The following is a 57,671-nucleotide window of genomic DNA, read 5'->3' as shown; positions in this document are numbered from 1 at the left end:
CCACTGTTTGGCGATGTAAGGGTATCTGAGCCCCAGTTCCGACTGTGCAAAAGCGTCCAGTTCCTTCCGCGCATCAGCCGCGTTTACGGCCCGGTAAATGGGCTTCAGCGCGCCGGCTACGGCCTTGTAATCCTTATATCCGACGAATTTCAGACTGTTCCTGATCAGGTGAACAATGCAGGTCTGCAGCAGAGTGTTGGGAAAGGCAGCTTCAAGCGCCTCCTTCATTCCCTTGAGTCCGTCTGTGACAGCAATCAGAATATCAGACACCCCCCTGTTTTTGAGTTCAGTGAAGACCTTAAGCCAATATTTTGCGCTTTCGTTATCAGCGACCCACATCCCCAAAACTTCCTTGCGGCCCTGGGCGTTTACGCCCAAGGCAAGATGGACCGCTTTCGGGGTAACAATGCCATTATCACCTCGGATTTTGACTCGAATAGCGTCAAAGAAAACAGTTGTATAAAACGGATCCAGAGGACGGTTCTGCCATTTTTCAACCTCAGGAAGGATGGCGTCCGTAACATCGCTGATAAATTCGGCACTGGTCTCCATACCGTATTCATCATAGAGAAAGCCTTGAATTTCCCGGGTTGAGAGCCCTCTGGCGTACAAGGCCAGAACCTTGTCCTCAAACCCCGCCAGCTGGCGTTTATGCTTAGGAACGACCCTCGGCTCAAACTCTCCCTTGCGGTCTCTGGGTACGTCAATACGGATATTTCCAAGGCTGGACGATTTGAGGGTTTTCGAACTATGCCCGTTACGCTCATTTTCGGTGACACGTTTACCGCCTCTTTCGTAACCGAGATGATTGGTCATTTCACCGTCAAGCATTTGAGTCAGCAGCCGACCGAGCATATGGGCCATAAGATTTTCCGCATCCTCTGCGGTATTAATCTCAAGCCCGGATTTCTTGGCGTTTTCTAAAATCTGTCCTGCAACACTATCCAAGGGGTCTGTCTTTCGTTTCATTTGAGGCTCCTCCAAGAGCAATTATCTCAGAGTCACCCACAAAATTTTCCTCACCCTCGCCGTTTCTCTTTTTTCTTCTCTTTTCTATCCGCTTTTATCGTTCTATCTTATTGAAAGCACATTAGAAATATTGAATAACGTTTACCGTACCATTTTTCTTTTCTGTTGTTTTTTCAGTCAGATATAACGGAAACCGTACCCGCTACCACACTTCACTTAGGTTGTCCACAGAAATTTGCGGGAATGGTTTCTTTTCTTAATTTTTATCTTTTTAAAACCTTTTCTATATAGAGGGGCCTCAGAAGCAACGTTTACCGTACCCTTGAGGTAACTTCTGCCGTACCCTTCGATAACTTTTCCCGTACTTCACGGATAACATAGACCGTACTGGGTTATTTTTGAGACTTATCCACAGGCTTTTTGATGTTTTTTTCGGTTCTGAGGTGATTTTGAGTGTGAGTGTCTGTTGACAGGTATAACGTTAACCGTACCTTAATGACGATTTTTAAAGAAAAAGCCTGTGTCTTTGGGTTATCCACAGGCTCTGTTCTTTTCTTACTTTTTATCTTTTTAAATTCTTTTTCTATATAGAGGGTGGCCAGAAGCAACGTTTACCGTACCCCTGGTGCAGCGTCTGCCGTACCTTTCGATAACGGAAGCCGTACCGCTGCTGCAACGTCTTCCGTACCAGCCCCTTTTTTTCGGGTTTGAAGGGAGGGGGCAGATTTATGAATTTCGGCTGGAATTTTCTTCTCTTAGCTAGTACTATGTAATCGGAAGTGTCACCGTTATGCACAGGTTCCCACCAAAAAAATGAGCGGAAAGGCCATCACCTTTCGGCTCGTTTTGTTTATGGGGATTTGAGTTATAACGTTTACCGTACCTGTCAATTTTCCTTGTGGATCTGGGCTATGGCTGAAAAACCGAAGACAAAATACGTTGAATCGAAGGTTGTTCGCTATTCGAATCCGCTCAATCTCACGTCGTATCACCTGGATCTTTTCCAGCTGCGCGTGGTGATGAGCGCGATCGCGAATGTGTCCAACGTCGACGCCATTGATCCGAACAAGACTTACTTCGTGAACGCCACCGACATCATGGCTCTCGGTACCCGAAAGCAGGAGGTGTACGCGGCGCTTCGCAAGGTGTCGGATTCGCTCTTCAACGGATTCGCCACGATTCAGATGCGGTCGATTCAGAATTTCCCGGAACTGCAGGCGGCGTTCAAGAGTTCGTACGACCTCTTCCGAAAGGATCCGACAAAGCCGGTTTTCGAGCGTTTCCACTTCCTCACGTCAGTCACGTACGCGGAAGGGCACGGTCAGATCGGATTCCGTTTCACGCCGGCCTTTATCCCCTTTGTTCAGCGCCTGAAAGAGCAGTTCACTGAGTTCAATCTCATGGAACTCACGGGTCTGCGGAGTGTGTTCGCGATCCGCATCTACACGATGTGCCTTCAGTACCAGAACCATCCGGACCGGACGTTCTTCACGACGTTTGAGGAACTCCGCAATCTCCTTGATTTAAAAGACGCTTATACGCGGTTTGGGAACTTCAAGCAGCGGGTGCTCGACGTCGCTATCCGCCAGATCAACAGCTCGGAATTCACGCGTTTCAGCGTGGAACTTGAGCTGATCCGGGGGGCCCACAACAAGGTGACACAGCTGAAATTCCACCTGTCGCCGAAGAATCATGTGCAGCTCGCGCGGGATGACGATGATTCGAAGAAATCCCGCCGCCGCAAGACTTCTGTCATGGATTCGCTGGAACTCGATGATCACCAGGCCGTGCTCACCGCGCGCCAGGTGTCGTACTACGCGGATCTGCTTGGCGGCGCGAATGAGGCGTACGCGGAGAAGAAGGGCTACAAGTCCCACGAATTTTTTAACTGGCTTCGCGCGAATAAGTTCGCTCCGAAGGGCCATTCGATCGAGGAATTTGTCGAATGGCTGAAACTGCACCTCGCGGAACCCGCTTTTGTGCAGAAAGTCTATGTGCCGTGGCTGAAACAGCTCGGGTTCAAGCCTCGTAAGCCTAAGGTAGACGCGGCGGCGAAGCGGGCGGCCCAGAAAGCGGCGGCTGAACTCGCGGAACAGATGGCTGCTGAAGCCGCGGCGATGGAACCGATTCTCGAACCAGAAATCGTGGAAGAGACGCCGAAAGTGAAGAAGACCGCGGTGAAGAAAACCCGGACCACCAAGGCGAAAACCACGGCCGCGGCGAAAACCTCGAAAACGGCTAAACCCGTGAAAACCACGGTCGCGAAAACAGCGAAGAAAGCGGCTGCTTCCAAAACCGCGGTGAAAGCGGAGACAAAAAACACGAAGACCGCAAAAACCGTGAAGACCGTCAAGGCGAAAACCACGCGGACCGCGAAAAAGAAGACTGAAGAGTAAAAGGCTCTGAAGCGAAGACCGTCAGAAATCACCTGACGGTCTTTTTTTATCGGAGGAGATCGGGGAGTTCGAGAAGCCGGATTCCAGCGGTTTCCGCGAAATTCCGGGCCTCATCCGTGTACCCCGCGAGGCTCGATGCCGCAAGGTCCGTGCGGCGGTCATCCCGGCCTTTCAGCGCGTGAAGCGCGAAGCCCCGCAGCGCCGCCTCTCCCACGGGGGTCGGATCAGCTGACGCGAGACCGATCAGCCAATCCGTTTTCGAGGCGTCTGTCAGGGCGAAAAGGGTACCGGAATCGCTCTGAACCCCTTCCAGCAGCCCGCTTTCCTCCGGCATAAAACGGAGCCTGGAACGGCGTCCCAGACGCGTCAGCGCGTCAGAGGATGCCAGAGCGAGGGGTTCACCGAGAATCGCATTTAAACGCGTTTTAAGCCCGCTGGCACCGTTTCCCGAACCCATGAAGAGGCACCGGTACCAAAGCTTCAGCGCGGGGCTGGAAAGCCGGTAAAGGCCCTTTCTGCCGTCCTTCGGAACACCGCAGGGGAAGATCTTCGTGACGAGACCTGACCGGACGAGTCCTGAGAGGTATTTGCCGCATTTCGCCTCGGTTTCACCGATCCAGGCGGCAATCTTCCCCGGGGTGTCGCAATCACGAGCGACAGCCGACATGATGGAGTGATAGATCCGGGGTTCCCGGAAAGGGGTTTCGGTCGCGAGCCGAACCGCGAAGTCAAAGACACTCCCTCGGGTGAGAAGACGCGAGAGATTGGTGTCCAGCGTTTCCTCCCGATTGAAGAGCGCGAGAACACCGGGAACGCCGCCGAAAAGCGCCCAGACGGTGAACTGATCGGCTGGCGTCCACCCGGGGAAGAACGCTGGCATATCGCGAAGCGAGAGCCCCGAGAGTTCGATTGTCGTATTCGGAAGGCCGTAAAGCGGGCTCTTGAAGCCGGAAACCGTTTCCCGCATCCAGGCGACACCGCCGCCAGAGAGGATGAGAGGGCAGGGGGAGGGAGTTCGGACGGACTGAAAGACCTCACGAAGCACGGCGGGGAATTCCGGCACCGCGCCGCAGAGCGCTTCAAACCGGTCAAAAGCGATAGCGGACCCCGTTTGGAGAGACGCCTCAAACACCGATTTCAGGGCGTCTTCCCAGGAAGGGAATTCCGCTTCATTCTTCCCGAAGAACTGATTGAAGTCCGAAGTAAAGCTTCTGAGGAGCAGCCGGCTATTCATGTCCGCGGCCTCAAAACGGAAGAGACGCCGTTCTTTCGCGGCCTCTTCAAGGAGTGCGGTTTTACCGACACCGGTCTCTCCTCGCACCGTAATGAGGTGAGGTCCTGGCGCTGAAAGCAATTCCTTCAGTCTTTCGGTTTCGCGGCTTCTGCCGATTTTCTGGCGATCAGACATATTTTCATGTTTAAAAAATACTTATAAGTAATATACCAAATAGTAAAAGTCCATTTCCACCCATTTTTCAGTTCTTTTCGGGTCAGGCGGAATCTGCTCAGAATGACAGAAATTTAATAGGAACTAATAGAAAATATTAAATAACATAAAATCAAATAGTTAAACGATACTTCAAAAGTCCCGTGAAAAGTGTCTGTATTTCACGTGAAACATTGATAATGTATAACTATTTGATTACAAAAAAGTTTATTGATTTAAAAAGTTCAAAAAACAGTGTCGGGTGAGGCATTCGGATTTTTTTAAGCTCCAGATATAACGGAAACCGTACCCATTCCGACACGAAAAGGTCTTCGACCACCTGTGTCGATGCCGTGAACGGCAGCCAAAGCGCGATTGTCCCAAAAAGAAAAGCGAAATGGATAGCGGTCAGAAGTGTCAGGACTGCCGACGCCAGGTGTGGAGGCGATTAATGGTCGAATCCCCATCATTTATCAGCATCTAATACATACTGATAGATACGAATAGTTTCTATTAAACAGGTACGGAATTCGTTATTCCTCAGTCAGGAGCGACAGGCAACGGAGTAATTGAGGGGATCATGATGAAGAAGGACGTCACGGAGGCAGGACTCTTTCAGATATAACGGAAACCGTACCCATAGCTGAAGATCTTCTGACACGCGACTGTTACTTCGGTACCTCGATCCTGAGAGGACGATGTGAATCGGATCGACGTGAAACTCTTCGAGACGGCTGACTAGCAGATATGCGAGCCCCGTGATCGATAACGTTTACCGTACCTAATAAGAAGACAAAGGAAGAGCCGACGGTCTCAGTCTGAATGAGAGGCTTCTCTTTCGATATAACGGAAACCGTACCCATCAAAAAAACGGTCTGCGTAAGGCTCAGGATCCCGGTCTGGAGGGGAGAAGTCCGCCGCCCGTGGTCACCACACCTTGTCTCGGGATGTGATGGTCTTCAGGACGGTACTGGAAAAGGAGGGCGCGGAGGATCCGTGTCCGTGCCAAAAGGCTTGAGCCTCCAATTCCGTTTGGGAAAGGGCGGGTGCCTGCCCGTTATCAGTTTCTGATAGAAGCTAATAGAAGCTATTAATGAGGCGGCAGTTCAGCGTGATCTCGTCAGAAATAACGGAAACCGTACCCTGAATCGAAATCAGAGAGAAAACGGAGAGAAACCAGTTGCAGCGGAGACCGTACCGGATCAGAAAGCGAGCGGGCGCTCAATTCCCCGTTATAACGTTTACCGTACCCGAAGCGAGATCGGTCTACGTTTCCTCCGGGATCTGGTTCACCAACTAGCTCTCTATTAGTTTCTATTAGCAAATCATAGAAACGCATAGAAGCTATCAATCAGGAAAAAGACTCCCGAAGGGATCGGGAAAAGCAGGGGTGGGTCAGTATTTGTCCACGAGCATTGGAACGACCGCCCTAAAGAACAGTTGCAACCCTTTCAGGTACGGTAAACGTTATCGGACGAAATGAACCCGATATAACGGAAACCGTACCCTATACCGATTGGAAACCGGTATCTCAATGAAGGTTCAAGCCTAAGAGCTTCTATTAGCTTCTAATAGAAACTCATAAGGGCGAACTGGAAATAAGCCACGTTCCAAATGCGAAATATGCTGTGTGGAGTCTCAAAGGGACGCGGCCATAGAGGAACTATCAGCTAATCATAAATACTAATAGAATCTAATAGAAAATATTAAAAGATAGATGAGTAAACCGGTCCAGCCAGAAATCGGCGCGGACGGTGGATTTCAGGATTGGAGCACGGAAGCCGGCGATTAGGGTGTATGAATCCGTTATAACGGATACCGTACCCGGAAGCCGATCCGGTTCAGCAGCCTTACCCGGAACGAGGCTATCGAGCAGGGGGCGGAATCAGCACGATTCCTGTCTTCAGATCAATTAATAGAAACTAATAGAAGCTATCAGCATCTATCAATGACACACGTTGCTCTGGAAACAATCAAGTCGGCACGAATCCCGCTCCGTTGAAGACCCGCGAGCCACAACACAAGGTTCAAATCCCACTTATAACGTTTACCGTACCCTGCAAAAGAGACTGATGCGCCTTGGTTACTCCCAGACTCTGACTTACGGCTGGAGTCACCGTGATCTGCATGGTGTTAATAGATACTGAAAGAAAATATTAGTATCTATCAGAAAATCATAAGAAACTATGAGAAGTGAGGTCAGTCCCGGCTTTATGACAAAATGACGGCTCAAAAGTGATTCAAAGCAATGGAAGAAAGATGGAACTCTTTGTGAAGACGCTCCAAGAGCTGACGCCAGAGGAGCTCTTTGAGATTTATAAGCTCCGGGTCTCGGTGTTTGTTGTGGAGCAGAAGTGCCCGTATCAGGAAGTGGATGACGCCGATAAGGTCGCGTATCACGTGTGGATGAAAGACGAGGACGGCATTCAGGCTTACCTCCGCGTGCTCCCGAAAGGCGCGACGTTTGATGAATGCTCAATTGGCCGCGTGATCGCGGTGAAACGACGCTGCGGCCTGGGGACGAAGATTCTCGACGCCGGTATCCAGGTGGCGAAGGAAAAGCTTCACGCCGAGAGTCTCACGATTGAGGCTCAGGTCTACGCAAGAAAGCTCTACGAGAACGCTGGCTTCGTTCAGGTGTCGGATGAGTTCCTCGAGGATGGAATTCCGCATATCAAAATGCGTCTGACACTCTGAGTTGAACCGCACGGCTGATCAGCCGCGTGTGAAAAGGCTTTGGCCCGGAGGCCGAAGCCTTTTCTATTAGGAACTATGAGTTTTTATAGAGACACTGATAGCTGCTATCAGAAATCGGAACCGATCTTCGTCTCAAGCCAGTGACTCTTTCCGCCGGGGATTTTGGTTCCGCTCCTATCAGTATTGCTTTTCTATCAGAAACTCATAAAAACTAATAGTATTTAATAGATACTAATAGAAACTGATAAGAAATCCACCAACAGCTCTTTTGTAGATTCCTGCAGAGAAAGTCATTTTCAATGCGACATAAAGTGACGCACCAACGTGTATGGCTGACAGTTATTGTCTCTCTGCCTCATCGAACAGTGATGCGGATATAGGTGCGGGTTCTGCCGGCCGTTGGCACCTGGCGATGTTAACCGTATATGAAATCTATGATTTGCTATTAGCTGCTAATAGAAAATCATAAGAACTGATAGTTATTGAATAACTTTTGGGATTACCGATAGCGCCTCTGCGGATACGGACAGATAGAAGAAACACACTGTACAAACAAATAGGTTCGTCTGAAGGACTACCTTTTCCGATACGATTGTGAGACACTAAGCCGTTTGAATTTTTCGCATTGGAGAACGGAGTGTGACCATCGCTCTTTTCTCCTGATCTCAACAGTAAACGGAGCTCTCGTATGAAATACGAAGTTGCAATCGAACCGGGCAGCGGCGCCTATGCTTTCAGTCTCACTGTTCCGGATCTGCCGGGCTGCTACGCTGTCGGCAAGACGCTTGAAGAAGCGATGCGTAATCTCAAGGAAGCCTCTGTGATTTGGGTTAAAGGTGAACGCGAAGCCGGACGCCCGATTCCGCCTCCGTCTGACCTCAGCGCGCTGAAGAAGCATGAGGAATATGCCCATCAGACGTGGACCGAAATCAATATCGACACCCAGGGACCGGAAGAAGTGATCGCCGGTATCTGAGGCACGGCTGAAACGTAAAGAAAGATTTCTCTTCAGATCGGCTTCAGATAGCTGTGATGTACTGTCCTTAATTGAACCTTTTCAAAGTTAAGGAGAAACTCATGGCTGATGTTGTAGTCCTGCTCGAAGTCACTCTGCTTGAGGGACAGAAAGACGGTTTCCTCGCTAAGGCCGAGCAGATTCAGTCTCACCTCGCTCATGTTCCGGGCTTCGTTCGAGCTGAACGTTTCCAGTCCGTGTCCGAACCGAACAAGGTCCTGAGCCTCTCGGTCTGGAAGGATAACGAATCCGTTAAGGCCTTCCTCACCTCTGAAGAACATCGCAAAGCCCAGCGCGAATCGATGGAAGGCGTGTTCTCGGATTATCGGATTACGGTTGCTTCCGCGGATCGTGTCTTCTCGCCGCACGAGCACCACTGATAAACCATTCATTGGTTGACCTGAGCAAAGAACCGGCACTCTTTTCGAGTGCCGGTTTTTTTGTCTCTGGAGGTCACTGAATGTCAGTCTGATATAAAAACTATCAGCTGCTAATAGCAGCTATCAGGATTTATGGAGAATCTCATAGAACTTAATGAAAGTGAGGAGATAAGGCGCATCTCGGATGAGGGAGTTGGATGATCAATCCCGGGGTCTGAGTTCCCGATGGAGATCTTCCCTGCCGCTGCAAACAGATCATCGGTCTTTCTAGTTCCAATCTATAAAAACTAATAGCAAATATTAGGAAATATCAGAAACTCATAAAAACTGATAGAAACTATTGGATTTCTGATAAATAGCTGCGATGATTCCGAATCAGATTCCTGATCTCGCAGAATGTCGTTTCAGGTTCTATTAATGTCGTTTAAACGACAACCCCCGTACATAAACTGACTCCATCTGAAAGATTCAGGTCCGCGTTGGAGGGACCAAAAAGATGGACTCAAAAAATCAAACTGCCGCGATGGGGATTCTGCTCACCATCAGCGCGGCGCATTTCCTGAACGATCTGCTTCAGTCGGTGATCCCGGCATCGCTCCCTGTCCTAAAGGAAGCGAACGCCCTCACGTTCGCTGAGGTGGGTCTCATCACGCTCACCGTGCAGATCACGTCGTCACATCTGCAGCCTTTCGTCGGGGCAGTGAGTGACCGGCACCCGATGCCGGAAGCGCTCCCCTGCGGAATGCTGCTCTCAGGTCTTGGTCTCATTCTTCTCGCTCACGCGGCGACGCTCCCCGCCATCCTGATTTCGGTCGCTCTGATCGGATGCGGCTCTGCGGTGTTTCACCCGGAATCCTCCCGCACCGCTCAGGATGTCTCGGGCGGCAGGCGGGGGTTCGCTCAGGCCGTGTTCCAGGTGGGAGGGAATGCCGGTTCCGCGATGGGACCGATCGCAGCTGCCCTTGTCGTGATTCCGTATGGGCAGTCAAGCATCGGTTGGTTCAGCCTCTCCGCCGCGCTCGCGTTCCTCCTTCTCGTCGGTGTCGCGAAGACCTATCACCGGGCACCGCCTGAAGCCGTGAAAAGCGCGGCGGCTGCCTCGGGTTCAGGAACCGCCTGGAACGTAAAGTTCATCTTCGCGATCCTCTTCATTCTGATGTTCTCGAAGCAGGTCTATATCTCGTCCCTCACGAACTTCCTCACGTTTTACGTCATGGAGAAATTCCATGTGGATCCGGTGACCGCTCAGTACGCGCTCTTCGCGTTCCTTGGCGCGGGAGCCGCGGGGACGCTGCTCGGCGGTCCGATTACCGATCGCTTTGGCCGCAGGAAGGTGATTTTCGGGTCGATCTTCGGCGCGGCGCCGTTCGCGCTCCTGGTGCCCTACGTGGGTTTCTGGGGTGTCATCGCGCTCGTGATCCTCGTGTCCTTTGTGATCTCGTCCGCCTTCTCCGCGATTCTCGTCTGCGCGCTTGATGTCGCGCCGCGGCACACCGGTATGGTGTCCGGTGTCTTCTTCGGGCTGACGTTTGGTCTTGGCGGCGCGGCCGCCGCGTTCTTCGGGTGGCTCGCTGACATCATCGGAATTGAGAATGTGTTCCTCGCGGCATCCTTCATGCCGCTCGCCGGGATCTTCGCGCTCGCGCTTCCGAAGAAGCTCTGAGCCGTAAGAAATTAGAAGCTAACCTCCCTCAGCCGCTGACCGGTGTTTTTGGTCAGCGGTCTTTTTGTTTCCCGAGAGACTGAACGAGTGAACCGGGAGTCAGACCAAAGAATTTCGTGAAAGCGGCGCTGAAGGGGCCGGGGCCAGAGAACCCGAGGTGAAGCGCGGTCTGCTTGATCGACATCCCTTTCGCGAGGCAGTCGAGCGCGGAGCAGAGACGGGCTGCGGATTTCCAGGCCTTAAAGGTCATCCCTGTGTCCTTCAGGAACTTTCGCTCGAAGGTTTTGGGCGTCAGGTGAACCTCATCACAGAGTGTCTCAAGCGGCACCGCCCAGCGGCTTTCCCGCAGGATTCCTTCCGCGGCGGATCGGAGCATGGGATCCGTGGGGAGCGGGAGGGGATCCGCGGTGGGTGCCGTTCCATGGAGGAGACTCAGTACCAGGCGGCTCATCTGCTTCTGGACGGACGGCGGATAGGTGTTCCTGAAGAGCTCCGCGATCAGATCCCGGAGGAGATCAGACACTTCCATCGCGCGGATCGAACCGGAAACCCGTTTTGAAGATTCAGCGGGGAAGTAGAGCGTCCGAAGCCGCGTCTCCGTAATAAAGGTGAGAGAGTGCGGGATGCCAGCCGGAATCCAAAGCGCCTGATGGGGCGGCACGAGCCGCGGGATGCCTTCGGACACGAGGAGCATGACACCCGATTCCGCATAGAGAAGCTGCGCCACGTCATGCACGTGTTCAGGCCGGGAGTGACCGGCTTCCGAATTCCGGGCAAAGACCACCCAGTCCTTCTGTTCAGAAAGATTCTCAGAGAGAAAAGCTTTTCGGATCTCAGATGTCATAGTGACAGGGCTTCACACGGTTCGAGTTAACAGATGCTGATAGCGGATTCATAAAAACTCATAGCAGCTAATAGATTTTATAGAACGGCTGATAGGCACAATAAAGCGGCTCAGGGCACGCTGGGGGTCAGTTTCGTGTTGTAGGCATGCCAACTACAAAAGTAGTTTACAAGTAAAAGCTATGACCATATTTAGATATTACTTTTATCTATGAATCAATCAGACAACTCCGAGCGCGAAGAAATTTAAGCCAGATCGGGCTTTGCGGTTCTCCGATTTTCCGGGATCAGGAAAAATAGTGAACGCTTCCGTTCACAGCAGACAAAAGTGTCATAAGAGATCAAATCAGATACTTTGTGAACATTTGGCTGTAGGGTGAACGATCGGCGAAGGATCCTGGAATTGAATGTGGACGGTTCAAGGCGGTTAGCGAAAACCGATTCAAGGATGGCAGGGGAAGAGGTTCCTGATAGTTCCTAAGATTTTCTAATAGTTTTTATTGAGAAACTATCAGCTGCTGATAGATACGCATAGCGGGAAGGAACAACGGGAGCCGCGGTCCGCTCATCCGTCCCCTGGGGCATCGGAAACGAAAAAAGGTGACCCGGAAAGACCCCGGATCACCTCAACTTTTTAAGTGTAGATCACTGAATCTCTTGGGACAACAGGATTTTCGATGAGGCGAAAAGTGGGGTTCGGAAGCATAATAGTTATGCGCACGGAGAGATCTGGAACAGTTAGAGGTTCCGCAAAGATCTGCTCCCGCATCAGCCCCGGGAAAAGCCAGTAGGGCATCTAACCACCGGGGCTCTCAATTCGAAGGACCGGCGATGTAAGACAGCTAACTCCGCTGCGATCGCCCCTTCCGCAAAGCCCGCGCGAGCCGCCTCCGCGGGCTTTGCTCTTGTCTGAACACTCAAAACCTCCCCGCGTTCTCTCAGTTCCCACACTGAAGCCTTCTATGAGTCTTTACTGGTGAATTATCAAATCAAGTGCAAAGTTACTGAATAAAAGACTTCAGCCGGACACTTCCAATTGAGACGTTTTCTGGGTCTGAAATTCAGAGCATTGAACCGTTTCTGAACTTCTGCCTGAGAAATTTTATCGATACTCATTCCTTTTGGGAAAAAGTCTCTAAGAAGTCCGTTTGTATTTTCATTACTTCCTTTCTCCCATGGATGATGAGGCAAGCAGAAATACACTTTGGTTCTGAGATCTTTCTCCAGTTTTTCAGCCCAGGAAAATTCTTTTCCGCGATCTACGGTAATCGTACGCAGATCCTTATCTGACAGAGATTTCTCAATTACGGCAGACACATCGGCCGCAGTCTTGGAAGCGGTTTTCCCGCCACAGAGAAAGCCGGACTTCCTATCGACCAGAGTCGTGAGGCAGGCTCCGCCCTTTTTTCCGATGACGGTATCGCCTTCCCAATCCCCCAGGCGAGATCTGTTCTGAGCTTCCAGGGGTCGCTCTTCAATGCTGTGAGTGATCTGGATCTTTCCTCGCCTCTCGGTCATGCCTTTACGGTGACGCGTTTTACCGTGGTGTCGCAGGTGTCGGGACATCTTTCGGCCATCCACAAAGCGATCCAGAAAGCCAGAATTGATTCCTCGGTAGATTGTCGTGGCGCTGATCCTTAGATTCGGCAGCTCCTTTCTGAGACGGTATTGAATCTGCTCCGGAGACCAGAATTTCTTAACCAGCAGATTTGAGACAATCCTTGTCAGCAACGAGTCAGACTTCAGAATGTTTCTCTTTCCGCAATGCTTTCTCTGTCTCTGATATCGGGCCTGCGCGGCACAGGGATCATAGGCAGCTGAAGCCCCATCCTGGGCCGATACAGCCTTGTTTCGCTTCAGTTCGCGGGAGATCGTAGAAACATTTTTCCCAATCGCACATGCAATTTCAGACAGGGATTTGCCTGAAATCGTTAAAGCCGAAATAAATACTCTGTCCCGAAGAGTAAGATGATGATAGTGGCTCATGAGCTCCCTCTATAGTTATCTTGACAATCTCTATTATGGAAGCTTTATGGGCCACTATTCTTTTCTCAGGCTTTGCACTTGAAGTGATAATTCGCCCTCAAAAAATAATAGCAGCTGATAGAAAAGGCATAAAAACTATCAGTTCCTGATAGAAGGAAACGAACGAAGATCTTGGATGCGTTTCTTTAAACGGATTCCTGCAACAGGCGGTGTTTCTCTGGCTGAGGTGGGTCAATTTCTGGCGCTGATGAAGCGACTCTCAGAAACGCAGCTCTTTTGAGAAGAACCTGTCCTGGCAAAGCCCTCACAATAGATGCGTCCGGAGGCACGGGCTTTCTTACGTGTCGGTAATAGCGGTGTGAGGGGCGCCAAGAATCGGGGTAATAAAATAAAATCAATCGCTTAAGAGAAAATCGCAGGAAGACTCGATATACCTACAAAGGATAATTTTTATACATGCGTGCATAAGTTAAAAACGAGTTTATGCACGCGTGTATAAATTTATCGAGAGAAGCTATGCTTTTTCTCCGAAAAGCATTTCGCCAGCAGACGGTGAAAAGACTCTCAACGGCCAGGAGGGTTCGCCTTGTCCGGCATTCCTAAGCGATTCTTTCCTCTCTTATTTTTCCGATACAGAACTTGTCGGACAATAGTCCGGCAGGGCTGCTGTAAAGCACAATAGGAGTCATCACGTATGCACGCATTTATGCACGCGTGCATAAATTTTTCAAGAAAAGAGATTCCTTTTGTCCGAAAAGCCCTTCGCCTGCAGACGGCAAAAGACCAGGTCGAAATTCCTGAAAATGTCGGGCAGCATATAAAGGCCTCTCCATGCCCAACACTCAAACAGCTTCGCAGCAGGCATCGTCCCTAAGCGCCACATCACCACAGCCGTAATCGGGGCCAGCGTTGGCTTTGGCGCTTCCGTGACAAACCCGCCGTCTCAGGCTCAGTAACAGAGAGTCTTTTCTGCCCAGGCACTAGCGTCGCTTCGCAATGCGCGGCTCACCGGTGAGCGGTTCCCATCGGTATGAGAAATGATTGAGAAACTGATAGATTTTGATAGTTTTTATTGAAGATCTATCAGCAGCTAATAGAAACTGATAGAAGAGACTGCGAATATCAAAGCAATTGCGTCAATAGAGCAGGTGCTAGAGGGCAAAAGAAAAGGAGGTGATCAGGCTCCCCTGAATCACCCCCAATTTTTCCAGTTTATAAGAGATAAACCTCTGAAACAACAGGATTTTCGATGAGGCGAAAAAGAGGCTCCGGAAGCATAATAGTTATGCGAACGGAGAGATCTGGAACAGTTAAAGGTTCCGGCAAGATCTGCTCCCGCATCAGCCCTGGAAAAAGCCCGTAGCTGGCATCTAACCTCCAGGGCTCTCAATTCGAAGGACCGGCGATGTAAGACAGCTAACTCCGCTGCGGTCGCCCCTTCCGCAAAGCCCGCGCGAGCCGCCTCCGCGGGCTTTGCTTTTGTCTGATGAACGCCGTTTCCTGATTCCTGCCCAACCCCTACCCAGGCTTCTGTCCTTTTCGCGCTTTCCCGCTTTTCGATCGATCTGGCCGCCGGCGCTCACTATGAGTTTTGTATGAAGTTCTATCAGCAGCTAATATTTTTTAAGGAAGCCCTATCAGCATCTGATAGGAACTGATAGCAACTCGGGGAGTGAGCCCAATTGTCTAAGCACCCGCCGAACCGAGCTTCACTCTCAACTCCATTTCCCGCATTCATCCCCCATCAGGGCGATTCGGCGAGAGGTTCACCGTATGAGGTTTTAAAGAAATCCTGATAGCTGCTAATAGGATTTATGGAAGATCTATCAGGAACTGATAGATACGCATAGCGGGATAGCAGAGAGGAAGGGCAAGAACTGCTCTGAAAACGGCGGAAATGCGGGAAGCGTTTAAGGTGCCTTTTCCTGTGGGGGAGTGAGGAAGCGAAACCTGGACCGCTTTTAAAAGCGCGCACGAAAAAGGAGGTGAACGGGCTCCCCCGAATCACCTCCAACTTTTCAAGTATAGAACAAATAACTCACTGAAACAACAGGATTTTCGATAGGGCAAAAGCGGGTCTGAAGAGCGATAATAGTTATGCGCACGGGAGATCTGGAACAGTTAGAGGTTCCGGCAAGATCTGCTCCCGCATCAGCCCCGGAAAAAGCCCATAGCTGGCATCTAACCCCCGGGGCTCTCAATTCGGAGGATCGGCGATGTAAGACAGCTGCTCCGGCCGCAATCGCCCCTCCATGCAAAGCCCGCGCGAGCCGCCTCCGCGGGTTTTGCGCTGTCTGGGGTATGCGATTTCTCCTTTCTCCTTGATTCTCAAACCCAGTCTCTCAGCGTTATGAATTTCCGTTTACGATAGCGTCCTGAAATCCCGGGAGCCGGTGCTCCCGGTCGAAAAAAGGACAGAAATGAAAATAACAGCCGCTCTGTGTGCACTGAGCGCACTCCTGATTCCAGCCTCAGCTATGGCGGTGACACCGGCGGACGGTGACGTCTTCGCCCGCTCCACCGCGAGAACTTATCTGTCGGATCCTCTTCCGAAAGCCACTCTTGATACGCTGACCGCCGCCGCGTTTTCCGCTCCGACCGCGGTCAATCAGCGGTCGCTCGAATTCGTTTGGGTGACGGATAAAGCGGTGATGAAGAACCTCAAAGCCGCGTCGCCCTTCGCCTCCGCGCTCTCGACCGCTCCCGCGGTGCTCGTGATCTGCGCGAATCTGAAAGACACGCGGATTGAGGACCTCGTGCAGTTTGACGCGGGGGCCGCGGCCGAAGCCGTGCTCGCAGAGGCGGGGCACCTGGGACTCCACTCGGTCCCGATGAGTCTCGCGCCGGTGAAGTCCCGTATCACCGCGTCTCAGAAGGCGCTCGGGCTCCCCGCTGACGTTATTCCTGAAATCATGGTGGCAGTCGGCAAAGTCCCGGCTGACGCCGTTTCAGGCGCGAGCGCCTTCCGCCACAACCCCGCCCGTATCCACTCGAACACCTGGAAAAAAAAGAACCGAAATGACTGACCCGATTTTTACCCGAGTAAGCGTCCGTGAGTTCCGCGATCTCCCGGTCGATGACGCCCTTATCACCCGTCTCCTCAAAGCCGCGATGCAGGCGCCGTCCGCGGGCGATCAGCGCCCGTGGGAATTCTGGGTAGTGACGGACCCGAAGACGAAAGAGGCGCTGTCGCTTGCCTCCCCCTACGCGGAAGCCGCGGCGAAGGCCCCGGTCGTGATCGTCCCGTGCCTCGTGAAGCCGAAACTCATCTACCCCGAAAACTGCCAGATGGATCTCTCGGCCGCGACACTCTCGATCCTTCTGGAAGCGGAGCAGCTCGATCTCGGCGGCACCTGGATGAGCCTCATGCCGCTAGAGGACCGGATGGATAAAGTGACGGAAATTCTGTCGCTCCCCTCCACCGTGGTCCCCTTCGCGCTCGTCGCGATTGGCTATCCCCTTGATGACCACCCGCAGGAAAAGCGCTTTGATCCTTCCCGCGTTCACTATGTGAAGTAAGCGTCGAACGGGTTTCCGACCGAACTCCGGGCTTTACTCTGTAAAGCGCCGGAATTTTTTTGGGGTTCAAAGATCCTGGCGGATAGATCCTGTCAATAAAAAAGGAGCCCGAAGGCTCCTTCTGTTTCCGGGTTCTGACCGGCTCGCGGATCAGTTCCGGGGTTTCAGCGCGAAGCTCCCCGCGAAGAGCAGCAACGCCATCGTGAACGGGATAAAGAACGCCGTATCCAGACCCACATGCTCAGCGACGGAGCCGAGAAGCGGCGGGATAAAGAGAAGCGTCCCGTAGCCAAGCGTTGAGACCGTCGCGCAGGCGGCACCCGGATCCACTCCGGGGTACGTTCCCGCGCGGCTCATGATGACCGGGACCGCGGGGGCGATGCCGGCCCCGATCATCGCGAAACCGACGAGGCACACCCAGGGGTTTGAGACGAAGATCGAAAGGAGGAACCCAGCCGCGGCAAGAAGCGCCCCGCCCCCGATCAGCTTCTGATCCCCGATTTTTTCGCGAAGCGAGTCGCTCTGCGTCCGGACGAGCGTCATCGCGAGCGCGCAGACACCGAAACTCAGCGCCGCGGTCGCCTCAGTCGCCCCCTTCGCGGAGTGAAGGAAGATTGAGCCCCAGTCGCCGATCGAGCCTTCGCCCGTAAAGGCGAGGATTTCAAGAAGCCCGCAGAAATAGATAAAAAGCGGCATCCGGCCCCGCTTCTCCGTTTTCTGACGCGGGAGGTCATCCTTCAGATGCCGGAACGCGAAGCTCCAGAAGAAGAGCGTCGTGAGAGAAAAGGCGAGGAACGTGACAAAGGGGGAGAGCGCGAAGTAAGCGAACAGGGCGCCGACGAGGGCCCCCAGGATGCAGCCGAAGCTGTAGCCCGCCTGCATTTTCCCCATATAGCGGCCATGCGTCTCGATTTCAAGGAGCAGCGCCTGAGCGTTCATGCAGACATCCCAGATCGCGATCGCGAGCCCGAGACACGCTGTCACGAGGTAAAGCGTCACGGCGTTCGGGGCGAGACCCGCGAACGGGACGATGAGGCAGAGGGCGACCGATGACACCTGAAGGAGGCGGCGCGACGTGAAACGCTCAATCAGTCGGCCGCAGAAAATGAGACCAGTGACGGATGCGATCCCGAGCGTGAGAAGCGAAATTCCCACCTCGGCGTTTCCGATTCCGGTTTCCGCCTTGATGGCCGGAAGCCGGGACGTGAAAAGGGCGTAGTAGACACCCACCATCAGAAAATAGAAAAAGCAGCTGAGCGTATCCGCCCGGAGCTTCAGTTTTGCTGACATTACTCACCTAAGGTTTTTAAAGCCGCTCAAAATTTTGAGCAAATGGCTCCATTCTATCGATTTGATTTCTAAAATGTTGGCTTCGGTGCCGGGATAGAGAAAAAAGAACTCAGCCCCGGGGTCGGGTATCTATCGGAGACAGGTGTGGCGAACGACATTGCGGAGAAGGAAGAGCGGCTGAAGCGCCAGCTCGACTTCTGCCTTGAGATTGATAAAGAGAAGACGATTGTCCGGGAAACGTATCTCGCGGATGAGTCGCGGAAAGAGACGGATGCCGAGCACGCGTGGCATATGGCCGTGATGGCGATGGTGCTTTCCGAATACGCGAACAAAAAAGTCGACACCGGCCGCGTGATCCAGATGCTCCTGATCCACGACCTCGTGGAGATCTACGCCGGGGACACGTTCGCGTACGACGCGGCGGGCGCGGCGACGCAGAAAACGCGGGAAACGAGCGGCGCGGACCGCCTCTTCTCGAAGCTCCCCGAGGATCAGGGGAAGACAATGCGCGCTCTCTGGGAAGAGTTTGAGGCGTGGGAAACGCCTGAAGCGAAATTCGCGCGGTCGCTTGACCGGTTCCAGCCGATGATGCTGAACGCGGCGACGGATGGCCGCGCCTGGAACGAGCACGGCGTGAAGGTCTCGCAGGTGATGAAGCGGAATGCCCGGACGCACGAGGGATCCGAAGCGCTCTGGGCCTGGCAGCTCGAGCACTTTATTAAGCCCAACGCCGCGAAGGGCCGGCTGAAGGAAGACTGAGAGCGAGAACCAGCGCCTCAATCCCCTTAGGCGCTCAAGGCCATCAAAAAAGCCTCTTTCTATCGGAAGAAAGAGGCTTTTTATTTGGGAAGAAACCCGGTCCGGTCAGGCGGCGGGTTTCGCGGGCTCCGGTTTCACTTCGGCTGCCGGAGTCCCCGCGGGCTTCTTCGGGATGAAGTAGGAGATCAGATGAGCGGCGAGGGCGAGCACCACAAGGAGCCCCATCGTGAACGCGATCCCAAACTTGTCCCCGAACCACCCAAGGCCCGGCGCGAGAATGCCGCCCGCGCTGAACGAGATCCCAAGCGTAATGCCGGACGCGAACCCGACACTCTTCGCGAGGAAGTTCTGCCCGAGAACGACAAACGGGGAGTAGGTGATATTGAACGCGAGACTGATCGGGATCAGCATCGCGTAGACCCAGAAGAGGCTATGCGGAAGGACGGCAAGCGCGATCGCGGGCACAAGGAGCAGGCTCCCGATCCGGATCATCTTCGCGTAGCCGAAGCGGTCGGCGAGCGGCCCCCCAAGGAACGTGCAGAAGATGCCGGCAAAGGCAAGCACCGACACCGTCGCGCTCGCGGCGGAGTGAGAGGCCCCAAGGGAATAAATGCAGTAGAGCGGAAGGAAGCTATTGATCCCGGTGTAGCAGGCGGACCGAAGGACGATAAAGACCGTGAGTTTCGAGAACGACTTCCAGTCGTTCGCCTGAGGATCTTCCGCGACCGCCGCTGCGGCTTTCACAGGCTTAACGCCTTCGTTTGGCACCTTGATTCTGGAGCTGAAGAGTAGAAGCGGCACCCCGACCGCGAGCGCCATGATCGCGTAGAACGCCATGCCGTGGAGCCCGAACGCCGTGATGAGCGCCACCGCGAGAAGCGGCCCCGCGCCGAAGCCGCCGTTCCCGCCCACTGAAAAGACGCTCATTCCCATGCCGCGCTTAGCGCCAGAAATCGCGTTCACGAGTTTCGCGGCCTCGGGGTGGAAGATCGCGCTTCCGACACCGGAGAGCAGGATCGCGGCGAAAATCGCCCAGTAGTTCGTGAAGAACCCGGCGAGCGCGAACGAGATCCCGCAGATCAGGAGCCCGAGCCCCATGAACCAGTGGCGGGGGCCTTTATCGGCGAGCCACCCGAAAAACGGCTGCACGATGGTGCTAAGGCAGCTCGACGCGAACATGAGCCCGGCGACCGACTTGTAGTCAAACCCATAGACCGTCACGAAAAACGGGAGCACGGCGGGGAGCGACCCAAGATTCAGGTCGGTCACAAAGTGCGACGTAGCGAGTATCGCAAGCGACTTCTTTTCCATCGCGGGAATCCTCTTTCTTTTTATTAAGCGCGAAACTGATGAGAGCGATTGTAAAGAGAGTTCGGGAACTCCGGTATACCGGGCAGCGCCACCCTAAATCCGCTAGGATAAAAAGATATCCAATAGAAAAAGTCCGAATTCGGAATGAAGAAAATCAAATTCAAGAAGGTGGATACCTGGAGCCTCTACTACACGCTCGCTCCCGTGATTCTGAAGGGGCTGAAGAAGTTCCGGAAGTCTTCCCGCCGCACGTTCCCCGATGCCTTTGAGAGCCAGAAGGCGTGGAACGAGGTGCTGGATGCCATGATCTGGAGCTTCAAGGAAATCAAGAAGGATGAGCGTCATTCGCCGCTCGTGAAGTGGTACGAGAAGTCGGAAGCGGGGAGCCTGGATCCCATTCCGGACGCGGTGCTGGAAGCGGAAAAGGCGTATCAGGAGCGTGTTCAGAAGGGACTCGACCTCTTCGCCCGTAATTACCGCGAGCTCTGGGGCTGAGTTACACGCGGGGCTGAATTCCCGCTCCTCAGCACCCCCGTTCTCTGACGGATCCTGCCCTTTAATTAGGGTTATTACGCATACATTTAGTTAGATATCTAACTAATATAACGGTCATGGCAATCAACTTCATCGCTCAGCAGGCGGGCCGCATTGTTGCTCACGCGAACCGCTTTCTCGTTTCCGAGCTCCGCCGGCGCGGAGTGACGGATATTGTGCCGAGCCACGGCGACATTCTGAATTACCTGCTGCGTCACGACGGGGCTACGAGCACCGATATCGCGGTTGGGTCTCACAGAACAAAGCCGACCGTCACGGTGCTCGTCGATAAGCTGATCGCGGCGGGCTACGTCGAACGCCGCCGGAGCACGAAGGACCGGCGGGAGACCGAAGTGTGGCTCACCGAAAAGGGCCGCGCGCTCGAACCCATGTTTTACGAGGTGTCAGAAGCGCTCTCGGAAGAAATCGCGCGGAACCTGACGCCAGAAGAAACCCTGACGCTTGAGCTGCTCCTTAAAAAGGCGGCCGGCGCGTAGGAATTCGGAAAGACTGAATTTTTCAGTCTGATTAATAGTTAGACGTCTAATAATAAGACGTCAAATAAATACACTGGAGATACTGCAATGGCTAATTACAAGCTCGTCCACTCTGAACCCGCTCCCCGCGTTGAACTCCACGAGGCGCTGGGCCTCACGGGCGCTGAGGTGTCGATTAACACCGTTCCCCCGAACGGCGGCGTGCCTTTCGTTCATGTTCACACGAATAACGAAGAGCTTTACATCGTGCTGGAAGGGAAGGGCGAACTCTGGATCGACGGCGAGACGCTCCCCATTCAGGCGGGCGACAGCTTCCGTATCGACCCGGCCGGTAAGCGCGATCCGCGCCGCGGCGGATTCCTCTCTCAAATACATCTGCATCCAGACGAAGGCTCACAGCCTCGGCGGCTTCACGATGACGGACGCGAAGCTCGTGGACGACAAGGCGCCCTGGATGAAGTAATCCGGCTTTGCCGCGAGGCAGAGAAACGAAAAAAGAGGCAGATCCCGGTGAATGGAATCTGCCTCTTTCGCTATTCAGACGCCCTTATATAAAGAGGGCGTTTTTTATTAAAGCGAGATGCCGTTCGACTGTTCGCCCTTCGCGGGAGTGCCGAGCTTATCCTTGAAGAACCGCACGATACGGTCGATCACCGGCTGCTGGAACCAGGGAAGATCGCCATGCTTCGCGTTCTTCACGAGAACGAACTTCACGTCGTCGTTCTTCGCCTTCAGCGCGGTGTAGAGCTTTGAGCTCTGAAGCGGGGAGACGAGAGGATCAATCACGCCGTGCATCAGGAGGAACGGGGGTTCCTTGCCCTTCACGTGGCGAATCGCGCTCGCGTAATCCGCGGCCTTCGGATCCGAGAGGATCGAGCCGCCAGGAGAAGTGCCGAAGGAGAAGCCGTTCACGAGAATCGCTTCGGTCGCGGACGGCGACTTGTGGCTCTCAACCACCTTGGGCGAGAAGCCTTCACCGATATCCTTGAGGTCCGAGATGCCGTACATCGAAACGACGGCCTGAACGTCAGAGGACTGATCGAGCCAGTCACCCTTATCAAAGGCCTTTTCGCCGTTCGTCGTGCCGAGCATATCAACGAGATAGCCGCCCGCCGAGTCGCCGATCACGCCGATGTGGTTCGGGTCAATGCCGAACTCCTTCGCGTGGGCGCGAAGGAACCGGACCGCTGCCTTGCCGTCATTCACGAGACCCGGGAACTTCGTCGGGATCGGACGGTATTCCGCGGCCGCGACAACGAACCCGGCCCGGGCGAGGGCGTAACGCACCTCAGTGAACTTCTCATACGCTGCCGAAGTGAAGCCGCCGCCCGGGAAGTAGACGATCGCGGGCTTCTTCGCGTTGTTACGTGGGATCATCAGCGTCATGCGGAGACCCTGAACGTTACGGGGGGTCTTCACCTGGCTGTAAATCACGCCCGACATCGTATCGATGATGCCGTCCTTCATGGGAACCGTAATGATTTCGGCGCCCTGGGTTTTAACGACTTCAGAGGCCGCGTCAGCCCACGCGGTCTGTACCGTCATCGCGAGCGCGATGGCGATCGGCAGAATGATTTTCTTCATACTTCGGTAATGTTTTGTGGTTAGTTGATGAATAGACGGCTAACTATTCTAAGCATAAAGGGATAGGGTTCACCCCTGAGCCACGCTTTGCAACGCCTCTTTACGTAAACTTTCAGTAAGCTTTGATGGAATACCGAGGCGCGTGAGAGGGAGGTGAGCCAGATGACGACTGAATTTGAGCGGATGCGGCAGGGCGAGGTTTATGACTTCATGGATCCTGAGATCCACGCGAGTCTCACGCACGCGCGGAAGGCGTGCGCCGCGTTCCGGAAGCTCGACACGCTGCACAGCGCGGAGTACCGCGCGGCGCTCCTCGACCTGATCCCCGGGTGCCCCGAGAGCTCGATGGTGAGCCCGCCGTTCCTCTGTGACCACGGGAACGGGATCCGGATGGGAGAGAACGTCTTCGTGAATTACGGCTGCGTGTTCCTCGATCAGGCGCCGATCACGCTGGGTGACTGGGTGAAGATCGGCCCGAACTGTCAGCTTTACACCGTGAATCACCCCGTGAACTATCTCGAACGCCGGAAGACGATTGAGAAGGCGCGCCCGATCACGATCGGTGAGGATACGTGGCTCGGGGGCGGCGTGATCGTGTGCCCCGGGGTCACGATCGGGAAACGCTGCATCATCGCGGCGGGCTCTGTCGTGACTCGGGACATTCCGGATGACTCGCTCGCCGCCGGGAACCCCGCGGTCGTGAAGAAAACGATCCCGCGGGAGTAATCTTCGAGACATCTTTTATATATAGAGAACGATAAGGAACAGAAAGCATGAAGCGCTTCGCAATCGCGGCTGCCCTCACTCTGACACTCTTAGGCACGGGAAACGCGGTCCTCGCTGCCCCCGTGGTGCCGCTGCAGACGGACGAACTCGAATCCGGGAAGTTCGCTGACGCGAATGGCTGGGATCCTCGCTGGGTGGATCGCCAGAACGGGTTCTACCGGATGATCAAGGCGGGAGCGGGGGACACCGCGTACGTGATGGAAACGGTGTTTACAGGCGGGAAGCTCCCCGCGAACCCGGACGCGAAATCCGCCGTGAACACGTTCCGGATTCAGTGCGGGGCGAGGAAGATCGCCTATACCGGTGTCACGTTCTACGCGGACCGCTACGGGAAGGGCGCGGCGCTCGCATCCAAAACCTATCCCGAATCCTGGGTTGGCGCGGATCCGGGTTCTGTCGCCTCTGTGCTGATCGACCTGAAATGCTCGAAGTAAAGGGGAACCCGCGTCCCTGTTTATCGATGTTTCACGGCGATGCCTAAAAATTAGGCAGTGTGCCAAAGTGGCTGTTTTATAAGGAAAAGTTATTGCCTCACTCAAACCTTTTCCACCACAACTGTGGATAGCCATAAAAAAATGTTTCACGGATGACCGGAGGATTGTCGTAATTCTCCGGTTTTTCTTTATGAATCAAGGCTCTGACGGTTTTTTGTTACTGCAGTCAGATGAGAATCATTCTATTCTCTTGAAAAGACAGTCTTTTTTACGGCGTCATAGAATGAACCCCTGAGGTGGCTTTTGTCCTTGAAAATTCAGACAAAACAGAGGTTTACCCTGTTTTTCAATGGGATATCTTAAGTGCGGATGAAGCCGGGATATCTTTTGTTACACGGGCCGTTCGTTTGTTTCAAATCCGCATAACTTTTTTTCAGGGTCGGTCGGTATAGTTCTTCTTAACCGAAAGGAATGAAGGAATTGGAACCCCCTTCATTCTGAGCCCCCTCCGTCTCTGGGCACAGGTTTGCAGTTGGATCAAGACGACTCTCCTTTGAACTAAATGTTTGATTTTCGGCAGATTTTTTGAAATCTGCCGATTTTTTTTGCCCGCGCGAGGGGGTGAAATTGGTGCCGCCGCATTGAAAAATTTCCGCTTCCAGCCAGGATTTTCTATACGTTCCCCGCGGTAATGAATCCAGGGTTCAGAAGAGCCCGTTACGCGCGATGCCAGCCGTAAAAGCGGCCGTGCTCAGCCGTGATTTCGGCGTGATCGTCTTCGGTGAGGAGAATCATGTTGTCAGGGGTATCGGCGCCGCCCTCAGATAGAGGCACGATGTGGTGAACCTCGTACCCGTCCGGGACGCCGTCGTAGCCGTTCTCTTCGAGGAACGCGTCGCGCGAGGCGAGGCTCCGCGTGATGTCGTCGCTCTCAATATGATCGGTATCCTCGAGTTCGCCCGCCTTCGCTAAATCCGATAGGTCTCCGCTGTCGCCATCAAACATGCCGTCTTCAGTCGGGATCGAAGAGAGGTCAGACGCGAGGAGACCGCCGGAAGTGTCACTCCCACCGTCAAACCCCAGGTCATCCGGGAGGACTGAAGAGACGAGTGAGCCGCCCGCCGCAGCCACGAGACCGGCTGTCGCGAGACTCGTCAGACGCTCGGTATTCTCGTCCGTGAGGAAGGGGCGGTCTGAATCCAGGGCGCAGGCGCCGAGTTCATCGAGAAGCGTCGCGGCGGTTTTGACCTGGGACTCAATGCCGGAAACGGCTCCGGAAATCCGGCGTTCGGCGACGTTTCCGATGGGCGTTAAATCGAGCCGGGTGAGGCCGGAGACGATTTCCTGCGCGTCATCCACCGCGGCAGCTGCCCCACGGACCGTGTTCACGGCTACGCCGCCCGCTACCGAAAGGGTGACTCCCGCGACTTTTACCGTGGTGTCGAGAATATCGTCGAAAAGTCCCATCTGTTTCTCCGCGCGTCTTTTTCTCGCTTCTGTTGTCTAACCTGATAAATACATTCTATTGGACCGAACGGATGAAATCAGCAGCGGCAATGTTGTCATCGGAAGAACGGTGAAGGTGAGGTCTTCCTCCTGATCCTTCGCTTTTCTGAAGGCGACGGAGTTAATGGCGATCGCAGCGGGCCTCAGCCTCTTCAGAGTCAAAACCGCTTCTCTTTAAGTTACTTGCCTCTCGTTTCCGTCTTTGTAAAAGACAAATAAATCCTTCAGAAAAAACGAATTGTGGTCACGGTATCTCCTCCGTAAGATTAAGCGTGACTTAAGAAACAACCAAAAATAACGAATTAAATCAGCGCCATGCCTCTTATCAGGAGGAGGGGGAACGAGTGCCCGGCGACACGGGAAAGAGTCCTTCCTTCATCCCGGGAGAAGGCTCGCGGCGCTCTGCAGCACCTTAGGAGAGAACGATGAAGAGAACGATCGTGATGCTCGCGCTCGGATTCCTCGCGGCCGCCGCCATGGCGGCTGGAGAAACCCCGGCACCCGCCCAGAATCTCGCGGACCGTCATATCGCGCGCGGATTGAAGTGTGAATCCTGCCACGCGGACGCGGCGCACCCCGCGCCGGTCAAAAAAGAGAAGTGTCTGTCGTGCCACGGCGGAAGCTACGAAAAACTTGCCGAGCAGACGGACAGCCTCGAAATCAATCCCCACGATTCCCATCTCGGAAAGATCGAATGCACGAAGTGCCACCGGGGGCATAAGCCCGCGGTGCTCGAATGCGCCCGCTGCCACGATTTCAGCCGCGAGCTGCATATCCGGTAGCGCCGCCACTGACAAAAGCCGGACCTGCGGATTCGAAACCGGCTTACCGGCGCGCTGCCGATTTTTACCTTGTCAGAAGGAGAGAAGACTATGACTGCTATTTCCAAGCGGACATTTCTGAAATTCGCGGCCGCGGGGGCGGCCGCGGTTCCCGCGTCACCGCTGCTCGCGGCTGACGCGAAGGCGGAACCGAAGACTCACTGGGACACCGAAACCGATGTCCTCGTGATCGGCTACGGCGGAGCGGGCGGTGCCGCAGCGATCACGGCGCATGACGCCGGGGCAAAGGTTCTCGTGATCGAGAAGATGAAGGATGGGGGCGGCAATACCCGGGCGTCCGGCGGCGGCTTCATCATTCCGAAGAACGCGGATGAGGCGTACCAGTATCTCGAGAAGACCTTCCTTTTCGCGGATAACGAAATGGATGGGGCGCTCGTGCGGACATTCTGCGAGAGGGCGGTGAAACTCCCGGAATTCTTTAAGCGGATCGCGCCGGCGTCCAAGCTCCGCGTCACGGGGCACGCGAATTATCCCTATCTGCCGTTTGCGGAGAACATCACGAAGTACCGCGTCGGCGGCCATCAGCCAGGCGGGATCGAGCTCTTCAAGGTTCTCAGGACCGCGGTGGAGACAGACCGGAAGATCCCGGTGTGGCTCGGAAGCCCGGCGAAGGAACTGATCCGCGAGGGGAATACGGTAGTCGGGGCTCTCGTCGAGCATGACGGGAAACTCGTCCGGGTCAGGGCCCGAAGAGGCGTGATTCTCGCCTGCGGCGGGTATGAATACGACCCTCAGTCGCTTCAGAATTTCGCTCAGGGGACGAAGATCCTCGGGCTCGGGAACCCAGGAAACACGGGTGACGGTCTCCGGATGGCGGCCTCAATGGGAGCACGTCTCTGGCATATGACCTCCTACTCCTGCCCGCTTGGCATCAAGGATCCTGGATGCAAGGCTGCGGTGTTTGTCACGATGATGACCCCGAACTACATCATGGTGAATCAGGACGGGAAGCGGTTCTGCAACGAAGCGGGAGTCGACTTCCACGGCTTTATCTATGCCGTGAATCCGCTGAACGGCGTGGAACATAAATATCCGGCGATCCCCTGCTACATCGTGATGGATGAGGCGGGGCGGCTTGCCGGCCGGCCCACGCACTTCAAGTATGGATACGCGGCGGGAATCGAAGGCTACCACTGGAGCGAAGACAGCTCGGCTGAAATTAAGAGCGGTGTCGTGAAGAAAGCGGATACGCTTGAAGAACTCGCGAAACTGATCCACGTGCCGGCGGACGCCCTGAAAGCCCAGGTCGCGAAGTGGAACGCCGATATCCGGGCGGGCCGCGACACCGAGTTCGGACGGAAGATCAAGAAGACCGGGAAGTCCGCGTTTATCGGCACCGATGTGCCGACACTCTCGGCTCCGCTGTCTGAAAAGGGGCCGTACTACGCGATTGAGGCGTACCCCGCGCTTCTTAACACTCAGGGGGGACCGAAGCGCGATGTGAAGGCGCGCGTGATGGATGTCTTTGACCGTCCGGTTCCCCGCCTCTATGTCGCGGGAGAGCTCGGGTCCATCTGGGGCTCGATCTATCAGGGATCATCCAACGTCTGCGAGGCGCTGGTCTATGGCCAGATCGCGGGTGAATCCGCCGCGGGAGAGAAGCCGCTTAGCTAAGAAATCACGCCGGACGATTCCCTTTTCTCCAGTCTCTCCTCAGCCAGGGGGGGAGGGAACCGTCCGGGAGTGAGCGCCTTCCTCCCGTCAGCCGACACACAGACACATAGGGAACAGAATAAATAGATCGATATCCCGCTGAATTCAATACAGAAATCACTCGGGAGAAAGATTGTTTCTTTGGAGATCGTGTTGCAACAGACATAATTTAGTTGCAATTCGGGCTCTTTCTTTGCGGAGAAGAGGAATATGCTTTTCTTACGCATTAAGGAAGACACAAAAAATCTTCTTTAACGGGTGCCGCGCGCCGCGGTCCCTGAAAGCGAAGGCGACATCTCTCCGATGGATTGTGAATTTTCCCGTGCCGGTCTCTCCTGAGTACCGGCATTTTTTTATCCTTAAAAAACAGTAACTAATCGGATTTCAGGAATGGGGGCGGCAAAGTGTCTCCGACTCGTTGCATCAGACACAATTCTGTTGCAATTCGCGGCAGAACTTTGCAGGTTTTGGTACTACATTATTCTCATGCGATGAGAAACGCAGCGGTGTTTCCCATTCAGTTTTGCGCCACGGCAGAGCTGTGAAGAGCATAAGTGAATTCTCCTTTGAATGTGAATTTTAGTTCCGGCTTTCTTTATAGATTGCCGGAATTTTTTTATTTAAATCAATATATTAAATTAATAGCAAAACTAAATAAAAACATAACTATATAGGGTAAATCTGGATAAAAATTTACGCTTGAGTTGCTTTTTAGGTGATGCGAATTCCCGTGATCTGGAGTAAAGTGAGGTCAGACGTTGAGATACATTGTGGTGTTCTCAATCAGCTCCGGGCCGCTTCGGAGCTGCTCTGGTCAAACGGTGTTTTGCCTTTAATGTGATAACGAAACTTTGATTCCGGCGCTACCCTCACGGGTTCGCCGGATTTTTTTTTAGATCACAGGGCATGACCTCGGTAAAGATTTACTGTTTCACGGAATTCGGCTCCGCCCCGCTATCTGCGGAAGGCCGCCAGAATTTTCAGAAACCATTCCGTTCTGGGTTCAGCGAAAGCCGGAAAGGCAGATGCTTTTGTTTTACGGAGACGACATGGCGAGGATCAGCTCGTCAGGCGATCCGTATGGGGGCAGCAGAGGGTAGATCGTGAAAAGTTTCTTCGCCAATCGACGTGAGACCAAGCAAACTCTGGGTGGCTGTTCGATGTCCCACAGCTGCTCTGAGTAGAAAAAGTGACCGCCCGTAAGGTTTTCCCCTGACCGGGAAACCCGAAAGAGAATAAACGCACTGCCATACGGATTGTCGCCAAAGGCAATTTGAAGCCAGATTCGATCGTTTTGATGGTTCTTCAGAAAGCCGACGATCGCATTATTCAAATGCATATGCAATCCATCAGCCCGTGCCTCGGCTAGAAGATCTTCCTGAACTAAAACCGGATGAGTAACGTCGTCGGGATCAACGAAGGAAATCGTGGCTGAGCCTCCGAAATACAAACGCGCTGCTCTATCCCAATGCCTCTCGAAATCGGTCACGCTGATAACCGTATCAATCATTTCTTTAAGAGAAACCTCAACCGGGAAAGGTGGATTTTCAATTTCAGAAACCGTGTGAAAGCCGTATGTGTCGAACAGCCCTCCTTCGACAGTGACGTCAAACGAGGAAGGAATCGGCAAATATAAAAAATAAAAATCGGATACGCGGATGGAAAACCGAATCCGTAATTGATCATTAGTATTGCGATGAATGAATTGCAGTATCTCCTCATCGAGATAAATTCGCATTTCATCGCCTATGAATTCGATAGGCATGCCGGCCCTTTCGAATACGGGGCAGGCATCGCTGCGGGGATCAATAAAAGCGACATCAGCCAACTCATCAGCAAAAGGCCCATATTCCTGGGGGAGGCCTTTCACCTGAATAAAAATGGTTCGCTTGGGCCTAATCATGCCCTTCGGCGTTAAGGTATAGGACTTTATGATGTCGCTCGGAAACGCGTGCGATGCAAGGTCCACGGAGAAGACGCGATCGCTCTCAATATGCCGGCGGCGGATAGAGGTATCAAGCCGCTTATGCTGCGAGACAGCCCCTTTAGCGGTTATCAGCCGATAGTCGACTGTTCCATCTTCTCTCTTGTGGGTGAGCACCAGGCTCTGCCTTGTGTAATAGGACATGAATTTCTGTCGGCAGAGCGCGGCCATTATCGGGGGTATGGGGAAATTCGGGTCGGTTTGAATTTCCGCAACAGCTTTATCGCATCGGGTTCCGAAACGTTCAGCGAAGTACGTTTTCTCACTTTGCGTCGTGCCGCAAGGCAATAAAGCAAAAGAGTCTTTGAACTCATTGGCCAGTTCGTCAAGAATCTCGGGATGCCGGGCTTGTAAGTCACAAAAAAGACCTGAAAGCGTGTAGCTGGCAAAACTGATTTTGTCCTCAGACATATGGCACCCCGATGGCTGTTCACCTTGCGGTTTCTATTATCTCAGGTGAATGAATTGCTATTGATGAACTGGCGGACCGCAGAGACGATGCTGATCGGCATGATATCCCCGAGTTTTTAGAGTTGATCGTCAGCTGATTGAGGATTACCAGTCGCCGTCAGTCACTTCAACGGGTTTAAGACCGGCGAGCCTATTGCTTCCCGAAACCGCGCTCTCTTCAGAGTAGTAATCGAACCAAGGAAGCCCAGCCTTGCCGCGGATACAGGTTTGCGGGGCATTGGAAGCCCTGTGATTCTTGACCAATCGGCTGAGTTTACGAGATGGACATAGGCCCGTGCCGACCGGGTTGTATCGTAGTCCGAGACCTCACGGCGGTCTTTGTAGATTTCCTGATGAATGCGGCCGCCGGCGCCGAGTCCCATTTCTGACGGTTTGAGAGTTGACCTGCTGCAGAGGACGAAATCTTCCTGATACGAGGAGAAGCTTCTTTCTTCCACCCGCTTTTCCTTTTTAAGCGGATAAACCTGAATCTGGATGCCGCCAAACTCTGACTTGCCAGTCAGCTGTTCCTCCGCGGTTTGACCTTCGCCGAGCCGGGCGGCGACAAACTGCCGAATGACCCCCTTTTCTACACAGAAGCCGTCGATCCAGGGTTGGGCGGGAACGGGAAGGTAATTCTGAAGATTCTGTTCTTTGCCGCCATCAACCCGTGTGCCATTAACGAGACCGGGCTTCCATTCATCCCCGGTCACCGCGCAGATTTTGCCTGCCGCGATTCGGACCGCGAACGGATATTCTCTGGGGCTCCTGAAGGAGATCCACATGGCTTCAGCCTGGTACATTGGCAGCATAAGTCCGCCGTGCTCCAGCCATTTCTGAGGAATCCTGCCTTCATAGTCTTCGACGTGTTCGAGTTCAAACCGGTCTAGTCCGGGCGGAAGATTATTGACTTCATCATCAGGAACTCGCAGGGTGCGTTGGAAATTCATGCGCAGTATGCAGTCTTTGCCAATCGCGGGAAAGGCGAATTCCAGTTCGTTATTGTCAATTAAACGAACGCTGCTGCGGGGCTTATGGGTACGGAGTTGTACTTGGACAGTGTGGCCTTTCTCAGACATGGAGGACCTCCTTCAGTTATCACCAATCGCCGTCTTTCACTTCACGGCTGATCTCCAGAATCGCATCGTCCGGCATCTGCTTCATCTGCCTGAGAACCTGGGCGAAAAGCTTTGGCCGGGCGGTAATAATGGCCTTGAGGTCGCTGGATAGCTTGCCTGCCATGGCGAGAAGAACATCTTTGTCTTCGTGAAGCTCCTGGGCGATTAACACAATCGTTTCTTCAGATGGAGGAGGAAATATGCCTCGCTCAATCTTGGAAAGATAGGATGGCTCGATGCCGACTCGTTCAGCGACCTGGCGCAGCGAATAGGTGCGTCGGTCTTCCTCTTGGAGTCTGAGCCGTGCTTCGCGAATGTATGTTCCAAAGTCCATGGTATTAGCCTGTGTAGCAGTTACTCCACATTTTAGCTAAACCAAAAACGACCCAAAACCATCAGCAATCGTTATTACTTGCGGGAAGTGTAGAGTAAATACTACACACTTGTCAAAAGTATTTGACGCGGGCAGAGGAGAGTGCTGTCCCGCTTTCAGTAACACTTCTGTTTCATTTTCCTGAGCCATCTTTGCAGTCAGCGGGCATAAAGTAGCGAAGCGCGCTGAGGTCCATTCTTTTCTGCGCTTGGCAGCCTCAGCTGTCCGGGTAGCCTCCGGACGCGGTCTCTGTGTGTCGCGCGCAGGCATGCATTTGTTTTAAACGAGATTTGCCCGACGTTTCTTTCTGGAATCGCCGGGCTTTTTTTTGTTCTCTTCGAACGAATCAGTGATTACGGCACCGGAAGCCCCGCCTATTCATGTTTCTTAGCAGAAACACTTCCTTGTTTAATCCGCTGTTATTAGGAAATCAGTCTCCAGAAAGATTGGCGCAACCGCCTCCCGACAGGTGACTCGCGGCGTTGGCACTGACCTGGGCGGCTGATAGCCTCGCGCCGATATCCGCTGTCTGAAGATTGAAACTTCAATCGTCGCCTCAGATAAGCCTGAGGATGAGTCTTACGGGCGGAATCTCGTTAAGTCTGTGATAACTCGAATCGTTGCTTTAACACATCGAATTTTTGAAAATACAAGCAGAAAAAACGTCGATTCGTTTCACTTCAACCCAAATGTAACAAAATATTTTTACACGAAAACCCATTTAAATCAGGTAAGAGAATTGGATTGTGCTCGCGGGGACGATTTTTCGGACCCTTATGAAAATTATTAAACGTAACTACTAAAACGTTATTTTTAGTAATTAATGGAGCGGGCTTTTCTATGTCATGAAACTCAAAAAGGAATTGAACACCTGAAGGAAAGGTGTCTGTTCCTGATTTGATCTAACGGAGCTGTAAATGGGAACGTCATCTCAATATTATGTTGTCGAGCTTCCGCTTCGAATCGGCGATGAAGAGTCGCGGAGGCTCGCGATGGCTTTTGAGTTTGGGCGAACTATTTACAACGCCACGCTCGGTCAGGCACTGGGAAAGCTGACACATATGCGCCAGAGCACCGAATGGAAGAACGCTTTCCTCATCAAGAAGGTGTCGGATCGGAACGCTGAACTCAAACGAATTCAGAAAAAATACGGACTCAATGAGTTCGGTCTTGGTGATATGGCCGCTAACCACCGCAAAGCGTCTGGCAAAACCAATCTGATTGGCTTTACTGAAGCTAAGTTCATCGGTTTTACCGTGTGGCGGGCACTGGAGCGCTATATCTATGCTAAGGGCGGACGTCCCCGATTTAAAACCAAGCGGCGCGGACTTCATTCCATGTACTGCTGCGGCAACAGAGGAATTATATGGAAACCGCAGCTGCAGTCTGTGGTCTGGAGGGGTTATCGGTTTCCGGCTCTTGTAAAGCACACGGCTTACTTTCAGGAAGCGCTTGGGTCGGAAGACAGCCCGAGGCAGGTCAAGATCTGCCGCATTGTCCGTCGGATTCTTAATTGCAGAGAACGGTGGTTCGTCCAGCTTGTCATGGTTGGTTTGCCACCCGTGCGCCATGTGTACGCTCCGAAGAGCGAGACGATAGGCCTTGATATCGGCCCTTCCAAGGTGGCGATGGTCAGCCCGAATTTCGCCGGATTTACGTTCCTTTCCCCTTACGGAGAAATACCCTGGGCAAAGATCAGGAATCTGCGAAGGAAGATGGCTCGGTCACTTCGGGCAATGAATCCGGACAATTACGAACCCAGCGGAGCGACTAAAAAAGGAGCACGAGAATGGAAGCGTTCCAATCACTATGAAAAACTGTTACGAGAATTGGCTGACCTGTATCGCCGAGCGGCAGAGACACGAAAGCGCGACCACGGAGCACTGATTAACTCGATTTTTGAGCAGGCCGGAACGGTCAATCTTGAAACAATCAGCTATAGGAGCTATCAACGTAATTTTGGAAGAAGCGCTCAGCGCCAGGCATCGGGATTATTTGTTCAGCGACTCAAGAGGAAGGCTGAAAGTGCTGCCTTGACGGTAAATGAACTGGATACCCGGAAACTGCGTATGAGCCAGTATGACCATAGAACGCAGACCTATACCAGGAAACCGCTGCAACAGCGATGGCATTCATTGGGCGGCAGCGATACGCTGGTGTCCCGAGACATCTACAGCGCACTCCTGGCCTGCTGCGTTAAGAACGGCGAGCACGACCCGGTCAGCATTGAGAGGTGCTGGCAGGCTGTGGAACATCAGCTTAAGTCTGCGGGGTTTGTGCGCGACATTAAACTGCCAAAGGGTCCTGACAGGGAGAGATTCCTGTCGCGGCTCGTGCGGGACCCATCGCCGGGTTTCACATCAGAGGCAGTGCAGACGAAAATTTTCCGTGTCCGCAGTGACGTCCGACCGCGCGAGTCTTTCCAAACTTGCTTCGTCGGAAAAGCTGCTGATGTATCGGAATCTCCTGAATAATCAGGCAGTTGTTCGATCTCCTTTGAATGTGTTGGAAATTTTCCGGCAGTCCCACGAGAAACGCCGGAATTTATCTGATCTGTTGGAGGTAATCCAGGTGATTACACGAAAACCCCGATATCGCTCCGGAAGTCCCGTCCGTGCTGTTCCCGCTTGTTGTTAAAAGATTTTGTTGCAATTGATGGAAGAATGTTGCAGGCAATTCGAATAGAGTTTTAATTACGCAAGAGGTGCGGGTTTGCAGACCCCGCAGCGACAGCCAGTCTCGGTGAGTACCCGAGGCGCAGAGTGTGATGAAGTATCTCTCTCCTTTGAACTAACTAAGTGTTTGATTTTCCGGCGTTTTCACGAGAAATGCCGGAATTTTTTTATCCGCAGGCGGGCAAAATACGTCATCTGCCGCTATTTGTATCCGAAATGCGAAAAACTTCGCTCACTGCATCGTTTGGTTGCAATTGATCCGCGCGCAATCACGGAAAGCGCCTATTGTTGATTCTGCAAGGGGATGATCTGTAAGGAAAATCTCCGAGCAGCCCCAACGTGCAAAGCAGTGCAGTGGGGGCAGCGTGTAGTGTGTGACTTCTTTCCTTTGACTCCAGTCTTATCCGGCTAATCGTGTTTCTGATCAGCCGGTTTTTTTTGACTTTGAGAAAGAGGAACGGTGTCAGCGGAGATTGGCCGCGGCGAAAAGCGCCTTCGCGCGTTCCGCGATACGGGCGGCACCTGAGAGGATCTCTCTTTCCGTAAACGTTCCAAATCCGAGAAGGAGCCCATTCGTTCCGGCAGGAGCGTCCGTGAAACTGCTGATCGCTCTTGCGGTGATCCCGTCACGCTCAAGCGCGGCCTGCAATGCGGTATCAGGGATAGTGGGATCAAGAAGGAGCGCGAGGTGAGGGCCGGCTTCAGTTTCTGACACCCGGCCAAGAGGTCCGAGTGACGAGCGAAGAGCATCCCGGAGGAGCGCGAAGCGCTTCCGGTAGTCCCGCGCCATCTTCCGGATGTGATGAGCGGAGCCGGGGCTCTCGAGATATTCGGCGAGAGCTGCCTGGAGCGATTCCGACGTAAAGCGATCCGTGAGAAGCTTTGCGCCGGCGAGTGCCTCTGCCTGCGGTTCCGGGAGCACGGCGTAGGCGAGCCTCAGCCCCGGGAACACCTGCAGCGTAAAGCTCTCCATATAGATCACGGCTTCATCCGCGCGTGGGAGCGACCGGATGGGAAAGCGGGGTTTGGCGCCCAGCGTCACAACCCCATCCGTATCCTCTTCGAGAATCCAGGCTCCCGTATCAAGCGCCAAGCGTAGGATCGCGGCTCGCCGCGCGTCCGCCATCGGGACCGACATCGGCATCTGGCTCGCCGGGGTGACGAGGATTCCCTTCGGTTTCAGGACGCCTTCCGGCGCCGTAAACACCATGCCTTCCCGATCGACCGGCACCGGGATCCGGCGGAGCCCCGCGAAATCGAGCACCTTCGCGTCAAGCGGGAGCATCGGGGCTTCAGTGAGAATGGCGTCGCCCGGCGTGAAAAGCGTGCCGGCGATAAGCGAGAGACTCTGCACGCTTCCCGTCGTAATGACGATGTTCTCCTCTCCGCACACGATTCCTCGCGTTTCCCGGAGCTTCGCCGCGATCACTTTCCGTAAGGGAGCGTAGCCGGCAGGAGGGCTGTAAAAGGTGTGCCGCCAAGGGCTTCGGGCGGTAGACGCGGCGATCTTCACCCAGTCCCGTTCGACCGTCTTCTCCATCGCAGACCCATAGATCTTGAACGGGCGGTTCTCAAAGTTTCCGGTACCCGCGGCCGCCGCGGCGCTCCGGGCCGCTTCCGCTTTCCGCGTCAAGGGGCGGGCGTGAACCGGCGGGTGTACGGGGCGAGGGGGTTCCGGGATCGGTTTTGTTTCCGCGACGAAGTAGCCGGAGGCGGGTTTTGAGACGGCGAACCCCGTCGCGGAGAGTTCCGCGTAGGCGCCGGCAACGGTGTTCGGGGCGACGCCGAGGTCAGACGCGAGACTCCGGATCCCAGGGAGCCTGTCCCCGGGTTTCAGCGCCCCGCGGCTCCGAAGCCGGATCAGTTCCCGCGTGATCTGCTTCCCGACCGGGAGTTTCCCGTTTTTCCGGATATGAATGGGGACTGACACCACCGGTTTTTTCTTTGCTTCCACGGGAACTTCCTTTATTGCTATCTGTATCAGTGAGATAGTACCAAACTGTATCAGTCGCACGCAAAGTCCCTAGGTAGAATGTCTGTCATCAGAGTCGTTCCCGGACTCACCCCACCCTATGAGGATTCCATCATGAATTTCGTTTGCACCTGCTGCGGAAAGAAGGTTTCGACCGATACGAAGGCGCCGGCGTGTGACTGCGGCGGACTGTTTGAGCTCGACTTCGTGCCTCCGGCCTGGGACGACTCGAAGATTGACCGCGATACCTGGAGCCTCTTCCGGTACCGGGCGTTCATGGCGCTCGAAGGAGACGCGTGGAAAGAGGTCACGATGGGAGAAGGAATGTCGCCTGTGATCCCCTTCTCGGACGACGTCCTCGTAAAAATGGATTACTGCATGCCGACCTTGTCCTTCAAGGACCGCGGAGCGGCAGCGCTCGTCGCTCACATGAAGTCGATCGGGGTTAAGAAGTGCGTGCAGGACTCGTCCGGCAACGCCGGGATCGCGGTCGCGGCCTATGGGGCGTGCGCCGGGATCGAGTGCGAGATCTACGTGCCTGAAGGCACCAGCCCGAAAAAGATCGCGATGATCGAGGCGTTCGGGGCGAAGGCGGTGGTGGTGCCGGGTGACCGTGACCACTGCGCCGATGTCTGCCGCGCGAAGGTTCGGGATGAAGGCGCGTACTACGCGAACCACGTTTTCAACCCCTTCTTCTATGAAGGAACGAAGACCTACATTTACGAGGTCTTTGAGCAGCTGCACCGGATGCCCGAAAACATCTTTATCGAGCTTGGGAACGGGACACTCTTTATCGGTGCCGTGAAGGCGCTTGAGCACCTCTACGCCTCGGGCGCGATCGATCACTTCCCGCAGGTGATCGCGGTCCAGGGCGCGAACTGCGCGCCGTTCGCCGAAACGATCGCGGAGGGCGCCGAACATATCGTCTCTATTACCCCGAAGCCCACGATGGCGGAAGGGATCGCGATCGGGAAGCCCGCGAGGGCGGACGAAATCCTCGCGATGATCCGGAAGCATAAGATCCGCATCGTCTGCGCCGCGGAAGAGGATATCCTCCCCGCCCGGGCGGAACTCGCGCACCGCGGGATCTACGCGGAGCACACGACCGCCGCGTCGCTCGCCGCTTACTACACGTACTGCCGGCAGTATGGCCCGACGCATGACGCGCTGCTTTCGATGTGCAGCGCCGGGATCAAGAGCGATCACTGAGAACCGAAAAAAAATGGCGCGGACGCCTTAGAAAGCGCCGCGCCGAGTCTGAATAACAAAAAGAGCGCCTCAATGAAGAGGCGTCATAAAAACATATCCTTTGAGGGGCTTAAAGAAAAAACCCGCGGCGCGCCTGGGTGAGGCGTATCGCGGGTTCTTTTTGTCTTCCAGTTTTTACGGTGGAGGACCGCCGCTCAGATTAGCGCTCCGATCAATCGATCGAAATCATCTGCTTCGCGGCCTTTTCTTCCTTCGTGACCTTCGGGATGCAGACAGTCAGGATGCCGTTTTCGTAGGCGGCCTTGCAGTCAGACTGCTTCACGCCTTCACCCACATAGAACGTACGGGCGCAGGAGCCGGAAGAGCGTTCCTGACGGATCAGGTGACCTTCCTTCTTCTCTTCTTCCTTGTGGCTCTTGGAGGCGGAAACCGTAAGATAGCCGTCCTTCAGTTCAGCGGAGATTTCTTCCTTCTTGAAGCCCGGGAGGTCGATCGCGAGCTCATAGCCCTTGTCGGTCTCGCGGATATCAGTCTTCATCAGGCGGTCAGCGTTCTTGCCAAAAACCGTAGTGGAAGGATCCGGGAATTTGAAACCAGAGAACACATCAAACGGATCAAAAATGTTCAGAGGGGATTCATCAAAAATAGTAGGAACATTTGCCATAATTATCACTCCATTATGGCCGTCGTCTGAGCGGTCAACACTTGATTAACAGGGACTTAACCCTGATTTGTATAGGGGGATGAGCGGATGTTTGTACTTCTTTTCATCCCCCTGCAATAAATATTATGGGGGCGGTTTTTATTTTTTCAAGGGGTCAGAAAATTTTTTTATAAGACACGGAAAATTTCTTTCCTGAATCACGGTAAAAGAGAAAAAGGTAACGAAGAAACGACAGAGGCAAAAAAAGCGCGCCGGGGAAAACCGACGCGCTTTATGTTTCCGACGCGCCCTGTCGGGAGCAGGGCACTGCGGATTTTTATTGCCGATTACTTGCCGACGTAAGAGGCGGCGCTGTTACCGGAAATACGGCCGAAGGTGACGATGTCAGCCACAGCGTTGCCGCCGATGCGGTTTCCGCCGTGCACGCCGCCCGTCACTTCGCCAGCCGCGAAGAGACCCGGGATCGGCTTCTTCTGCTTATTCAGCACTTCAGCCTTCGGGTCGATCGTCACGCCGCCCATCGTGTGATGGATGCCGGGGGTGACTTCAGCGACATAGAACGGAGCCTTATCAAGGCGGATCACCATTTCGGGACGGCCAAAGAGATCGTCCTTCTTGTTGTCGTAGGCCTTCCAGTACTGATCAAAGCTCGCCTGGACGACCTTCGGATCAGCGCCGATCATCTTCGCGACGTCAGCCACCGTGTCGCACTTCTTCATGAGACCTTCGGAGACGTAGCTGCGGAGCATCTTGTTCTTCTTGTAGATCGAGTCATCGACCACGAGGTACGCGATGCCGCCCGGCTGCTTAAGCTCATTCGCGGAGACCACGTCGCGGGTCAGCAGTTCGTTTGTGAAGCGCTTGCCGTTCTTATTCAGCAGGAACCCGCCGCGGGCACGCATCGATTCGGAGATCAGAGCGCCGTTCCTCTTGATGACGGTCGGGTGAATCTGAATCTGCTCGATATCGGTGAGCGACGCGCCGACCTGCTGCGCGAGGACGATACCGTCACCGGTCGCGCCCGGGTGGTTGGTCGTGGAGAAGCCCTTCAGTTCAGGACGATACTTTTCCACCATCTTGTGGTTCGCGCCGAAACCGCCGGTGGCAAGCACCACGGCCTTCGCGTTGATCACTTCCTTGCCCTTCGGGGTCTGAACTTCGACGCCGGCGACCTTGCCGTTCTTCATGATGATCTTCGTCACGCGGTTATTGAGACGCATATCGATATGGTCTTTATCCGCGCGTTCACCGAGGACCCGCATCAGTTCAATACCGACCGGAGACCCATCGCACGGTCCATGACCACGGGCCTTCGTCTGACCGCCGCCGCGACCCATGCGGTGGCAGAACTTGGCGCCGAGCGACAGAAGCCACTCTTCAGCGCCCGCGGCGTTCTCGGTCAGCGTCTTCAGAAGCGCCGGGTTATTGAGGTTGTGGCCGCCTTTCATCGTGTCGGCGTAGAAAATGGCAGGCGAATCGTCCGTCACGCCGTCCGCGATCTGCTGCTTCGTGCCGGCCGCGTTCATGCCGCCTTCGGAGCGGTTGGAGTTGCCGCCGAAGTAGGCCATCTTCTCGAGGACGATCACCTTCGCGCCGCGCTCAGTCGCCGTAATGGCGGACGAGAGCCCCGCGCCGCCCGAACCCACGACCACAATATCAGCGGATTCAGCAGCAAAAGCCGGGCTCGCGACCATCATGGAAAGAGCAGCCGCAATCAGAGTTTTTTTCATCTTCTCTCCTGTGTATGTATAGGAACACAACAATGACTATCTTACTTTAGTCATACCGGTTTTTGAAATAATTTTTAACAGTCATTGACGTAAAATCAACAATCAAACGGGATTTGCGTTTCCTGGAACAGAAAATCGCTTTTGGTGGATGAGATTAACCCGAGTAAGAAGGCTTATTTCATCGGGCAAAAGTGTTTTATCGGTTCCGTTTTATTGAGACGTTCCTGTGTACACGGTTATTCCGCGCGCAGTTTCCGAAAATGTACCGGTATCTGTTACGTCCGTATGAATTACTTCAGCCGTTCTTTAAACCCGTACATAACCCGGTTCCGGAGCTCCCTTTGTTTCAGCCTGTAAAAGAGCGGGTTTATCCGTAACCCGCGGACATAAGATTGATGATCTGTGAAACGGGGAAAGACGTATGGAGTTCCGGCTTTCCCCTCAGATACCCCGACGAAAAAAAGGAAAAAGAATGCAGAAGACTCTCTCGCGCCGGAGCGCGATCGCCCTTTCCGCCGCCGCTGCCGCCGCTATCGCGGCCCGCCCCGCGGCTGCCCGTCCGGCTGTTGTCCCCGTGATCTGGGACGGAAAGAAAATGTATGAGACGTTCAAGGCTCAGGGCGCCGGATTCTCCTACCCCGGTCCCGCGGACCGTCCGGTCGCCTATGTGGCGATCGATCCCCAGTGCCCGGACTGCATGAAGTTCACGGAAAACGTGAAGCCGTTGCTCTCAAAGGTCAACGTGATCTTTTTCCCGATCGCGTTCCTGAACATCAACTCCGAACCCCAGGGCAGCACGATCCTCGCGTCGAAGGAACCGTGGAAGAAGTATGACGAGCAGCATGAGCATTTCCGCGACCCCGAGTTCCGCGGTATCCGCTATGACCTCGCGAAGCTCCCGGATGACCTGCGGAACAAGGTCTGGACGAACACGAAGCTGCACCGCCGGGCCGGCTGCCGCGCGGTGCCCTACGGCGTCTTCAAGAATTCGAAGGGCGAATATAAGCCGTTTGACGAGAACCTCTCGACCGAGGAACTCGCCGCGCTCTTTGAAGTGAAGCTCTGATTAATAATCTGAAGCTGAAATAAATGACGGGAGAACTCCTGACCTGAGTTCTCCCGTTTTGTTTTGGGTTCAATCGTCTCAGAGGCCGGTCTTTCCCACATACGCCGCGGACTTCGCGCCGGCGATGAGGCCGAACGTGACAGCGTCTGTCAGCCCATTCCCCGGCATCATGTTGCCGCCCTGAACTCCGGCTGTCACTTCCCCCGCGGCGTAGAGTCCCGGAATCGGGGTGTCACCGGATCCGAGAACCTCAGCCCGGTCATTGATTTTGATTCCCCCAAGTGTCGCGAGAACGCCGGGTTTCACCGCCGCGACGTACCAGGGACCCTGATCAAGCCGAACCCGCATTTCGTAGCGCGCGAAATCCTGATCGAACTTCCGGTCGTACGCCCGGTAGTAACGATTGAGGGTTGACTTCACAGCGGCGGAGTTCGCGCCGATCGCTTTGGCGACCGCGGCGACCGTCCCGCAGCGCTTCATGAGCCCCTGGTCCACGTAGGTTTGAAGGGCTTTATCGGCGTCAAAAATTTCGCTGTCGATCACGAGGTACGCCGAGTGCCCGGACTGCTTCAGGATGTCCTGCGACACGATATCCCGGATCCCGGTTTCGTCCGTAAAGCGCTTCCCTGATTTATTAAGGAGGATTCCGCCCCGCGCCCGCAGGGCTTCCTCGATCGGGACATTCCCCTTCACGCTCACGGTCGGTCGGATCTCGAGCTGATCGAGGTCGAGGAGCGAAGCGCCCGCCGCCCGAGCGATCACGAGCCCGTCCCCTGTCGCGCCCCGGAAACCGACCGGAGCGATCCCTTTAAGAGACGGGTGAACCTGGTTCACGAGCGCCGAGTACGCGGCAAAGCCTCCGGTCGCGAGGACCACGGCTTTCGCTTTGATCTGATAGCGGCCTTTCGGGGTCTGGACCTCGATTCCTGATACTTTTTGGTCCGCGAGGATGAGTTTTGTCGCGCGGGCCTGGGTTCTGAGGTCGACCTGGCTCTGAAGGGCCTTCGCTTTCAGAACCTGGATGAGGCGGGGACCGACCGCGGTTCCGTCGCAGGGCGCCATGAGGCGCGGCCGCTCTTCGCTCCCCACGGGGGTGATCCGGAGGCAGAGTTTGGCGCCAAGGGTTTCGAGCCACGCGAGCGCCGGGGCGGAAGTCACCGTCATCGCGCGGACGAGGGCCGCGTCGTTAATCTGGTGCCCGTACCGGATCGTGTCCGCGGCGAAAAGCGTCGGGGAGTCCCCCGTGATCCGGGCGGCTGCCTGATCAGGAGTCGCGGCAGCATTGAGCCCGAGTTTCGCGAACGCGGTGTTCCCGCCCGCGTCAGTCGTTTTCTCAAGCAGAATCACTTTCGCGCCGCGCGCTGCCGCGCCGATCGAGGCGGAGAGGCCTGCCGCGCCCGCGCCCACCACGACCACATCCGCGGTTTCAGCGGCGAAGGCAGAGGGGGAGCCAAGGGAAAGCGCCAGGGCGGCCGCGAAAACAGTCTCTTTCATGAGCCAATTCCTCAGGACGAAGTGAAAGTTCTTTAAATAATAGCGCCTGAGGGGTGGGGGAAAATTGGGCAAAAAAAACCGCAGCGATCTGAGGAGAGAGAAAGATCGCGTGCGGGTCTAGCAAAACACTACAAAGCACTACTGGAGAAAATTGAGCACCGCATGAAGCGGTTCACGCGGTGCTCACTTCGGAGACCTCCGGGATGGACCTTTGGAGAGAGAGTTGGTCCTCCCGGATTGTTTGAAGCTTTTACTTCGCTATTACTGACCGATGTACTTCAGAGCGGAGTTAGCGGAGATGCAGCCGAAGGTGATGATGTCAGCCACAGCGTTGCCGCCGATACGGTTGCCGCCGTGCACACCGCCCGTCACTTCACCCGCGGCGAAGAGGCCAGGGATCGGCTTCTTCTCGGGGGTCAGGACTTCAGCCTGCGGGTCGATCTTCACGCCGCCCATCGTGTGATGGATGCCGGGGGTGACTTCAGCGACGAAGTACGGAGCCTGGTCCATACGGATCAGCATTTCGGGGCGCCCGAAGAGATCATCCTTCTTGTTATCGAAGGCCTTGTGGTACTGATCGAAGCTCGCCTGGACAACCTTCTCATCCACACCGATCAGCTTCGCGACGTCAGCGATCGTGTCGCACTTCGTCATCAGCTTCTCAGCCGTGTAGTTCTGAGCCATCTTGTTCTTCGAGTAGATGGAGTTGTCGATCACGAGGTAAGCGATTCCGCCCGGCTGCTTCAGTTCGTTAGCGGACACCACGTCGCGCGTCAGGAGCTCATTCGTGAAGCGCTTGCCGTTCTTGTTCAGCAGGAAGCCGCCGCGGGCACGCATCGATTCAGAGATCAGAGCGCCGTTCTTCTTGATAACGGTCGGGTGAATCTGGATCTGCTCGATGTCGGTGAGGCCAGCGCCAACCTGCTGGGCGAGGATGATGCCGTCACCGGTAGCGCCCGGGTGGTTCGTCGTGGAGAAGCCCTTCAGTTCAGGACGATACTTCTCAACCATCTTGTGGTTCGCGCCAAAACCGCCGGTCGCGAGAATCACAGCCTTCGCGTTGATGGTTTCCATTCCCTTCGGAGTCTTCACCTGGACGCCGGACACCTTGCCGTTCTTCATCAGGATCTTCGTCACGCGGTTATTGAGACGCATGTCGATATGATCCTTATCCGCGCGTTCGCCAAGCACACGCATAATTTCGATACCGACCGGCGAACCATCGCAAGGACCATGACCGCGGGCACGGGTCTGGCCGCCGCCGCGACCCATACGATGGCAGAAGTGAGCGCCGAGGTCGAGGAGCCATTCTTCAGCGGAGGCAGCGTTTTCCGTCAGAGCCTTGACGAGCGCCGGGTCATTCAGACCGTGGCCGCCGCGGATCGTATCAGCGGCGAAGCGTTCCGGCGTGTCGTCCGTGATGCCGTGAGCCTTCTGCTGCTTCGTGCCGGCGGCGTTCATTTCACCTTCGGAGCGGTTGGAGTTGCCGCCGAAGTAGGCCATCTTCTCAAGCACGATAACCTTGGCGCCCTTTTCGGTCGCGGTGATGGCGGAGGACAGGCCAGCGCCGCCCGAACCGATAATGACGATGTCGGTGGATTCAGCGGCGAACGCGGGGGTCGCCATCATGACGGCAAGCATGCTTGCCAGAATGGTCTTTTTCATTTTCTCTCCCAGAGATTTGAGTTCATAGACGGTTAAAAAAGTTCGTATGGATTAGTTCGTCCGTCTATGTAGAACGGATTATTCCGGAAAAAATAGGGTATTTCTGTGATAAAAGTCACGGTAATTTTTCGTGATACGGGACATAACGGACAAAACCGCCCCGGGAACTGCCTGAAAATGCGGGGTCACGGGCCGGTTTATCAAGGAAAACCCGAACAGGTGTTTTTTATTGGCAAACGGGGGAAAACCGCGGGACAGATTCCCTTTAGGCCGGAAGCGGGGGGATCGGTAGCGGTTTGTTTGCCTCATTCGGAATTCGCCTCAAAGCCCCATGGGTTCGGGGTTTCCAAGAAAAATCAAAGCGGAAAAGAACGTTTCATAAATCATTTAGTTACTTTCGCTATATCCGATAGATAACACGGTTATTTCTGTAGACCGGACGCGAATCCGGGCGTTAATATCGACGTATCTGAAATAAGAACCGCGGGGTCTCTTCCGAGGAGCCGCGGTCTCTGAAGGACTGAGTGATGATCGAGATATCGCGCAGAAAACTATTGGCGGCCGGGGCCGCGGGTGCCGCGGCGGCGGGCGCAGCGGAAGCGCTTCCGACCCGGCCCTGGATCCGCTATCAGGCGGAACGGGCCACCGCGAACGCGAGGGCCCGGTGGCGTGCGGATATGATCCGCGAAACCTATCGGATGGTGTGGGTCGCGCCGGATTGGAACGCGAAGGAGATGTTCGAGGCGTTTATCGGGCCGGATGGAATCCCGACTCACGGCGCGGCCTGCGTGACGTACCCGGGAGACCCGGGGAGACGGATGGCGTTTGTCGCGATCGATACGCAGGACCCGAACTCGATCACCATGCTGCGGACCTTCAAAAAGCTTTCGCACCTCATCGACTTTCATATCTTTCCGCTCGCTTTCCTCGGCCCCGTGTCCGAGTTTCAGGGGGCGACAATCCTCGGAGCGCCGAACCGGGCGCTCGCGATGGACGATCAGATCACGCTCTTCAGCCAGAAAGGCTCGAACGGCATTGAGTACGACGTGAGCCGGATCTCGGAAGATTCCGAACGGAAAATCTGGGCGAACACGAACCTCTTCCGGGCGACCCGCGGCGTTGATGTGCCCTTTGGGGTCTATCTCGGGATGGATGGGGGATACCGCCCCTTCAATAACCAGCCGGACTGGGATCACTATCTCGCGCTCTTCGATCTCGTGAAGGCGAAGTAGGAGGGGACGGAAGATGATGGAAGAAAAGAAACAGGAAGAGCGAGGTGTTTCCCGCCGGATGGCGGCCGGGACGGTCCTCGCCGCGGCGGCGGGCCTCGTGATCGCGAAAGACGCGGCCGCGAGCCAGCTCGCGACCGGGTCGTCTGTGGTGCCTTACGCCGAACTGATTGACGGGGCGCTGGAATCCGCCTCCTGGGCAGAGGCGCATACCCGGGCGGATCCCCACTACGCGATCCTGAAGAAAGTGATGATCCCGTTTGGCTGGAACGGGAAAAAGATGATCGACGCGTTTTCGGGCCAGGTCCCGATGCTGCAGCAGGGGTCGCGGGGGTTCTCGTACCCGGGACCCGAAGGGCGGCCCGTGGCGTACTTCGTCTTTGACACGCAGGGCGAGAACTCTATTCGGATGATCGAGCGGCTGAAGCCGCTGCTTCACGACATCGATATCCACTTCTACCCGGTCGCGTACCTCAACTGGCGCTCCGGCCCTCAGGGGGCGCAGATACTCGGGGCGGCGGAACCGTGGCGGGCGCTCGACCGCCACATCGTCAGCTTCAGTGATCCGGAGACCCGAGGTCTCCCCGTGAACCGGACTGGGGAACGCCCCGCGATGGAATCCGCGGTCTGGGCGAACGGGAAGGTGTACCGGGAGGTCGGAGGCCGCGACGTTCCGTTCGGCGTCTTTAAGAGCGGCCCGAACCGCTATGTGCCGTTTGACGGGTCGCTTACGGAGGAAGATCTCCGGACGGTTCTCCGGAAGGGTGATAGCCCCTACTACTCGCCGCGGAAATAAGGATTGGGGGACGCTATGACGAAACGCTATTCACGCCGGGACGCGCTCCTCACCGGAGCCGCGCTCCTCACGCTGCCAGCCGCTTCCCGGGCTTTCACTTTTGGCGAAAGAGATCAGTGGGAGGATTATGCGGGTCTCAGCTCCCGCGCGTCTTCGTACTCCGGTATGAGCGGCACTGCCGGGGGGTTCGAGTATCCAGGCGGCTCGGGGCGCAGGAACGCCTACGTCTTTTTTGACCCGCAGGATCCGGTGAGTATCCGGCTCTGCCGCCACGTGAGACCGTATGTCGGAATCGTGGATGTCATTTTTTTCCCCATCGCGGCCCTTGGAGAGGAATCCCAGCGTCAGGCTGAAACGATCATGCTGAGCCATCCGCAGTGGCGGGCGATGGATGAGCACCTGAGTCTCTTCGATGATGAGAAGCGGGGCGGGATCGGCGTAAAGAATGATCTCTTCCGGAACGCGGATATAAACAAACTCGATTTCGTTCATCGGTATATCAAAGCGAATACGGAGCCATTCACTCGGGCGAATGACCCTTATACCTATCCCTATGCCTTCTTTCTCCCGGGTGACATCGGTGAACTCCGGACCTTTACCGTCAAGGAAACACCGGCGGAACTCGACCGCCTTTTCGGCGTAGCGCGGGAGTCGTTCTACGGTCCCGATAAGTAATCCGGGAACGAATGGAGGAGGGGACGCGAAAGACGGGATTCAACAAAAAGGTTAATATTACGTCCGAAAATTAATCTAATTGTTATCAGGCAGCACCCGCTCATGAATGACACGCTTCTCCGTATCGCGCTCCTCCTCATCGATACGATCATTCCGATTTCGCTCGGCTACATTCTTCATAAAAAAGGCATCGTCACCCAGGAAGGGACGAAAAAGGTCATCACGTTTAATGTCCGCGTGGTCTTTACGGTTCTCGCGGTGATCTCGTTCTGGAGCCTTCATATCGGTCCCGCGATCTTCTGGGTGCCGGTGATCGCGCTCGTGATCACGTTCCTCCCGTACTTCATCATGATGGCGGCGACGAAGAAGAACCCCGATCCCCGGGAGCGGGGGGCGCTGGTGACAGCCGGCATGCTCGGGAACACAGGGACGCTCGGGGGTCTTGTCTGCTATCTGCTTCTCGGCCCCGCCGCGTTCGCATACGTGCAGATCGTCGCCGTGATCCAGAACGTGCTTCTCATCACGTTTAACTTCCCGGTCGCGCAGAAGTTCCACGATATGGCGGTGGCGGGGGAAGGCAAAGCGCCGATGAAGAAGCGCTCGTTCGCTGAACTCTTCTTCACCTGGAATCAGGTCGCGCTGATCGGGATGATCGTGGGGGCGGGGCTGTCGCTCGCGCACGTGCCGCAGCCCGAATGGCTTCAGATGGTGTTTAAGCCGCTCGTTCATATTTCGGCCTGGATCGCGTTCCTCCCGGTGGGGCTGCTGCTCGACTTTGAGGCGGCCCGCCGCGAGATGCCGAAGACGCTGTGGCTCATGCCCCTTAAATTCATCCTGATGCCGCTTGTCGTCTGGGCGCTCTGCGCCGCGGTCGTGACGAACCCCGTGATGGCGGCAACGCTCATCATCGTCTCCTCCTGCCCGACGGCCATTAATTCGGTGCTCACGTGCGCGCTCTATGGGCTCAAAACCAACATCGCGGTTTCGTCCTTCATGACAAGCACCACGGTTTTCGCGCTCGTCATGTGCCCGATCTACTTCTTCCTCTTCCGGTAAAAACCGGTTCCGGTTTTTGCCGCTCTGAACTCCTGAAACACTGGGTTACCTTGACCCGGTGTTTCTTTTTTGCCTTTCCGGTATAAATCGTCAGTCGCGGACCGAAGTGAAGGTCTGTATTTATTTTTCTGGAGGTCTTCAATGAAGATCCATCCGTCTGCCGTGGCGATCACCGCGGCGCTTATTGTTGCCTCCGTGCTTCTCGCGCCGTCGCGCGCTCACGCCTGCACGCTCTACGCCGCGGCGGGGACGGCGGTCGATGACGGCGGCGTCATGATTTCAAAAGTCCGGGACTGGCGTCCGAGCGAGGAGACGTTTGTCCGGGTGACCCCGAAATCGGGCGAAGGGTACGCCTACGTCGGACTCGCGACCGGGAAGTACCAGAACTTCAACATGGGCGTGAATGAGAAGGGGCTCGCGCTCGGGCTCTCCACCGCGGGCTCGATCCCGAAGAAAGAGCGCCTCGCGATGCCGCATTTCAGGTCGAAGGACGGCTTCACGTCTCCCGCGTACCTGCTCCGGCACTGCGCGACCGTGGAAGAGGCGATACGAGCGACTGAAGCGTACGTCGAACCCGTGAACTTTATCCTCGCGGATAAAACTGAAGCCGCGGTGATCGAGGTGATGCCAGGCGGCAAGCGCACCGTGAAGCGGATTCAGACCGGCACGATTGCCCACACGAATCACTATATCGAGCCCGAGTCCGAAGCCTTTAACCAGAAGATCGGGAAGAGCTCGGAAGTACGGCTCGCGAGGATCCAGGCGCTGCTCGCGGACTCCACCGCTAATGGAAAGACCCTCACGTTTGACGAATTCAAGACTCTCGGTCACGACCGGAACGCCGGACCCGATCACAGCATCTGGCGCACGGGAAGCGAGCCCGACGGCACTCAGACCGTCGCCTATATGGCGGTGAAGTTCCCGAAGGCGGGCGGATCCCCGATCCTGCACCTTGAGTGGCGCGCGAAGGCGGACGACCCCGCGTCGCTCCAGGTGATCGAGGAACCGGTGACGTTTAACCATTAACCCGGTTCCGCGTCTTAATCGAAACCCGAGGCACACCGCCCCGGGTTTTTTATTGGCCGAAAGAAAGGACCCGTAAACGGAACCCAGCCAGCCGGGCGTCTTCAAATGGTGCAGCGTCTGCCGTACCCAGTTCGGATGGATTTTTATTTAATAGTTGCTGATAGAAATAAGGGAAAAACTCATAGCAGCTAATAGTTCCTGATACTCCCTATGCGCTTCTATCAGAAGCTATGAGAAAACCGCTGTAACGGATACCGTACCCGAAGATGGCGGGAGAGGGTGCTCACTGAGAGAGCGGGAGGTGTTTTTCCGTGTTCTGGAAGCGGGAAAAGGGTCGGGGGGAGAGCAGATCAGAAACGCCCCCGGTGATGCCCTGAAAACTCATAGTTTCTAATAGGATTTATCAGTTGCTATCAGCAACTATCAGGAACTATGAGAAAAGGGATAACGGAAACCGTACCCGGAAGAGCGAGGATCGTTCCGTTGATTTCTCTTTCACGGTTTCTCGTGTAGAGTCGAAGAGAGTGACGTTTCTCTTTCCTTTCCATTCACCATGATCCGGAAACTCTGTGCCGCGGTTCTCTGTGTCGCCGTGATCGGGACCTCGGGGGCTGACCCCGTGCTCCCGAAGGCACCGCCTGTGCGTCTTGCTGTGGTGAATAGCTATGGAGAGGCGCTCTCGGTCCGCTACTTCTCGGCGACCGTCGACGCGATCGCGCGGGCGGTGGAGCCGCGGCAGCTCCTGATCCATGAGTACGATCCGCCATCGTTCCTCAAAGCCGCGAAAACGAACGCCTTCGATATCTCGATCGCGTCGAGCGGCCTGAGTTCCCTCATGCTCGAAAGGACGAACGGCTCAGCGCTTCTTACCCTTACGTCGTTCCGGGCCAAAGACCCGAATCACGCGAACGGCGCCGCGGTCGTCGTGCGGGGAGACCGGACGGACCTTCAGACAAAGGGCGATCTTGCGGGGAAGGATCTCGCGGTCGTCGGACGTCAGGCGTTCGCCGGGTGGCAGGTGCCGGCGGGGGACATGATCCGTCAGGGGCTCGACCCCGAGCATTACTTCGGGTCGGTGACGGAAGTCGGCATGCCGATGACGAATGTATTGGATGCCGTCAAGTCAGGGAAGGCGGACGGGGGTTTCGTGATCACGTGTCTCCTTGAGGAGCTCGAATCCGAAGGGAAGGTGAAGCCAGGCGACTTCCGGGTGATCGGGGAGCGGAAAGGGGACAGCGGTTTCCGCTGCCGCCACTCCACGATGCTTTACCCGGGCTGGTTCCTCTCCGTGAAACCGAGTCTTGGGTCCGCGGACGCGAGACGCGTCTTAAAGGCGCTTCTCGATCTCCCGCCATCCGGCCGCTCCGGTCTCTACTGGACCGTCGCGAGTGACCGGAAAACGATGCGGGATCTCTTTACGCTCATGAATCTTGAGCCCGAGCCCCGGGGGATCCGGTGGGCGCTCCGCGAATACTGGCAGTACGTGTTTGGGGCCGCGATTCTTCTTGTGATCCTGATCCTCTATTCGTCCGTCATTACCGGGATGACGCGGAAACGCACGGTCGCCCTCATGAAGTCAGAGGAAGACCGGCTGCGGGCGGAGCTCGAACTCAAGAAGCAATCCGAAAAGATCGGGTCACTTGAAAAAGTGCGGGCGGTTGGATTGATCTCCAGCATGCTCGCGCATGAATTGAAGCAGCCGCTCGCGGTCATCATGAATTACGCGCAGGGGCTTGAGATGCGGCTTTCCCGCGGGACGATGAAAGAAGAGGCGCTCCGGCATTCGCTTTCCGAAATCGAGAAGGCGGGCGAAGAAGCGGACGCGATCGTGGACCGGGTGCGGAACTTCGTGAAGGGGAAGGAGAGCGCGCACGTGCCGCTAGATCTCACGTCCGAAGTGAACCGGACAGTCGAGACCTTCAGACGGCACACGGATTCTCCTATAACGGTTACCGTACCCTGGAGCCCGACCCTCATCGTCTGCGGGGACCCCGTGGAACTCGGGATCATCTTCATGAATCTCCTCCGGAACGCGGAGACCGCGACGTCGAAAAACGACCCGGGGCACCCGCCCCGGATCACGATCACGATGCGGCGGGAAGGGGAGAGGGCGGTCGCGGAGGTGGCGGATAACGGGCCGAGGCTCACGGATGAAGCGTTTTCGCGGCTCTCGGAACTCGGGAAATCAACCCGGAAGGAAGGTCTCGGTCTCGGGCTTGGGATCACGAAGGAACTCGCGGAGGGGCTCGGAGGCTCGATCAAATTCGAGCGCCGCTCTGAGCGAGGCCTTACGGTAACGGTTACCGTACCGCTTTGCCCCGAGGACAAGGTGAAAGCCTATTGGAGTGAACAGAAAACGAAGAACGCGTAAGAATTAAGACACCGGGCACGCTCGCCCCCGACAGTTTCCCACCCGGCTCCGGCCTCCCCCGAAGAGGCACGAGAAGCCAAAAAACACAAAAGGAAACCGCCGGACGCGCCCGCGTTGGAATCAAAGGAGAAGCAAGGCATGGCTGATATGCGAGAGGAGGCGGCGATCCGCGTCGTGGATGACGAGGCGTCGGTACGCCACTCCTGGGAATTTATTCTGGAAAGCGCCGGGTGGACCGTGCGGTCCTACGCGAGCGCGGAGGCGTTTCTGAAGCTTGACGACCCGCATATTCCGGGGTGCGTCGTGCTCGACGTGCAGATGCCGGGAATGAGCGGGATTGAATTGATGCGGGAACTCGCGTCCCGCAGTAACCGCCTCCCCGTGATCTTCGCGACCGCGCATGGCGACATCGATATGGCGGTGCAGGCGCTGAAAGACGGGGCGTCGGACTTCCTTCCGAAGCCCGTGAAAGCCGACCGTCTGATCGCGGCGATTGAGAAAGCGGTGAAGGCGGATCTCGAGCGCCGGAAGGCGGAGGACGGGATCGCTGCGGCCCGGACGCTCTGGGACACACTGACGCCCCGCGAAAAAGAAGTGGCGAAGGGCGTTGCCGCGGGCGACCTCAATAAGCAGGTCGCGGACCGCCTCGGAATTACGGAGAAGACCGTCCAGGCGCACCGGAGCTCGCTCCTCCGGAAGCTCGGGCTCCGGGGGAGCGCTGAACTCGCGTCTTTCCTCATTTCAATCGGGGAACGCTGAACCGCGTTTCCGCTTTGTTCCTTTCAAAAAATCCATCCCCTAAAGGCGATACCTTTCAGGGGGTTATCTTTTCGTATTATAAGAAACCCCCTGATACTACCCCCGGCATTCCTCCAATACGGTGTCGGGACGAATATCGGATTTATCTGTTTTTAAAAGAAAAATATCATCTAAACGTGAGGTCTGAGGTGAGACCGGAGAGGCACGGCCCCGATATAAAAAAGCTTGCCGGCACTTGAAGGCTCCTTCGAAAGACCTATTTCGGGAGATATTGGAGATGGAAACCAGAACTGAAAGGAGAACCGGGGTCGGTCTGTCCCGGCGAACGCTGCTCGCGGGTACGGCAGCCGCTGCCGGCGCGTCCGCGATTTCATGGAAAGTGATCGCGGAGCAGATTGAAACCCTGAAGAAAGAAGGGTGGGAAGCAAACCCCGTCGCCTGCAAGGTTTGCGGCGGCGGATGCGGTCTCATCATCATGAAGAAGACGGGCGTGAAGCCGAGTCTCGCGACGGTGCGCGTGTTCCCGAATCCGACGCATCCGCAGCGCGGCATGTGCGGGCGCGCGTCTCAGGCCGCGATGCTCTGGGCAAGCCCCTACCGGCTGAAGAAGCCGCTGAAGCGGGTCGGCGCCCGGGGCGAAGGAAAGTTTAAGGAAGTCTCGTGGGACGAGGCGCTCGACGGGATCGCGAAGCAATTGAAGCCGATCGTCGAGAAGTATGGCGAATCCTCCGTCGTCTACACGAGCCACACGCTCTCCGGCATTCAGAAGTGGGCGTCCTTTACGCTTGGGACGATCAATCAGATCGGGCACGAGGCAACCTGCAACACAGCGGGGAACGCCGGCCGGATTCTCGCGTTCGGAAAGAAGTATCAGGGAAAGAATAAGATCGACCCGGATTACGATCACGCGTCCGTGATCATGCTCGTCGGCCGCTCGATCAACTGCCCGATGGGGGTCGCGCACCGGCTCGTGGAAGCGAAGGACCGAGGCGCGAAGGTGATCTTCGTGAACCCCTGGCAGCCTGATCCCGCACTCGGAACCGCGGACTGGATCCCGGTGGTGCCGGGGACGGATGGCGCTCTCATTTTCTCGATGCTCCAGGTGATGATCCGGGAGAAGCTTTACGACGCCGAGTTCCTCGCGCGGCAGACGAACGCCGCGTACCTCGTGAGCTCGGACGACGGTCACCCGATCACGAAGGCCGAATTGACTGGCACGGACTCGGACGCCGATAAGGCGCTCTACGCGATGAGGACGAAGGCAGGGACGGTCGTCTTCCGCGGCGTGAAAACCGAGAAGGTGACGGATCCCGCGACGGGGAAGGAAAAGGAGGTTCAGTCCTTTATTGAGAACGCCTCAGACGTCCCGGAACTTGAGTGGAAGGGTGAGCTGAAGACGAAGGCTGGAGCCGTGATCCCCGTGAAGACCGTTTTCACGGCGTACGCGGAAGAGGCATCGAAATACGAACCCGCGGCCGCAGCGAAGATCACCGGCATTGCCGCGGACCGCATTGTCCGTCTCGCCCGCCTCATGGCGACGAAGAAGGGGGTCTTTGAGGACAACTGGTACTCGAGCCGGAACGGCAACGATGTCGAACTCTGCCACCTCCTCTGCGCCGCGAACGCTTTTATCGGAAACGTCGATCAGCAGGGCGGTCTCTGTGTGGAAGAGGGGTCCGGACTCACCTCCTCCGCGATCAAGTTTGACGGGAAGACGAAGACCTGCACCGCGCCTAACGGCACTACGTGGGAAATCACGAACACCCTTCGCGCGGACCACGCTTACTTCCCCGAGGCTCCGGGGTCGTTCTTCGCGCTGCAGAAGGAACTCGAAGAAGAGAAGCCTTACCCCGTGAAGGCGCTCTTTGTGACCGCGTCGAATCTGCTTCAGCGTGAGGCGAACACCGACCGCATGAGAAAGATGCTGATGAAGTTCGATCTCGTCGTGGTGCAGGACGTGATGCCGCAGGAAACGTGTGACTACGCGGACTATGTCCTCCCCGCCACGATGTTCCTCGAAAAGGGCGGCGTGACTGGGATTGAATTCGCGCGCGAGATGGGGGGCGCTATTCAGCGTAACGCCCCGGGGCTTCCGATTCCGGACGGGAATGAGTCCCGTGACGACCTCTTCCCGCTGCTCGAAGTCATCCGCCGCGCGTGGCCTGAACGCGCCGCGCGGCTTGGATACACGAAAGAATGCAAGACGAATGCCGATTTCCGGAAGTGGAATAAGACATTGTCAGAAGGCTACGGGCTCCCGAAACTGATGGCGGATCTCGAAGCGAAGGATCCGGAGAAGGCGAAGGCCGTGAAGGAGTCGCTTGACGCGAACGGGTGGGCGCTCGTGAAACCGAAGGCCTACGGGACCTATCCCTACAAGAAGCCCTTCGACACGCCGACCGGGAAGATGGAGATTTACGCGTTCTGGCCGTACCTCAAAGCGAACCGGAAGGGTGTCCCCGGGCTCCCCGCCTGGGAACCCGTGAAGGCGTACACGCTCCCCTCGAAGCCGAACGAGTTCTACATGGTGTCCGGCAAGAACCTCCAGGGGAACTCGGGTCTCGGGATGTTCGGCCCAGGGTCGCACGCGAATTCGGAACGCCGCGCCGTGATGAATCCGGATGACGCCTCGCGTCTCGGAGTGAAAGAAAACGCGCTGCTCGAGATCCGCGCGATCGATACGGGGTTTACCGAGAAGTCCCGCGTGCATCTCTCCTACCGCATCAAGCAGGGGTGCCTCCACATGCCGGGGTTCTCAGGCGGCACACGATCGAAACTCTTACGCGCCATGAGCCCCGAGACCGCGGACTGGATGGAAGAGGGTGTGAATCCCAACTGGTTCGCGACCGGTTATGCGAGTCCCGTCTTCGGGCCGCTCGCGAATAACGGGTCCGTCTCGGTGAAGGTCCTTTCTGACTAGAGGAGCGCGAAAAATGACTGAAATGAAACCGAAGAAGCAGCTCGCGCATCTCTTCAACGCGACGCGCTGCATTGGGTGCACGGCCTGCATGAATGCCTGTGCGCAGACGAATTACGGCGATGTGATGGCGTCCGGAAAGCCGATCCACGGCCGCGTGATGCCGGGGAACATCCAGAAGATCGTGATGGACGGAAACCGCCGTCCGTTCCAGATCATGAGCCAGTGCCAGCAGTGCACGGACGCGCCCTGCATCAAGGCGTGTCCGTTCGGCGCGAATTACCGGGATCCGGAAACGGGCCAGGTGAAGATCGACCCGAAGCGCTGCATGGGCTGCAACTACTGCATTACGGCGTGCCCGTATGACGCTCGGTGGAGCAATCCGCTGACAGGCCTCCCTGAGAAGTGCATGGGGGAGGGGTGCCAGAAACTCGTGGCGGAAGGGAAGGACCCGGCGTGCGTCGCCGCGTGCCCCACGAACGCCCGCGTGTTCGGCGACATCCTGGATCCGGAAAGCGCGATTTCGCGCGAGATCGCTTCCAGCCGTACCGTGAAGCTCCTTGAGGAAAAAGGCACGCTTCCTAACTTCTTTGTCGAGGTGGCGAAATGACAGACGCAGGTTTTCTCTCGCTTACGCCGCAGCTCGCGGCGGCACACTGGGGATGGACGATCGCGTTCTTCCTCTGGTTCATCGGTCTCTCCGGGATGCTGATGGCGCTTTTCTACTTCGTGCGGGATAAACGGATCGCGCTCGTCTCTTTCATCGCGTCGATCCTTGGCTGCGTCTTTGTGCTCTCGCACCTCGCGCGCCTCACGAATCTCCCGTTCGCGGCGTTTAACGCGTTGATCAGCGGAAGCCTCAACTTCGGCTCCTGGATGCTGATCGGTATCTGCCTCTTAGGCGTGCAGGCGGTGCTGACGCTCGTTGCCACCGCGGTGCTCTACGGGAAAGTGAAGCCCGATTGGGCTCCGATCTTTACGGAACGGAAGGCGGTCCCGGTGCTGCTTGCCGTGGTCGGTGTCGCGGTCACGGTGTACTCCGGGTTCCTGCTGACACAGGCGTCCGGCGTCACCTTCTGGCACACGGCGCTGATCCCGATCCTCTGGGTGCTTTCGGGTCTCGGCTGCGCGCTCGCGGTCTGGGAGTTCCTCGGGTTCCGGGATAAGAAGGCGCTTCCGGGCACGGCCCGGACGGCCGGCATCGTGATCGAGGTCTCGGAGCTTCTCGCGCTCTTCGCGCTCCTGCAGGTCGCGGCGAGTTTCTCGACCCCAGGCGCTAAGGCCGGTGCTATGAGCCTGATTTCCGGTGACTGGGCCGCGATGTTCTGGATCGGCGCTGTGGCAGCCGGCATCCTCCTCCCGCTCGCGATCCGGGTGTTTGGGGAAAAGGCGCGGTTCGCGGCTCCGCTCTGCGCGGTTCTCGCGCTCGCGGGCGCCCTTTGCATCCGGGCGTCGGTGCTCTTTGCCGGATACTTTGATCCGCTCGTCTAATGGTGTTTCCCCGGCGGCGTTGGGGGACAGGGCCGCCGGGGTTTTTTAACGATTCACTGATTGATTGACCTATCCTTTGCTTGACTTGAAGGGCCCAGGGGCGCGCCGCCCGGGGCCCTCTTTTTTTGGTGTCGCCTATAGGGTCAGACCGATGACGCCGGCGTTAAAAATAACGTTGCATGGCTAATTTCTGGTTATGAAAAGAAAATTTCTGTCAACTGAGGACAGCGTTAAATATTGAAAAAAACCGGTTTCCATTTGAAAGAAATAACAGAATTGCAAAAAGTCTCGCTTTCCGGAAATTTCTCCAATACCATATGGCACATAAGTGGTAAGCAGAAACCCCCGATTCCCACAGAATCGATTAAACCGGCCCAACGGCTTAACTGACAAAAAAGGCGCAGACATGAAGAAAAGCGTTTTCCTGATGATCCTGATCACCGTCCTCGCGTGGGGCGCAACCCTCTGGCTCGATCCCCCGGCCCCGAATATGCGGAGCCTGATGCACGAGGTCTATTACCTGGATGGACTCCTCGCCTGGGAGGCATTCGCGGGCGCGATCCTTCTCATGACACAGCCGCGGCTCGTTGCCGGGCTCACCGGAGCGAGCTTCCCGGAGATCGGTTTCTGGCATAAGGCGCTCGGCGTCTCCGCGATCCTCCTCTCCCTCATCCACTGGGGCACCCGCATGATCTTCTCGCCGCTCGTTGAGCCGTTCGCGACGGAACCCGTGCCGCATATCGCGCGTCACGCGGCGGAAGGCGGCTTCTCCGCGTTCTGGGGTGCGCTGCGGCCGTTCGCTGAGACGAGCGGTCTCGTGCTCACGATCGCGGCCTGTGTTCTTGTGATTCTCGCTGTGAT

At 55.7% G+C, this 57,671-nt stretch carries 45 protein-coding genes (2 of these 45 cut by a window edge); 29 read left to right on the top strand and 16 right to left on the bottom strand.

Annotated elements, in window-relative coordinates:
• Nucleotides 1-969 carry the 5' portion of an IS256 family transposase gene (locus M4NBBH2_RS09240; RefSeq protein ID WP_116269219.1) on the bottom strand. 279 nt of this gene lie to the left of the window's left edge, so the window shows 969 of its 1,248 coding nt (coding positions 1-969); its start codon is at nucleotides 967-969; the stop codon falls past the left edge of the window.
• Between the two features lie 911 nt (nucleotides 970-1,880).
• Between M4NBBH2_RS09240 and M4NBBH2_RS09235 the strand changes: the two genes are divergently transcribed.
• Nucleotides 1,881-3,365: a replication initiation protein gene (locus tag M4NBBH2_RS09235; protein ID WP_116270707.1), complete on the top strand. Its 1,485-nt coding sequence runs from the start codon at nucleotides 1,881-1,883 to the stop codon at nucleotides 3,363-3,365.
• A gap of 46 nt (nucleotides 3,366-3,411) precedes the next feature.
• On the opposite strand, the gene M4NBBH2_RS09230 is transcribed toward M4NBBH2_RS09235, so the two are convergent.
• Nucleotides 3,412-4,773 (bottom strand): AAA family ATPase, encoded by a 1,362-nt coding sequence (locus M4NBBH2_RS09230; protein WP_116270706.1) that lies wholly within the window; start codon nucleotides 4,771-4,773, stop codon nucleotides 3,412-3,414.
• 2,289 nt (nucleotides 4,774-7,062) lie between these two features.
• On the opposite strand from M4NBBH2_RS09230, the gene M4NBBH2_RS09225 reads away from it, so the two are divergent.
• The 4 genes from M4NBBH2_RS09225 to M4NBBH2_RS09210 all read left to right on the top strand — a co-directional run bounded on the left by M4NBBH2_RS09225 (nucleotide 7,063) and on the right by M4NBBH2_RS09210 (nucleotide 10,546).
• Nucleotides 7,063-7,488: a GNAT family N-acetyltransferase gene (locus M4NBBH2_RS09225; protein ID WP_202973749.1), complete on the top strand. Its 426-nt coding sequence runs from the start codon at nucleotides 7,063-7,065 to the stop codon at nucleotides 7,486-7,488.
• A gap of 688 nt (nucleotides 7,489-8,176) precedes the next feature.
• Nucleotides 8,177-8,464, top strand: coding sequence for a type II toxin-antitoxin system HicB family antitoxin (locus M4NBBH2_RS09220; RefSeq protein ID WP_022444438.1), 288 nt, complete (start codon nucleotides 8,177-8,179; stop codon nucleotides 8,462-8,464).
• A 101-nt stretch (nucleotides 8,465-8,565) separates the two neighbouring features.
• Nucleotides 8,566-8,883 (top strand): antibiotic biosynthesis monooxygenase family protein, encoded by a 318-nt coding sequence (locus tag M4NBBH2_RS09215; protein WP_116270704.1) that lies wholly within the window; start codon nucleotides 8,566-8,568, stop codon nucleotides 8,881-8,883.
• Nucleotides 8,884-9,379: 496 nt separating this feature from the next.
• Nucleotides 9,380-10,546: an MFS transporter gene (locus M4NBBH2_RS09210; RefSeq protein WP_174703627.1), complete on the top strand. Its 1,167-nt coding sequence runs from the start codon at nucleotides 9,380-9,382 to the stop codon at nucleotides 10,544-10,546.
• A gap of 52 nt (nucleotides 10,547-10,598) precedes the next feature.
• Here the strand turns inward: M4NBBH2_RS09210 and M4NBBH2_RS09205 are convergent, their stop codons facing one another.
• Nucleotides 10,599-11,390, bottom strand: coding sequence for an AraC family transcriptional regulator (locus tag M4NBBH2_RS09205; protein ID WP_116270703.1), 792 nt, complete (start codon nucleotides 11,388-11,390; stop codon nucleotides 10,599-10,601).
• Between the two features lie 983 nt (nucleotides 11,391-12,373).
• On the bottom strand, nucleotides 12,374-13,375 hold the full coding sequence (locus M4NBBH2_RS09200) for an IS30 family transposase (protein WP_116269340.1): 1,002 nt from the start codon (nucleotides 13,373-13,375) through the stop codon (nucleotides 12,374-12,376).
• Between the two features lie 2,477 nt (nucleotides 13,376-15,852).
• Here M4NBBH2_RS09200 and M4NBBH2_RS09195 point away from each other — a divergent pair.
• Together M4NBBH2_RS09195 and M4NBBH2_RS09190 are read left to right on the top strand one after the other, a co-directional pair.
• Nucleotides 15,853-16,401 carry a nitroreductase family protein gene (locus M4NBBH2_RS09195; protein WP_170135142.1) on the top strand — a complete coding sequence of 183 codons (549 nt, stop codon included), beginning with the start codon at nucleotides 15,853-15,855 and terminating at the stop codon, nucleotides 16,399-16,401.
• A complete protein-coding gene (locus M4NBBH2_RS09190) occupies nucleotides 16,394-16,894 on the top strand; it encodes a nitroreductase family protein (protein ID WP_116270701.1) in 501 nt (166 codons plus the stop codon). The genes M4NBBH2_RS09195 and M4NBBH2_RS09190 overlap by 8 nt, the downstream gene beginning before the upstream one ends.
• A 150-nt stretch (nucleotides 16,895-17,044) precedes the next feature.
• On the opposite strand, the gene M4NBBH2_RS09185 is transcribed toward M4NBBH2_RS09190, so the two are convergent.
• Nucleotides 17,045-18,184 (bottom strand): MFS transporter, encoded by a 1,140-nt coding sequence (locus tag M4NBBH2_RS09185; protein ID WP_116270700.1) that lies wholly within the window; start codon nucleotides 18,182-18,184, stop codon nucleotides 17,045-17,047.
• 144 nt (nucleotides 18,185-18,328) lie between these two features.
• Here M4NBBH2_RS09185 and M4NBBH2_RS09180 point away from each other — a divergent pair, with 144 nt between their 5' ends.
• Entirely contained in the window at nucleotides 18,329-18,943 is a 615-nt protein-coding gene (locus M4NBBH2_RS09180) for an HD domain-containing protein (protein ID WP_235005580.1), read from the top strand.
• Nucleotides 18,944-19,048: 105 nt separating this feature from the next.
• Here M4NBBH2_RS09180 and M4NBBH2_RS09175 read toward each other — a convergent pair whose 3' ends face one another.
• On the bottom strand, nucleotides 19,049-20,254 hold the full coding sequence (locus tag M4NBBH2_RS09175) for an MFS transporter (protein ID WP_116270699.1): 1,206 nt from the start codon (nucleotides 20,252-20,254) through the stop codon (nucleotides 19,049-19,051).
• A gap of 144 nt (nucleotides 20,255-20,398) precedes the next feature.
• Between M4NBBH2_RS09175 and M4NBBH2_RS09170 the strand changes: the two genes are divergently transcribed.
• From M4NBBH2_RS09170 to M4NBBH2_RS09160, 3 genes are all read left to right on the top strand, one after another.
• Nucleotides 20,399-20,749: a hypothetical protein gene (locus M4NBBH2_RS09170; protein ID WP_116270698.1), complete on the top strand. Its 351-nt coding sequence runs from the start codon at nucleotides 20,399-20,401 to the stop codon at nucleotides 20,747-20,749.
• A 116-nt stretch (nucleotides 20,750-20,865) separates the two neighbouring features.
• A complete protein-coding gene (locus M4NBBH2_RS09165) occupies nucleotides 20,866-21,285 on the top strand; it encodes a MarR family winged helix-turn-helix transcriptional regulator (RefSeq protein ID WP_116270697.1) in 420 nt (139 codons plus the stop codon).
• Between the two features lie 87 nt (nucleotides 21,286-21,372).
• The gene (locus tag M4NBBH2_RS09160) at nucleotides 21,373-21,840 is read left to right on the top strand and encodes a cupin domain-containing protein (RefSeq protein ID WP_238691407.1); all 468 of its coding nucleotides are present in this window, start codon (nucleotides 21,373-21,375) and stop codon (nucleotides 21,838-21,840) included.
• A 15-nt stretch (nucleotides 21,841-21,855) separates the two neighbouring features.
• Here the strand turns inward: M4NBBH2_RS09160 and M4NBBH2_RS09155 are convergent, their stop codons facing one another.
• A complete protein-coding gene (locus M4NBBH2_RS09155; protein WP_174703626.1) occupies nucleotides 21,856-22,869 on the bottom strand; it encodes an alpha/beta hydrolase in 1,014 nt (337 codons plus the stop codon).
• Nucleotides 22,870-23,031: 162 nt separating this feature from the next.
• Here M4NBBH2_RS09155 and M4NBBH2_RS09150 point away from each other — a divergent pair, with 162 nt between their 5' ends.
• The gene (locus M4NBBH2_RS09150; RefSeq protein WP_022443516.1) at nucleotides 23,032-23,595 is read left to right on the top strand and encodes a sugar O-acetyltransferase; all 564 of its coding nucleotides are present in this window, start codon (nucleotides 23,032-23,034) and stop codon (nucleotides 23,593-23,595) included.
• Between the two features lie 47 nt (nucleotides 23,596-23,642).
• Nucleotides 23,643-24,089, top strand: coding sequence for a surface-adhesin E family protein (locus M4NBBH2_RS09145; RefSeq protein WP_116270696.1), 447 nt, complete (start codon nucleotides 23,643-23,645; stop codon nucleotides 24,087-24,089).
• Between the two features lie 717 nt (nucleotides 24,090-24,806).
• Here the strand turns inward: M4NBBH2_RS09145 and M4NBBH2_RS09140 are convergent.
• Nucleotides 24,807-25,556, bottom strand: coding sequence for an HNH endonuclease signature motif containing protein (locus tag M4NBBH2_RS09140; protein ID WP_116270695.1), 750 nt, complete (start codon nucleotides 25,554-25,556; stop codon nucleotides 24,807-24,809).
• Nucleotides 25,557-26,020: 464 nt separating this feature from the next.
• On the opposite strand from M4NBBH2_RS09140, the gene M4NBBH2_RS09135 reads away from it, so the two are divergent.
• Together M4NBBH2_RS09135 and M4NBBH2_RS09130 are read left to right on the top strand one after the other, a co-directional pair.
• On the top strand, nucleotides 26,021-26,377 hold the full coding sequence (locus M4NBBH2_RS09135) for a cytochrome c3 family protein (protein ID WP_238691406.1): 357 nt from the start codon (nucleotides 26,021-26,023) through the stop codon (nucleotides 26,375-26,377).
• Between the two features lie 90 nt (nucleotides 26,378-26,467).
• On the top strand, nucleotides 26,468-28,051 hold the full coding sequence (locus M4NBBH2_RS09130; protein WP_116270694.1) for an FAD-dependent oxidoreductase: 1,584 nt from the start codon (nucleotides 26,468-26,470) through the stop codon (nucleotides 28,049-28,051).
• Between the two features lie 1,075 nt (nucleotides 28,052-29,126).
• Here the strand turns inward: M4NBBH2_RS09130 and M4NBBH2_RS09120 are convergent.
• From M4NBBH2_RS09120 to M4NBBH2_RS09110, 3 genes are all read right to left on the bottom strand, one after another.
• On the bottom strand, nucleotides 29,127-30,485 hold the full coding sequence (locus M4NBBH2_RS09120) for a hypothetical protein (protein WP_116270692.1): 1,359 nt from the start codon (nucleotides 30,483-30,485) through the stop codon (nucleotides 29,127-29,129).
• A gap of 161 nt (nucleotides 30,486-30,646) precedes the next feature.
• Entirely contained in the window at nucleotides 30,647-31,603 is a 957-nt protein-coding gene (locus M4NBBH2_RS09115) for a hypothetical protein (RefSeq protein ID WP_116270691.1), read from the bottom strand.
• Nucleotides 31,604-31,622: 19 nt separating this feature from the next.
• Complete coding sequence (locus M4NBBH2_RS09110; protein ID WP_116270690.1) at nucleotides 31,623-31,976, bottom strand: helix-turn-helix domain-containing protein; 354 nt, start codon at nucleotides 31,974-31,976, stop codon at nucleotides 31,623-31,625.
• Between the two features lie 956 nt (nucleotides 31,977-32,932).
• On the opposite strand from M4NBBH2_RS09110, the gene M4NBBH2_RS09105 reads away from it, so the two are divergent.
• The gene (locus tag M4NBBH2_RS09105) at nucleotides 32,933-34,489 is read left to right on the top strand and encodes a hypothetical protein (protein ID WP_116270689.1); all 1,557 of its coding nucleotides are present in this window, start codon (nucleotides 32,933-32,935) and stop codon (nucleotides 34,487-34,489) included.
• A gap of 664 nt (nucleotides 34,490-35,153) precedes the next feature.
• On the opposite strand, the gene M4NBBH2_RS09100 is transcribed toward M4NBBH2_RS09105, so the two are convergent.
• Nucleotides 35,154-36,644 carry an aminotransferase-like domain-containing protein gene (locus M4NBBH2_RS09100; RefSeq protein WP_170135141.1) on the bottom strand — a complete coding sequence of 497 codons (1,491 nt, stop codon included), beginning with the start codon at nucleotides 36,642-36,644 and terminating at the stop codon, nucleotides 35,154-35,156.
• 132 nt (nucleotides 36,645-36,776) lie between these two features.
• Here M4NBBH2_RS09100 and M4NBBH2_RS09095 point away from each other — a divergent pair, with 132 nt between their 5' ends.
• A complete protein-coding gene (locus M4NBBH2_RS09095) occupies nucleotides 36,777-37,871 on the top strand; it encodes a threonine synthase (RefSeq protein ID WP_116270687.1) in 1,095 nt (364 codons plus the stop codon).
• A 211-nt stretch (nucleotides 37,872-38,082) separates the two neighbouring features.
• On the opposite strand, the gene M4NBBH2_RS09090 is transcribed toward M4NBBH2_RS09095, so the two are convergent.
• Nucleotides 38,083-38,535 (bottom strand): Hsp20/alpha crystallin family protein, encoded by a 453-nt coding sequence (locus tag M4NBBH2_RS09090; RefSeq protein ID WP_116270686.1) that lies wholly within the window; start codon nucleotides 38,533-38,535, stop codon nucleotides 38,083-38,085.
• 326 nt (nucleotides 38,536-38,861) lie between these two features.
• On the bottom strand, nucleotides 38,862-40,265 hold the full coding sequence (locus M4NBBH2_RS09085) for an FAD-dependent oxidoreductase (RefSeq protein WP_116270685.1): 1,404 nt from the start codon (nucleotides 40,263-40,265) through the stop codon (nucleotides 38,862-38,864).
• A gap of 472 nt (nucleotides 40,266-40,737) precedes the next feature.
• Between M4NBBH2_RS09085 and M4NBBH2_RS09080 the strand changes: the two genes are divergently transcribed.
• Nucleotides 40,738-41,331 carry a thioredoxin fold domain-containing protein gene (locus tag M4NBBH2_RS09080; protein WP_116270684.1) on the top strand — a complete coding sequence of 198 codons (594 nt, stop codon included), beginning with the start codon at nucleotides 40,738-40,740 and terminating at the stop codon, nucleotides 41,329-41,331.
• Between the two features lie 78 nt (nucleotides 41,332-41,409).
• On the opposite strand, the gene M4NBBH2_RS09075 is transcribed toward M4NBBH2_RS09080, so the two are convergent.
• Both M4NBBH2_RS09075 and M4NBBH2_RS09070 read right to left on the bottom strand, forming a co-directional pair.
• Nucleotides 41,410-42,825: an FAD-dependent oxidoreductase gene (locus tag M4NBBH2_RS09075; RefSeq protein WP_116270683.1), complete on the bottom strand. Its 1,416-nt coding sequence runs from the start codon at nucleotides 42,823-42,825 to the stop codon at nucleotides 41,410-41,412.
• A 261-nt stretch (nucleotides 42,826-43,086) separates the two neighbouring features.
• Entirely contained in the window at nucleotides 43,087-44,490 is a 1,404-nt protein-coding gene (locus tag M4NBBH2_RS09070; protein WP_116270682.1) for an FAD-dependent oxidoreductase, read from the bottom strand.
• A 527-nt stretch (nucleotides 44,491-45,017) separates the two neighbouring features.
• Between M4NBBH2_RS09070 and M4NBBH2_RS09065 the strand changes: the two genes are divergently transcribed.
• From M4NBBH2_RS09065 to M4NBBH2_RS09015, 11 genes are all read left to right on the top strand, one after another.
• Nucleotides 45,018-45,722 (top strand): hypothetical protein, encoded by a 705-nt coding sequence (locus tag M4NBBH2_RS09065; protein WP_125064662.1) that lies wholly within the window; start codon nucleotides 45,018-45,020, stop codon nucleotides 45,720-45,722.
• A gap of 13 nt (nucleotides 45,723-45,735) precedes the next feature.
• Entirely contained in the window at nucleotides 45,736-46,515 is a 780-nt protein-coding gene (locus tag M4NBBH2_RS09060; protein WP_116270680.1) for a hypothetical protein, read from the top strand.
• A gap of 15 nt (nucleotides 46,516-46,530) precedes the next feature.
• Complete coding sequence (locus tag M4NBBH2_RS09055; RefSeq protein ID WP_116270679.1) at nucleotides 46,531-47,190, top strand: thioredoxin domain-containing protein; 660 nt, start codon at nucleotides 46,531-46,533, stop codon at nucleotides 47,188-47,190.
• 102 nt (nucleotides 47,191-47,292) lie between these two features.
• Nucleotides 47,293-48,246, top strand: coding sequence for an AEC family transporter (locus tag M4NBBH2_RS09050; protein ID WP_116270678.1), 954 nt, complete (start codon nucleotides 47,293-47,295; stop codon nucleotides 48,244-48,246).
• A 141-nt stretch (nucleotides 48,247-48,387) separates the two neighbouring features.
• Nucleotides 48,388-49,272 (top strand): C45 family autoproteolytic acyltransferase/hydrolase, encoded by an 885-nt coding sequence (locus tag M4NBBH2_RS09045; protein WP_116270677.1) that lies wholly within the window; start codon nucleotides 48,388-48,390, stop codon nucleotides 49,270-49,272.
• Nucleotides 49,273-49,825: 553 nt separating this feature from the next.
• Entirely contained in the window at nucleotides 49,826-51,643 is a 1,818-nt protein-coding gene (locus tag M4NBBH2_RS09040) for a sensor histidine kinase (RefSeq protein ID WP_116270676.1), read from the top strand.
• A 138-nt stretch (nucleotides 51,644-51,781) separates the two neighbouring features.
• A complete protein-coding gene (locus tag M4NBBH2_RS09035; RefSeq protein ID WP_116270675.1) occupies nucleotides 51,782-52,402 on the top strand; it encodes a response regulator transcription factor in 621 nt (206 codons plus the stop codon).
• 277 nt (nucleotides 52,403-52,679) lie between these two features.
• On the top strand, nucleotides 52,680-55,322 hold the full coding sequence (locus tag M4NBBH2_RS09030; protein WP_116270674.1) for a molybdopterin-containing oxidoreductase family protein: 2,643 nt from the start codon (nucleotides 52,680-52,682) through the stop codon (nucleotides 55,320-55,322).
• 13 nt (nucleotides 55,323-55,335) lie between these two features.
• Nucleotides 55,336-55,929, top strand: a complete 594-nt coding sequence (locus M4NBBH2_RS09025) for a 4Fe-4S dicluster domain-containing protein (RefSeq protein WP_022444041.1) — start codon at nucleotides 55,336-55,338, stop codon at nucleotides 55,927-55,929.
• Nucleotides 55,926-56,810 (top strand): NrfD/PsrC family molybdoenzyme membrane anchor subunit, encoded by an 885-nt coding sequence (nrfD, locus tag M4NBBH2_RS09020; RefSeq protein ID WP_116270673.1) that lies wholly within the window; start codon nucleotides 55,926-55,928, stop codon nucleotides 56,808-56,810. Before M4NBBH2_RS09025 ends, nrfD begins: the two co-directional genes overlap by 4 nt.
• A 406-nt stretch (nucleotides 56,811-57,216) precedes the next feature.
• Nucleotides 57,217-57,671 carry the 5' portion of a ferric reductase-like transmembrane domain-containing protein gene (locus tag M4NBBH2_RS09015; protein WP_116270672.1) on the top strand. 196 nt of this gene lie beyond the right edge of the window, so the window shows 455 of its 651 coding nt (coding positions 1-455); the start codon lies at nucleotides 57,217-57,219; its stop codon lies beyond the right edge, outside the window.

The sequence above is a fragment of the Mesosutterella multiformis genome, assembly GCF_003402575.1.
Lineage (GTDB): Bacteria > Pseudomonadota > Gammaproteobacteria > Burkholderiales > Burkholderiaceae_F > Mesosutterella > Mesosutterella multiformis.
The sequence above is the reverse complement of the archived record's forward strand: the minus strand, read 5'-3'. Positions and strand labels throughout refer to the sequence as shown.

Bases quoted from the DNA above. Each gene is read 5' to 3' on its own strand.
- M4NBBH2_RS09235 (WP_116270707.1), top strand. From the start codon at position 1,881: ATGGCTGAAAAACCGAAGACAAAATACGTTGAATCGAAGGTTGTTCGC.
- M4NBBH2_RS09230 (WP_116270706.1), bottom strand. From the start codon at position 4,773: ATGTCTGATCGCCAGAAAATCGGCAGAAGCCGCGAAACCGAAAGACTG.
- M4NBBH2_RS09220 (WP_022444438.1), top strand. From the start codon at position 8,177: ATGAAATACGAAGTTGCAATCGAACCGGGCAGCGGCGCCTATGCTTTC.
- M4NBBH2_RS09215 (WP_116270704.1), top strand. From the start codon at position 8,566: ATGGCTGATGTTGTAGTCCTGCTCGAAGTCACTCTGCTTGAGGGACAG.
- M4NBBH2_RS09210 (WP_174703627.1), top strand. From the start codon at position 9,380: ATGGACTCAAAAAATCAAACTGCCGCGATGGGGATTCTGCTCACCATC.
- M4NBBH2_RS09205 (WP_116270703.1), bottom strand. From the start codon at position 11,390: ATGACATCTGAGATCCGAAAAGCTTTTCTCTCTGAGAATCTTTCTGAA.
- M4NBBH2_RS09200 (WP_116269340.1), bottom strand. From the start codon at position 13,375: ATGAGCCACTATCATCATCTTACTCTTCGGGACAGAGTATTTATTTCG.
- M4NBBH2_RS09195 (WP_170135142.1), top strand. From the start codon at position 15,853: ATGGCGGTGACACCGGCGGACGGTGACGTCTTCGCCCGCTCCACCGCG.
- M4NBBH2_RS09190 (WP_116270701.1), top strand. From the start codon at position 16,394: ATGACTGACCCGATTTTTACCCGAGTAAGCGTCCGTGAGTTCCGCGAT.
- M4NBBH2_RS09185 (WP_116270700.1), bottom strand. From the start codon at position 18,184: ATGTCAGCAAAACTGAAGCTCCGGGCGGATACGCTCAGCTGCTTTTTC.
- M4NBBH2_RS09175 (WP_116270699.1), bottom strand. From the start codon at position 20,254: ATGGAAAAGAAGTCGCTTGCGATACTCGCTACGTCGCACTTTGTGACC.
- M4NBBH2_RS09170 (WP_116270698.1), top strand. From the start codon at position 20,399: ATGAAGAAAATCAAATTCAAGAAGGTGGATACCTGGAGCCTCTACTAC.
- M4NBBH2_RS09165 (WP_116270697.1), top strand. From the start codon at position 20,866: ATGGCAATCAACTTCATCGCTCAGCAGGCGGGCCGCATTGTTGCTCAC.
- M4NBBH2_RS09160 (WP_238691407.1), top strand. From the start codon at position 21,373: ATGGCTAATTACAAGCTCGTCCACTCTGAACCCGCTCCCCGCGTTGAA.
- M4NBBH2_RS09155 (WP_174703626.1), bottom strand. From the start codon at position 22,869: ATGAAGAAAATCATTCTGCCGATCGCCATCGCGCTCGCGATGACGGTA.
- M4NBBH2_RS09150 (WP_022443516.1), top strand. From the start codon at position 23,032: ATGACGACTGAATTTGAGCGGATGCGGCAGGGCGAGGTTTATGACTTC.
- M4NBBH2_RS09145 (WP_116270696.1), top strand. From the start codon at position 23,643: ATGAAGCGCTTCGCAATCGCGGCTGCCCTCACTCTGACACTCTTAGGC.
- M4NBBH2_RS09140 (WP_116270695.1), bottom strand. From the start codon at position 25,556: ATGGGACTTTTCGACGATATTCTCGACACCACGGTAAAAGTCGCGGGA.
- M4NBBH2_RS09135 (WP_238691406.1), top strand. From the start codon at position 26,021: ATGAAGAGAACGATCGTGATGCTCGCGCTCGGATTCCTCGCGGCCGCC.
- M4NBBH2_RS09130 (WP_116270694.1), top strand. From the start codon at position 26,468: ATGACTGCTATTTCCAAGCGGACATTTCTGAAATTCGCGGCCGCGGGG.
- M4NBBH2_RS09120 (WP_116270692.1), bottom strand. From the start codon at position 30,485: ATGTCTGAGGACAAAATCAGTTTTGCCAGCTACACGCTTTCAGGTCTT.
- M4NBBH2_RS09115 (WP_116270691.1), bottom strand. From the start codon at position 31,603: ATGTCTGAGAAAGGCCACACTGTCCAAGTACAACTCCGTACCCATAAG.
- M4NBBH2_RS09110 (WP_116270690.1), bottom strand. From the start codon at position 31,976: ATGGACTTTGGAACATACATTCGCGAAGCACGGCTCAGACTCCAAGAG.
- M4NBBH2_RS09105 (WP_116270689.1), top strand. From the start codon at position 32,933: ATGGGAACGTCATCTCAATATTATGTTGTCGAGCTTCCGCTTCGAATC.
- M4NBBH2_RS09095 (WP_116270687.1), top strand. From the start codon at position 36,777: ATGAATTTCGTTTGCACCTGCTGCGGAAAGAAGGTTTCGACCGATACG.
- M4NBBH2_RS09090 (WP_116270686.1), bottom strand. From the start codon at position 38,535: ATGGCAAATGTTCCTACTATTTTTGATGAATCCCCTCTGAACATTTTT.
- M4NBBH2_RS09085 (WP_116270685.1), bottom strand. From the start codon at position 40,265: ATGAAAAAAACTCTGATTGCGGCTGCTCTTTCCATGATGGTCGCGAGC.
- M4NBBH2_RS09080 (WP_116270684.1), top strand. From the start codon at position 40,738: ATGCAGAAGACTCTCTCGCGCCGGAGCGCGATCGCCCTTTCCGCCGCC.
- M4NBBH2_RS09075 (WP_116270683.1), bottom strand. From the start codon at position 42,825: ATGAAAGAGACTGTTTTCGCGGCCGCCCTGGCGCTTTCCCTTGGCTCC.
- M4NBBH2_RS09070 (WP_116270682.1), bottom strand. From the start codon at position 44,490: ATGAAAAAGACCATTCTGGCAAGCATGCTTGCCGTCATGATGGCGACC.
- M4NBBH2_RS09065 (WP_125064662.1), top strand. From the start codon at position 45,018: ATGATCGAGATATCGCGCAGAAAACTATTGGCGGCCGGGGCCGCGGGT.
- M4NBBH2_RS09060 (WP_116270680.1), top strand. From the start codon at position 45,736: ATGATGGAAGAAAAGAAACAGGAAGAGCGAGGTGTTTCCCGCCGGATG.
- M4NBBH2_RS09055 (WP_116270679.1), top strand. From the start codon at position 46,531: ATGACGAAACGCTATTCACGCCGGGACGCGCTCCTCACCGGAGCCGCG.
- M4NBBH2_RS09050 (WP_116270678.1), top strand. From the start codon at position 47,293: ATGAATGACACGCTTCTCCGTATCGCGCTCCTCCTCATCGATACGATC.
- M4NBBH2_RS09045 (WP_116270677.1), top strand. From the start codon at position 48,388: ATGAAGATCCATCCGTCTGCCGTGGCGATCACCGCGGCGCTTATTGTT.
- M4NBBH2_RS09040 (WP_116270676.1), top strand. From the start codon at position 49,826: ATGATCCGGAAACTCTGTGCCGCGGTTCTCTGTGTCGCCGTGATCGGG.
- M4NBBH2_RS09035 (WP_116270675.1), top strand. From the start codon at position 51,782: ATGGCTGATATGCGAGAGGAGGCGGCGATCCGCGTCGTGGATGACGAG.
- M4NBBH2_RS09030 (WP_116270674.1), top strand. From the start codon at position 52,680: ATGGAAACCAGAACTGAAAGGAGAACCGGGGTCGGTCTGTCCCGGCGA.
- M4NBBH2_RS09025 (WP_022444041.1), top strand. From the start codon at position 55,336: ATGACTGAAATGAAACCGAAGAAGCAGCTCGCGCATCTCTTCAACGCG.
- nrfD (WP_116270673.1), top strand. From the start codon at position 55,926: ATGACAGACGCAGGTTTTCTCTCGCTTACGCCGCAGCTCGCGGCGGCA.